This is a genomic window from Pseudoalteromonas sp. S408, from assembly GCF_005886645.1.
Classification (GTDB): Bacteria; Pseudomonadota; Gammaproteobacteria; order Enterobacterales; family Alteromonadaceae; genus Pseudoalteromonas.
The window spans coordinates 230686-288356 of the sequence record NZ_PNDY01000013.1; the positions used below are offsets into that span (position 1 = coordinate 230686).

The window sequence follows — 57671 nt, forward strand, 5'->3', positions numbered from 1 at the left end:
CGTTTGCAATTATGCGCCGAGGCATTGGCGGCGGCGGTTCATCTCGCCCTATTGAATTTGTTCTGCAAGGTAATGATTATGCTCAACTTGCCGATTGGCGTGACCGCATTATTAAACGTGCTGAACAAAACCCGGGCCTTGTCAGAATCGATCACGATTACAAAGAAACATTCCCACAGTTTTTAGTTAGCATCGATAAAAATAAAGCAGCAGATTTAGGGGTGTCTGTGTCTGATGTTGGCCGTACACTCGAAACCATGCTGGGTCAGCGTCGTGTAACAACCTTTATAGATAGAGGTGAAGAATACGATGTGATTTTGAAAGGTACAAAAGAAGACTTTAACAACCCAACCGATATTTCAAACATATACCTTAAATCACGCAGTGGCGAGCTGGTTCCGCTAGATAGCCTAATAAGCTTAAAAGAAGAGGCTACAGCCTCGCGTTTAAACCGATACAACCGTATGCGTTCAATAACATTGAGCGCAAACTTAGCCGATGGTTACACACTTGAACAAGCACTTAACTTTTTAAATGAAGTAGCCGCGCAAGAAAACGACATTGATGGTGCCGTTGACTACAAAGGGGAATCTCAGCTTTATTACGAAGGCGCATCAGCAATGACCTACGTATTTGTTTTAGCGCTAACAGTCACCTTTTTGGTACTGGCTGCGCAATTTGAAAGCTTTATGCACCCATTTGTAATTATGCTTACAGTACCGCTTGGTTTAATGGGCGCGATGTTTGGCCTTTGGTCTACCGGACTGACGCTTAATATTTACAGCCAAATAGGTATTGTTATGCTCATAGGATTAAGTGCTAAAAACGGGATACTCATTGTTGAATTTACCAACCAATTACGCGACAAAGGTGTAGAATTTAGCGAAGCAATATTACAAGCGGCTACACAACGTTTACGTCCAATAATAATGACATCGTTAACTACGGTTATGAGCTCAGTGCCATTAGTATTAGCATCAGGCCCTGGTGCTGAAAGCCGCATGGTAATTGGTGTTGTGGTATTCACCGGGGTTATTGTTTCAACGCTACTTACCTTATTTGTTGTACCAGCAGCGTATTATGCGCTTGCACGCAACACACAGTCACCTGAGTATTTACAACAAAAACTTAATAAGCAAGCAGCCGAAAAACCGCTTGAAGAGATCTAAGCAAGCTAACGCGTCGTAACCTTGTTACGACGCTAGGCTTTATGTTTTGCGTGACCTTTGTCTAATATTAGGAATAATTATGAGTTCAACAACGCAAGTAGCAACCTTTGGTGGTGGCTGTTTTTGGTGTATTGACGCAGCATTTAGGCGTGTAAATGGCGTGTCGAATGTAAGCTCGGGTTATACCGGTGGCAATACTGACGATCCAACATACAAATCAGTATGCAGTGGTACAACGGGCCATGCCGAAGTAGTAAAAGTTGAATTTGATAGCACCATTGTAAGCTTTGAAACCTTGCTTGCGATGTTTTTTACTTTGCATGATGCTACGCAGTTAAATCGCCAAGGTAACGATATTGGCACACAATACCGAAGTGTTGTGTATTACCATAATAACGAACAGCTTGCGCTTACTAACACTATGATCGAACAGTTACAAACTCATGTTAGTGAACCAATTGTAACCGAAGTAAGCCCGGTAACAACTTACTATCCTGCTGAGCACTATCATCAAGATTACTACAACGAAAACCCACAACAGGGTTATTGCAGTATGTTAATCGCGCCAAAATTACATAAATTTGAAACCGTATTTAAAGAGTTTTTAGCTGAATAAAAATACAAAAAAGCCCGGCAAAACCGGGCTTTAAATTTAGCTTATTTAAAATTGGTAATCTACACCAGCAAAAAAGCGTTGCTCTGGCGTGTTGTAGTAATACACCTGCCCCGTTGTAAAATCAGTATTTGAATCAACTGCGTTGTACTCTTTATCAAATAAGTTTTCAACACGAAGGGACACCGTAACCTCATCGTTTACTTGGTAATTACCCGCTAAATTCCAAAGCGTATAAGACCCTAATTGTGAAACAGCCCCTGCTCGCTCACCGCGATATTGCATTGCTAGGCTTGTATCAAATGCACCAAACTGTTTTGCAAGCTCCCAATTAAAGGTTCGTTTCGCAACGTTTCTAAGCGCTTCGCCAGTTTCTTTATCTTCTGCACTTAAGTAAGCAAAATTCACATTACTATCAAAGCCAAAAATTTGATTAATCAGGCTAAACTCAACACCTTCATATTGAGCCTCATTAATATTGGTGAGTGCAAAATTAGTGTCGTAAGCAATTTTATCTTCAATTTCATTTCTAAAAATAGCGACATCAACACGTGCAGTTTCAAAGTCAATGTTTAAGCCAAGCTCGCGATTTACTGACGTTTCGGGTTGAAGATTAGCATTGCCGTAAAGTGGAAAATATAAATCATTAAAAGTAGGCGCTTTAAAGCCCGTGCTTTGGCTTATTCTAAATGTAGCGTTTTCGGATAAGTGATAACCTGCCGCCGCGGTATACGTTGTTTCATTACCAAATTGCTCATCGTCATCTTGACGAATGGTTAAATTAGCAAGCAACTCATCCGCATCGTAATATGCGCCAACAAATACCGCTAATACATCGCGCTCTTGCACTTCAAACGTGGTGGAGCTTTGTGACACGTCATCGTTGTACCAATTAATACCACCACTAATGTTTAACGAATCGTTTAAACGGTATTGACCGTTATAGTCAATTTGTGAGCGCTTAGTAATAAAGGTACTCGTTGTAGGCCCTTGAGAAAAATCAACATAACGGTTGTCTGAATCATCCGTTGCAAATGCAATATCAATGCTGTGTGTTTGATTGTTATAGTCTTTATTCCAATCAGCCGAAAGCTGGTAATTTTTAAAATCACCTCGCTCAATCGTACTATCGGCAGGACTAAAACGACTGTCGTAATCAGCAAAGCCTTCACTGTATTGCCCTAGTAACTTAAAGTCGCCGTAGTGCGCATCGGTATAATTTACTTTAAAGCCAAGGTTTTTGTTTTCAAAGCCGTCTTCATCGGGGGCAACACCTTGCAGTACATCAAAGTTATCTGTTTTTTCAAACCCAGCATTAAAAGCCGTTGTCAGATCACCTGTTTTTACAGAGCCAGCAAGCTGGTAGTCTTGATATGAATCAGACCCAAACATAGCACTAACAGAAAGGTTATCTGACTCGCGCGTTATAATATTAATAACACCCGCTAGCGCATCAGAGCCATACACTGCAGCACGTGAACCTTTTATTATTTCAATGCGCTCAATACTATTTAATGGCACATTGCTTAATGCTTTTTGACCAAGCGTTGCCGAACCTGTGCGCACACCGTCTATTAAAATTAGCGTATCACCTGATCCCGTACCGCGCAGTGAAACACCGGCATTTTGACCAAAACCGCCATTAGGGTTTACCTGAAAGCCAACTTGAGACGTTAATAGCGTTGGTAAGTCGCGAACATTACTGGCTTCTATGTCATCACGAGTTATAACATTTACGCTCGCTAATACATTAGTAATTGATTGTTCAAACTTATTAGCGGTTACCGTAATGGTTTCGATTGATTGCTCTGCAGCAGATACAGATAGTGACAGCGCAGCAGTAATTGCAACGCCAAGAGTTGTTTTATTTAACATGATGTTCCCCTTCTTTGCCCACCGCAAAGAACTAAGTAAGATTACATCAAGGCCGGTCTCCGGACTCAGCAAGTACATAGCTTTATGTATTACTTTACCGTTGCGGGGGCAGTGTTGGGATTGTAGTCATCATGAAAACGCACCAACTTCCCGATTATCTTATTAAAAAAATCAAACCATTGAAAAAATTAATAAGCACCTTGAAAATAGGCCGCTATTGTGAGGAGTTTAATAAAAAATGTCAACGGACGTCTATACAGCTAAAAAAGATTTAGCATACTTAAACGAATTTAAACAGCTCATAAAAAAGCCAAATAACTATCGCGGCTATTTGGCTTATTATTTAAAGGGCGCTCAAAAAGCCCCCTATAATTAATCGCGGAAGTTTTTAAACTGAAATGGCTGACCTAAATCGGCAGTACGCACAACTTGCATAGCAGCTTGTAAGTCATCACGCTTTTTACCCGTTACGCGCACTTCTTCGCCTTGAATAGCCGCTTGCACTTTTACTTTTGAATCTTTAATAGCTTTAACTACTTTTTTAGCCATGTCTTTTTCAATACCTTGCTTAAGCGCAACGTTACGAAAAACATTTTTACCCGCACGGCTAATGTCTTGAAGCTCTAGGCTAGCTACATCCATACCACGCTTAGAAACTTTACCGGCTAAAATATCAAACAACTGCATAACCTGTGAATCAGCTTCAGCTTTAAGTTTAATTGTTTTGTCGTTTAGCTCAATAGATGCATCAACACCTCTAAAGTCAAAGCGAGTCTCAAGTTCACGGTTTGCGTTATCAACCGCATTTTGTGCTTCGTTCATTTCTACTTCAGATACAATATCAAATGAAGGCATTGGTTTTCTCCTAACTATTCAATCTTAATTTTTATGACGCAATTATAACGCTAAAACTATAAATCTTTACATTTTTCTGCATCTTGTTCAGGTGCGATACTCATTTAGTTTGATATACTCAAGTTTCTTTTTTAAGCGACTCTAGGATTTTACGTGACAAGGCGTGTTTACCAAGCAGTTTTTTTGCTCAGCATCGTGGCGTTTACTTTTTTATTTGCCAAAGAAATAAAAGGCGCAGCTAACCTATTTCCACACATTGATAAAGTAGCCCATTTTGGGATTTTTTTTGTGCTTGCCGTTATTATGGATAAAGCGTTTAAGCTTCCTTTATACGCACAAGTTTTATTATTAGCCGGTTACGGTGCATCAATTGAAATAATGCAAGATGCACTTCCCTATAGGCAAGCCTCTATTGGCGATTTTATCGCTGATTTTGCGGGTGCTGCTAGCTACTTTTTACTAAGAGTAATTTTTACTCCTCGCAAAAAGAATCCCTATGACTAACATTTTAATTATAGGTGATGGCGCTATAGGCCTATTAATGAGTCACTTTTTAAGTAAAGAAAATACGGTACATGTTTTAACACGCAAGCCAACCTGCAATACCCGTTTTTATAGCCGTACAAATGCCCCGTCACATAAAATTAATGCACGCTTTATTAATTTAGGTGAACTGGCGCAGCAACCTAGTTATGATATTGTTATTTTTACGGTTAAAGCTTTTCAGGTTCAAGACTCGTTTGCACAAGTAAAACCTTACCTAGCTAATAATTCAACACTGGTAATTTCTCATAATGGAATGGGAAATATTGAAGAACTAATGCCTCAGTTACACACTCAGCAAGCACTTTACTTTTTAACCACCAGCATGGCCGGATTTAAGTCTAATCCGTACATTGTGCAACATACCGGTGAAGGACAAAGCGTGATTGGTGGCTGTAACAACCTCGCAGTTAAAAACCCACAATGTATATCACCACTACTCCAAGCAATCCCAAACTTAAAAGTAGTTAATAACATTGAGCAGCTTCGCTTTGAAAAGCTACTGGTTAATGTGGCTATTAACCCGCTAACTGCGCTTCATAATATAAAAAATGGCCAATTACGCGTTCCTATATTTAGCGCAACTATAATGAGCTTGCTCTATGAGGGCTGCAGAGTTGCTAATGCGCAAGGATTGAATATCGCTTTAGCTGATGCATTGAATAATGCTTACACCGTAATGGCACTTACCGCTGAAAATTATTCGTCAATGCAACAAGATATTGCTAATAACAGGCCAACAGAAATAATGGCCATTTGTGGGTATATTAGCGAGCAAGGCAAACGCTACAACATTAATACCCCTACAAATAATGAGCTACTTGCTAAAATTCAGGCAAAAAAAAGCGTGGTATAAACCACGCTTTCATAAACTATTAACCCGTAACTTACTAACTTATTTCTTAAGGGCGATACACTTTAACTGTTGTAAACCCTTGCTCGTGCAAAATAAGCGCTTGCAACTGGCTCATTACACCTCTATCGCAATACAGGTAATAGTCTTTATCTTTTGGTAGATCGCCAAATTTAGTAGCTAAACGGAAAAACGGTAAGTGGATTACTTCAATACCTTCAATTTCAAGCGGCGCGGCATCTTCTTCTTCTGGTGAACGAATATCAACAACCACAGAGCCAGGCGGTAAATCGGCAACCGATTCAGCCTCTTTTAGCTCTTGCTTGGCTTCTACGTCGATATCACGAACATCCATAACACGCGCGTTATCTATAACGGTATCAAGTACATCAAAGTCGAACTTTTCTTCTTCGCCTTTAATCACGTCTATTTTTGCTTTTACCGTTGGCTTTTTAGATATAACACCACAGTATTCTGGCATAGTTTCAGCCATTTCAGCGGTACCAATTTGGCGCGCAATATTAATAATCTCTTGCTTATCGTGCTGAATAAGCGGACGTAAAATAAGCGTTTCGGTTACGCGGTCAATAACACTTAAGTTAGCCAACGTTTGGCTAGACACCTGCCCAATACTCTCACCCGTTACAAGTGCTTGAATATTTAGCTTTTCGGCCACTGCGCTACCGGCACGCATCATCATACGTTTAAGGACAACGCCCATTTGGCTGTTCTCAACGTTTTCTAAAATTTCGGCAACAACAGGTTCAAAGTCTACCGTTATAAATTTGACTTTGTGGGTAGAGCTGTACTTTTTCCATAAAAAGTAACTGGCTTGTTTAACGCCAATTTCATGGGCAGCACCACCTAAGTTGAAGAACAAAAAGTGCGTACGCGCACCTTTTCGTATCATTTGGTAGCTAGCAACACCTGAGTCAAACCCACCCGACATTAACGACAGTACATCTTCTTGAGTTGGCAAAGGGAAGCCCGCCATACCCAAATGTGTTTGCGTTACAATGTAGGCTTTGTCGTCTTTGACTTCTAGGCGAATAGTCACCTCTGGGCGGCTAAGTTTTACGCGGGCACCTTCAACGTGTTGGTTTAAACCACCACCAACGTAACGCTCTAAATCGGTTGATGTAAAGTCGTGTTGGCCTATACGTTTTGCACGTACGCAAAATGTTTTACCCGCAATTGTGTGGCCAATTAATTCAAAGGTTTTTTGATAAATTTCGTCCAAAGTACTAAATTCGACTTCGGTCACTTCAATAAATTGCACTATACCTGGAATGCGTTGCAAACCATCAATAAAGTCTAACCGAGTTTGCGCATCAGTTAATTTGGTAACAACTGAAATGTTATCCCAGTTGTTTCTTACTTGTACTTTTTCGTCAATACGACGCAATACAATTTTAATGTTATTTTCTAACACTTTAGTAAAGCGTTTACGAACCGAGCGGCTTTTGATAGCTATTTCGGGGTGTAGTTTGACGATAAATTTAAGCATAGTTCACTCTTAGACTGCGGGAATTCGCGCTCCCAGGCATTTGGCGCGCGATTATAGCAAAAATTTTAACGTCTAGGAAACAGCCAATAAATGAGGCGTTATGCTACTGCCGGTGCTTGCTGTGCAAGTGCCGTGTACTTTTCGCGAAGTTGGTTCATCTGTACGCTGCTTTTTTCTGTACTGTAAGCTCTAAATAAAGCCAATACTTTTAAAATACCATAATAAATATCTTGCTCAGCCAACGAACCACTGGGTCTTCGTGCTTTTATGTAAGGTGTCCAAAAGCTAACGGTTAATTTAAGTGTGTGTGCTAATTCGGTCACGTCTTGTTCGTCAATGGCGATCATGCCTTTATCTCGCAATCCCAAAATAACGTTACGAACTTGCTCTAGTAACTCAAGCTGAAAATCAATATACGCTTGTTTTAAGTCGGTATCTCTAGAGAGGATATCGCCAAGGTTGTCGTAAAAAAAGTGAAAACGCCACATAAGTTCAAATAGCGAGTCGAGATAAGCAGTTAAATGACTAAATGCATCGTCGTCTTTATCAATAGGCTTAAAATGTGTACTTAAATGATCACGGTAAAGCGCAAAAATATGGCGAATAATGTCTTCTTTATTTTTAAAATGATAATAAAGATTACCCGGACTCATCCCTAAGCTCGATGCAATATGATTAGTTGTTATTGCACGTTCACCATTTTCATTAAACAACGAAATACTGGTGTGTATTATTTTTTCCTTGGTATTCATATGCTAATACTCAAATAGTCTACTGGCTACATTACACTCAAATTTGGATAGGCAGTATAAACAAAATTAACAATTAAAACACTCCCCTTACAACTAGATCGTGTTGACCTTAATGGATTGAAAGTTATTCAACATAAAAGACGACTTAACCACAGCGACTAGTTTGAAACCAAAAAAGCGAGCTATAAATAGCGTTATGCCTTTACAGCATATTCTCATCCTAAATAATCACTAAAATAATACCCACTAGCTGCACCTGCGACTGGGCTGCTTTGTACTGTAAACACTGTTAAACTACGCTAAAATTATAATTTGTGAACCTTATGAACGTTACTGCAATTTACCCCGGCACTTTTGACCCACTCACTAATGGGCACACAGACCTTATACAGCGCGCTGCTAAAATGTTTGATACTGTTTTGGTTGCCGTTGCTAATAACCCAAGTAAACAGCCATGTTTTAACCTTGAAGAGCGTGTGGCGCTAGCAAACACAATATTAAGCCACCTAGATAACGTAAAAGTTATTGGTTTTTCTGGATTACTGGCCGATTTAGCACGCGATCACAATGCACACGTACTTATTCGCGGTATAAGAGCGGTGTCTGACTTTGATTATGAATTTCAATTAGCCAATATGAATCGCCGCCTAAACCCCGATCTTGAAAGTGTATTTTTAACACCGGCTGAAAAAAATTCTTTTATTTCATCTACTTTAGTTAAAGAAGTAGCGCGTCATCAGGGTGATGTAAGCGAATTTGTAGACCCTATTATTGTAAAAGCACTTAAAGATAAAGTAGGCTGTAGTGCTAATTAAGCCTAGTGAAATGCTTTACCAAAGCAAAAAATTTAGAGGTATGTAGCCTCTAGCGATACATTAAACATGTGTGGTTAGTTTTTTAGTTAACCACACCAGTTTTAATAAATCTTTATTTGTAACAAGTACAACGGCCATTGTGATATCAACAAGCGGCATTACTGACCCGTAAACTCCCCATAGCCACCAATAACCGCAATATGGGTTTACTATAAAATCAACATGCATTGCCAAAAAAAGCGTTGCGTTAACAGATAACCCCCCTACCAAGTAGTAAAAGCTAACAGGGATCACTCTCCCTAGGCTGAAACGCCAAATAATAATAGCCGCGATAGTAACCGCATCAAAAATAAATAACTGTAAATGCCTAAGTGGTGTATACATATCTATGTATAAACATAAGGTGTAAGAAACCATCATAATGAATGACAGGTAAGTTCGGCTATTATCGGTTTTATTAATAGCCGCAGACAAGTTATATAAAAAAGTGAAAACAAATAGCCACGTAGTAAAAATACCAAAAGGTTCAGCTATTGAAACCATCATCCAAAAGTAATCTTCCAAAAAACTCCCCGTTAAACAGCAACCTGTTTTTTACGATTTAGTACACTGTTTTTTAATTTAACCAAGCCTAAAATATCTTTATTGATAATAAGTACTAAAGCCATGATTAATTCGTCAAAAGGCATCAATAAACAGTATACCCCCCATAACCACCAAAATTTGTAATTCTGATTAATTCCATTATCGATATGCATGGCTAAAAAAAGCGATGCGTTAATGCATAGCCCTAAAATTAAATAGTAAAAAGCAATGGGAGGTACTTTGACAAAACAAAAACGCCAAATAAAAATAACGGCAATGGTAACTACATCAAAAGCTAACACCTGAAGGTGGACAGAGTATTGGCTTATATCTATATATAAACTCAACGTATAAGAAACCATCATAATGAATGAAAGTTGAGTTCGGCTATTATCGGTTTTATTAATAGCCGCAGACAAGTTATATAAAAAAGTGAAAACAAACAGCCAAGCAATAAAAATTCCATAAAGCTCACCGATAGAGACCATAAACCAGAAGAAGTCTTCCAATCTATTCCCCATTACATAACTGCCTGTGTTTTACGATTTAACATACTATTTTTTAATTTAACTACCCCTAAAAAATCTTTATTGGCAATAAGTACTACAGCCATAATTAAATCGACAAGTGGCATAACTGATCCGTAAACTCCCCATAACCACCAATATCCATCATATAGCTTTACAATTGATTCAATATATAGCGCCATAAAGAGAGTCGCATTTATAGTGAGACCTACTATCAAATAATAAAAGCCAATAGGGATAACCTTACCAAAGTACAGTCGCCAAATAAAAATAACGACAATAGTGACAACATCAAAGGCAAATAACTGTAAATGAACTGATGGCGTATATGCATCTATGTACAAATTCAACGAATACGAAATCATCATAATGAATGACAGTTGAGTGCGGCTATTATCAGGTTTATTAATAGCCGCAGACAAGTTATACAAAAATGTAAAAACAAATAGCCATGTAATGAGTATGCCAAAGGGCTCAGCAATTTCAGCGAGGCTAAAAAAAATGTTTTCCAAAACACTACCCATTACCTAGCCACCGGTATTTTACGATTCAGTAAAATATTTTTTAATTTGACCAACCCTAAAATATCTTTATTAGCAATAAGTACTACAGCCATTATGAAGTCAACAATAAGTGTTGAAAAGCCATAAAGCATCCACAACCACCAAAATTCGTAATTTAGATTTACCATTATATCAATATGCATGGCCATAAAAAGCGATGCGTTAATGCACAGCCCAACGATTAAATAATAAAAGCCAATAGGAATTACTTTGCCTAAGCACAACCGCCAGATAAAAATAACGGCAATAGTGACCACATCAAAGGCAAATAATTGTAGATACAGTAATGGAGTATACATGTCTATGTACAAACTCAACGTATAAGAAACCATCATAATGAATGACAGTTGAGTGCGGCTATTGTCAGGTTTATTAATAGCAGCAGACAAGTTATATAAAAATGTAAAAACAAATAACCATGTAATAAGTATGCCTAAGAGCTCGCTAATTTCAGCGAGACTCCAAAAGAAGTCCTCCAAAAAACTCCCCATTACCTAGCCACCGGTGCTTTTAGATTCAACACAACATTTTTCAATTTAACCAAACCTAAAATATCTTTGTTCATAATGAGAACTAAAGCCATTATTATATCACTAGAAACCTGTCCAATAGCATACAACCCCCAAACCCACCAATAATCATAATTAGCCAAAACAGCATAATCGTAATGCATAACCAAAAACAGCATAGCGTTAAGACTCAAACCAAGAGTAAGATAATAATATGCAATTGAGTAAGGCGCTTTGTAAAAGTGTGAAAAGGTCACGATTGCAAAAATAGCAACCACGTCAGATAGAGCAAAATCTAAATAAAACGAAGTCGTAATAATTACTTGCGCTTTTCCCATTATTAAGGTCAGCGTATAAGACACCATCATTATTAAAGACAGGAACATAGCGCTTCTGTTTTTAACATTTATGCTTATTGTTAAATTATAAAGAAATGCAAAAGCAAAAAGCCATGTGATAAAAATACTCAAATGGGCGTTGATTGAACCAAGTATTAATGTTGCATGTTCAAGCATTTATACACTTCGACTCAATTTTTTATATATGCATAATTTTGCTTTAACTAAACCTAAGAAATCTTTTTTAATGAAAAAAACAGCAACCATAGCAAAGTCGTTAAAGTTAACTAGCCAAGAATAAACTATTGTAAAAAGCCAAGGCTCGTAGTTGTTATAAACCACAGTATCTAAATGCATTCCTAAAAATAGGATGGCATTCACTGAGAGTCCCACTAATAAATAGGCAAATATAAGCCTCTCTTTAATAATTAAATTAAGTACCACTAGGGCAAAAATAGTGGCCATATCAAAATAAAAAAAATCGAGGTACAGTACTGTTTGAATATCTATAAAAAGGCTTGAGAGATATGAAACAGTCATCACTAGCGATAACCAAACACGCTTTTTGTCAGGCTTATTAATGCTAGAAACGAATGAGTACAAAAAAGCCATTAAAAAACCCCACTGCACCAATGCCCCAATATAAAAACTTACATCTGGACTTAATACTAGGTCATCTAACATGGCAATCGCTTACATAGTAAGAGCCGACAGTTCTGGCCGGTAAGTACATATTTAATTGGATGGGTTTATATATGCTTAAAACCAAGTAGGACAAAAAAGACATTAAAAAATACCCCATTGTACTAATGCGCTAATTTACGTAGATAGTTGGGGCTAGTTTTAAAGCGTTTCATGATTTTGTTGTTTACCAAATTTAAGGAGTATGCTTTTATTTTACAGTCTAAAGCTGAGTGACAGTAGATTAATACTTTATAATGGCTGGTAGTCGTACCATAGTCACTTGGAGGAAAGTTACCGCACTTTGATGTATGCTTTGACGTTTTTTCATCGCAAAAATAAAAATGAATTTTAAGCTAGGGCTCTTTTGGATTAGCGCTTGGATTTAGTAATGTTCTGATTACATTTTTAAGTTTATGCAGCCCTAAAATATCTCTATCAACTATTAATGCAACAATCATAATGATGTCTATTGAGTTCACAGTATACATGTAAACCTCCCAAAACCACCAATGATATTTATTGCCATAAATGTCAGTGTCTAAATGCATTAATAAGAAGAAGATGCTATTTATGCTGAGACCTATCAACAAATATAAGAACGATGGAGTGGTTTTTTTTACAAATTTATAAACAATTGTAAGGGCTGTTATCGTGGCGATATCATACAGGGCAAAATTTAAGTTGAGTGAATTTTTAATTGAAAGCCATGTAAAAAAGTAATCTGATAAGGAGTATGAACACATCATAACAAAAGAACTGAGTAACAGGGTTGTGCCTCTTTTCACATCCAGTGAATAAACAAATACATTAAAAAAGAAGGCCATTAAAAACCCCCACATAAAAAATGCGGAGAGAGAAAACAACCCAAATAACTCTTGTAAAAACATTTAACGCCTTAAGTTATCACTTTGGTTTAATCATGTCAGGTGGAAGAGTAGCAGCACGGCTTAAATCAGCACTGGCCGCACTTAAACCTTCTTGCGAGAAACTTACTGTATCAGATTGTAGGGTTTTAGTGCTAGTAGTTTGTTCAGCCGCAGGCTGTAATTGTTGTGTTTTGTTGTATGCTTGCATTTGCACTTGGCTGTTAGCTGAAATTTGCATGTAATTGATCCTTATAAAAGTTTAAATTTAATTGGCGTAAAACTAAATCACACCATTGTGTAGGTATATGCACTACTCATGGTGGTAGTTGCTATTTTATAACTACGTAACCAATAGCAAGCTATATACCAACTTTTATTTAAATTTTATTTTTAAGTAAATTACTGGTAATTGAAACAATCAAAACACATCCGACCAGACAAGCTCAGACATAAAAAAACGCACAGGGGTAACCGTACGTTTTTTGTATCCAGGGAGTTTAAGCCACGAATTTAAACGGGATCGCCGCTTTGTTACTTGGCTTTAAAATATATTCCATTGCCACTTCGTCACAGTTTTCTTTACGAAGGCACAATTCACAATCTTTCATCACTTTTTCAGGCAAGCTGTCTTTACTGCAAAAAATAAAATCTTGTTTTTCAAAAAAGTCTGGCACGCGAGTAAGTACAATTACGCGATTAAGTGCCAATTTTTTGGCTTTTATTAGCAAATGGTCAACTAATTGCCGCCCTTGCCCAGTCACCGCACTTTGCGGGTCAATACCCAAAGAGCGTATCTCTGCAAGGCCTGTATCGTATATATACAGCGATGCACAGCCCGACACCTTGCCGTCTATTTCGGTTACAGCAAATTCATTAATTGAATGCACCATATCACTTTTTGCACGCGGCAAATTTTCGCCGACGGTTGCCCAATGTTGGATAAGCTTTGCAATCGATTCAACGTCGTCTAGGTTGGCATCACGAACCGTTATCTGCTGTTTTTTTTTGGCTGCTTTAATTGCGCTAGTGACTTGCTCAATAGAGGTACCGCCAATTGCTTGACGCGCTTTAATACAGGCGTCTATTTCAAGTACCGGATATACGTCGTCTTCAAATACATCATTTACTGATTTATATTGCTCAAGTGAGAGCTCCTCAAGCGTTTTATCCTCACTTATTGCAAGCTGTACTAACACCCCGACAATATGATGGCCTTCCCTAAAAGGTACCCCTTTAGCCACTAAGTAATCAGCCAACTCGGTTGCATTTGCATGGCCACCTTTTGCCGCAGCCAATGTACGCTCACCTTTTACTTTTACGCCTTTAATACACGCTTGTGCCATATGAATACAGGCAAGCCATGTTGGCATCGCATCAAAAATGCCTTCTTTGTCTTCTTGCATATCTTTGTTATAAGCAAGTGGTAATGCTTTAAGGGTCATCATCATGGCGCTAAAGGCACCAAATACACGGCCTGTTTTACCACGAATAAGCTCAAGTGCATCTGGGTTCTTTTTTTGCGGCATTAAAGACGAGCCAGACGTAACATTGTCGGCAAGCTCAATAAAGCCCGCTTCACCTGAGTTATAAAAAATTAAATCTTCAGACATACGCGATAAATGAATCATTGAAATTGAAGCACAACTTAATAACTCAACAACAAAATCACGGTCTGAAACGCCATCCAAGCTATTTTTTGTTGCTCCTGTGAAACCTAACCCTTGTGCAAGTGTTTGGCGGTCAATTGGGTAAGCAGTGCCAGCCAACGCGCCACTGCCTAGCGGACAATAGTTCATACGGGCTTTAGCGTCTTGCAAACGGCTTTCGTCGCGTTCTAACATTTCAACATACGCCATACACCAGTGGCTAAATAGTACGGGTTGTGCACGTTGTAAATGGGTATAACCTGGTAAAATAGTCCCCAGTTCACGTTCGGCTAACGCAATAAATTCAGCTTTTAATTGCGCAATGGCTTTTAAAATATGATCGGCAGTATCACGGCACCATAATCTAAAGTCGGTGGCCACTTGGTCATTTCGACTTCGGCCTGTGTGTAACTTTTTAGCTAGGTCACCCACTTTTTCGATTAAAGCGGCTTCAACATGTGAATGAATATCTTCAGCACCTGAGGTAGCTACAGCGGTTGGATCTGCTTTTACCTCTTCGAGTAACTCGTATAATGCCGATACTAATTCTTTGTGCTCATCGCTTGATAACACGTTCACTTGTTCAAGTGCGCCAGCCCATGCCACAGAGCCAATAATATCTTGCTCTGCTAATTGGTAGTCAAATGGAAGAGAGTCGTTAAATTGCTTAAACGCCTCGTCTGGACCCGTAGAGAAACGTCCGCCCCATAATGCCATGAAATATCTCCAAACCCTGTAATGCCCCTTTTACAAGGGGCGTAAAATTTACTTTTTAGACAACGCCGAAATTCTGCTTGAAAGCGAGAACAAACGAATAAAGCCTTCAGCATGTGATTGGTCATACACATCGTCTTCGCCAAAGGTTGCAAAGTCTTCGCTGTATAGGCTGTTAGGTGATTTTTTCTGAACCGCAGTCACTTGGCCTTTATAAAGCTTAAGTACCACTTCGCCCGTTGCTAGTGTAGACAGCGCTTCTGCACCGGCTAAAATAGAATCTTTAAGTGGCGTAAACCAACGTCCGTCGTACACTAAGTGCGAAAATTCGCCGCCTAATACTTCTTTCCACTTACGGCTTGATTTATCAAGTACCAGCTCGTCTATTGCTTGAAGCGCCGCCATGATCACAGTACCACCTGGGGTTTCGTAACAACCGCGTGATTTCATACCGACTAAACGGTTTTCGACTATATCTACACGGCCAACACCATGCGGTGATGCAATGTCGTTTAATTTAACTAAACAATCATAAGGTTTAAGCTCTTCGCCATTTACAGCAACCACTTCACCTTCAACTACTTTTAATGTTACAAGTTCGGCTTTATCTGGGGCTTGCTCTGGAGAGTTTGTCCAGGTCCATACTTGATCGCTAGGCTCACACCATGGATCTTCAAGCTCGCCACCTTCGTGCGAAATATGCCATGCGTTTGCATCACGGCTGTAAATTTTTGTTGCAGAGGCAGAGCACGGAATATCACGCTCGGCTAAGTAATCTAATAGTGATTCACGGCTTGATAAGTCCCACTCACGCCATGGCGCAATAACTTTTAGCTCAGGTGCAAGCGCTGCAAAACACGATTCAAAACGTACTTGGTCGTTACCTTTACCCGTACAACCATGTGAAAGTGCATCAGCCCCAACTTTACGTGCAATCTCTACTTGCGCCTTAGCAATAATTGGGCGCGCCATAGACGTACCAAGTAAATACGTACCTTCGTAAATAGAACCCGTTTTAAGCGTTGGGTAAATGTAGTCACTTACCATTTCGTCTTTTAAGTCAACTACGTAACACTCAGATGCGCCCGAAGCAATCGCTTTTGCCTCTACACCTTCAAGCTCTTCTGCGCCTTGGCCTACATCGGCAACAAACGCGATTACCTCACAACCGTAGTTTTCTTTTAACCATGGCACGATAGCCGATGTATCTAGACCACCTGAATAGGCTAAAACGACTTTTTTAATTGAACTCATAGGTGTTCCTTAACAAAATTTGGATTTAGTAATGTAACTAGCAGAGCATTTTGCGCATGCATGCGATTTTCTGCTTGTTGAATAATTTTAGATGCTGGGCCATCCATTACCTCAGAAGTAATTTCAAACTCACGGTGTGCCGGTTGACAATGTAATACCGTAGTCGCCCCAGTTTGATCTAGCAATGCTTGGTTTAGCTGATAAGGCATGTATTTTTCTTTAACTTGCTCAAGCGGGGTATCGTCCCCCATTGAAACCCATGTATCGGCGTAAACAACGTTTGCGCCAACTGCCGCTTCTACACGGTCACTTACCATGACAGATGCGCCATTCATTGCTGCGATTTGCTCAGCCTTTTTAAGAATTTGCGAATCAGGCGAACACCCTTTTGGCGTTACCGCTACAAAATCGGTGCCCAGTGTTGCGGCAAGTAACATAAGTGAATGGGTCACATTGTTACCCTCGCCGAGGTAAGCCACTTTAAGTTCGCTCACATCGCCATGCACTTCTTGAAGGGTTAAAAAATCTGCCAGTGCTTGGCACGGGTGGTACAAGTCACATAAGCTATTAATCACAGGCACAGAGGAGTATTCACCTAACGTTGTTAATGTGATGTGCTGATTAACACGCGCTACAATACCATCTGCCCATGTAGAAATATTTAGTGCAAAATCTTTTACCGATTCACGTGCGCCCATAGCGCCATTTTGCTGATCTAAATAAACCGCATGACCACCTAAACGATTAATACCAATATCAAACGATAAACGTGTACGTAGGCTTTGCTTTTCAAAAAGTGTAACAACTGACTTACCCGCTAGTACTTGGCTGTATTTCTCGGGATTTGCTTTTAAATCACGCGCTAGCTTTAATAAATTAAGTGCGCCTTGTTGGTCTAACTCTAGACCCGTTAAAAAATTCTCTAACATGGTAACCCTATGGTGTAATCTTTGTTCCGACATGCTCGCCTTGCAGCAAAACAGTTAAATTTTCTGGCTTTTGCCAGCTGGAAATATACACACCGCGTCGTAAGTGTAGGGCAGCGTGAAGACTGGTCTTAACTTTGACCTCCATCCCGCCCACAATTACTCCCTCTGCAATTAAAGTCTCAATGTGTTTTGTGTCAAGGTAATGTAACGGCTGCTTATTAGCGTCAAGTACGGCCTCTACATCGGTCATAAAAATAAGCTCTGCATTTAAATTATTAGCAATAGCGGCCGCAGCCTCGTCAGCATTAACGTTGTACCAAAGTCCTTGTTCATCAAATCCTATTGAGCTAACAATAGCTAGGCGCCCGACGTTTAGTAAATCGTTAATAATAGAGTCATCGTTGCTTTCGCACTTACCTACTAAACACAATGCTTTGAGCTTTTGCGATGCAGTTACGCCTGCTTCATAAAGGCTTAAGCCAACAGGCTTGTGGCCAGCAGAAATAGCTTGAGCCATTAGCTGCTTGTTTGCACACCCTGCAAGTGCACCGACTATATGCGGCATTTGTTCAGCAGGGCTAATACGTAAACCTTGATGTTTAGCACTAACAAAACCTGCCTCTTTTAACCATGTATCGACTAATGCCCCACCACCATGCACAATTACAAAGTTATGGTTTGGCTGATTAGATAACACTTCAAATAACGCGTGAGCTGCATTTTCAGTATTAAGTACAGCACCGCCAAGCTTAATAACCCACGTTTTTTTACTCATTAAAACGCTCCTTTTAAGCCTGTGGTATGGTTTAAACCCATAGATAAATTAATACATTGCAGAGCTTGCCCCGCAGCACCTTTAAGTAGGTTATCGATTGCCGCAACAACAATTAATTGCGAGCCTTGCTGTTGCCACCCAATATCAACGTATGGCTGCTTTGCAACCCCTTTGATTGATGGAATTTTATTGCCTAACAAACGAATTAAAGGCTCTTTTGAAAGCACATCATAAGCCGTTGCTACTTGCTCACTTGTCACCTCAGGTTTTAGTTGCACGTAAATCGTTTCTAAAATACCGCGAGTAAAGTTACCTAAATGAGGTGTAAATAAAACCTTATGGCCCAGGTGCTGTTCTATTTCTGGTCCGTGACGGTGGTTAAATAAACCATATGGCGCTAGCGATACTTCACAAAAATGAGTACCTACACTGGCTTTACGCCCTGCGCCGGTAACACCCGATACTGCATTAATAATAATAGGTTGTTCGCTCAGTAAGCCTGCGAGCTGTAGTGGCTTTAACGCATTCAGTGCCGCTGTAGGGTAACAACCCGCAACAGCCACTAACTTTGCATTTGCAATTGCATTGCTATTCCACTCTGCTAAACCGTATGCAGATTCATTTAGCAGCTCAGGGTGGTTATGTTCAAAGCCATAATAAGTAACGTAATCGTCATTACTTGCTAGGCGGTAACCACCCGATAGGTCAAACACCTTTTTGCCCATCGCTAAAAATTGCGGCGCTAAATCTACACTGACTTTATGGTCGGTACACAGGCATACGTAATCTGCATTCGCGTTAATGTCGTCAAACGCTGATTTTGTAAGAGGAAGTAAAGGAATATCAAGTAAGCCTAAGTGTTCTGGGTATAAATCACTCAGTAATTTATGTTTGTCTAGGCTACCTTCAGATACATAACAACCTGATAAAGTTAAATTTGGGTGTTTAGCAATAAGGCTTGCTAGTTCTGCGCCGCTGTAACCACTTGCGCCAATAATCACTACATTCATTATTTACTCGTTATCTTAAAATTTATTACTACTTACTTATGTGTTCGCTTACACTAGCTTAGGTGCTAATTAAGTCTTATTTATTAATGAATTTTGATTATCGTCGCATTATCTTCATGGTGTTACTTAATATATTTATGCTTAAAAAGTGAATTGATATTCATCATAAATACTTTTATATTGTTATGCAATTAAATTGAATAATTATTTTGGGAATTTTTATGTCTCTGCCTTCGTTTATTTCTATGTATCAGCAATTAATTGCAGCCCCTTCTATTAGTGCGATTGAAGACAGTCAATGTATGAGCAATAAAAGTGTTATCGAGTTACTTGCACAATGGTGTGAAACTCTTGGCTTTACGTGTGAAATAATAGAACTTGAAGGTAAAAAAGGGCGTTATAACTTATTAGCAAAACGCGGCATTGGCGATGGCGGTTTAATGCTTGCTGGGCATACCGATACAGTACCGTTTGATGATAGCCGCTGGAATCATAATCCGTTTAAATTAACCGAACTCAATAACAAACTCTATGGTTTAGGCAGCATTGATATGAAAGGATTTTTTGCTTTTGTGCTGCAAGCTATAAGCGAGTTAGATGAAAAACAACAAACGCAACCTATTTTAATACTTGCTACCGCCGATGAAGAAACAACAATGGCAGGTGCTCAACAAATTTGTCAGCACCCAAATTTAAAACCAGCGCGCTGTATTATTGGTGAACCCACTGATATGACACCGGTATTTACACATAAAGGCCATATGAGTACAGCTATAAGGGTCGTTGGTCGCTCTGGGCATAGCTCCGATCCCGAACGTGGTCTAAACGCCATTGAAGTTATGCATAAAGTGACTTCAAAATTACTGATCTTGAAAGAGCAATTAAAGAATAAGTATTCACTAAATCACTTTAAAATACCTTACCCTACTTTAAATTTAGGTAATATTCATGGTGGCGACAACGCAAATAGAATATGTGGTTGTTGTGAAATGCATATTGATATGCGCCCACTGCCAGGGCTTAGCGTGCAAGAGTTGCAAGCTTTGCTTCTTGATGCAACAAAAGAGATTAACGAACAATATCCTAACTCAGTGAGTGTAATTGACCTACACGAGCCAATACCGGCATTTACAGGCCATACCGACAGTGCGCTAGTTCAACTTGCAGAAAAAATAGCAGGCCAAAAAGCCATTGCTGTTAATTACTGTACAGAAGCCCCGTTTATTCAACAATTAGGCTGTGAAACCATTGTTATGGGGCCGGGTTCAATCAACCAAGCGCACCAACCTGACGAATTTTTAGCAATGGAAAAAATAAAGCCCTCACAGCACATCATTAGCAATATTATAAAAGCCTGTTGCTTTTAACTAAGCAAAAAAAGACGCGAAATAGCGTCTTTTTTATAAATGCGGCATTTACTATTTCATGTATTTGCTTAAATACTTTTTAAATACAGGGTCTGTTTTAGCAAGCTCTTTTTGCTCAGCTAATATCTCTTTTAAAATCACACCCGAGGTTAGCGGGTTAGCCAGTACAACCCTAAACACAACCGTAGGTTGATTATCGTATTGAGCTGGGGTCAAACGAGTACGCGACACAAACGATCGACCTGACTCACGCTGGCGTTTTTGCATACTGGCTGTAAAACGATTTAGTGAGGCAAAAATATCAATCCGTGTTTTTTCATCTGCCTCAGCAATCGCTTGTTTTATTTGTTTAGGCACATAGCGATAAGTAAGCAAGCACAGTTCAGGTTCTGAAATAAGCTCGAAATCTTCATCTGCTTTGATTAAATCAGCAAAGTATTTTGCTTTTTTAATGCTTCTATCGATTAGCATTTCATAGCCTTTACGGCCAATAACACGTAAGCAAGCATGCACTAACATAGCCATACCTGGGCGGCTACCTTCGAGTGTGTGGCTACCTAAATCTTTAGAGCCCTTACGCAATATATACTCAGCATGGTGTTCTATTGCATCGGTTGCTGCTGGGTCTTTAAATAACACCAAACCAGCCCCCATAGGTACATACATTTGTTTGTGGGCATCAATTGTTATTGAGTCTGCTCGCTCAATACCATTCAACAAAGGACGGTACGTGTTCGATAACAACGTTGCTCCGCCCCATGCTGCATCAACATGAAAATGACAGTTAATTTCTTGCGCTAAATCAGCCATTTCGTTAAGCGGATCGATATTACCGGTTTCGGTTGTACCTGCAACACCAATAATTGCCATTACTTTAATGCCTTTAGACTCTAGCTCGCGAGCTTTATCTCGCATGGCATTTACATCGACTTTATTGTCATCCGTTGTTTTTATACCAATTAAGTTGTCGCGCCCTAGCCCTAATAAATCAACCGATTTCCCTAGTGAGTAATGGCCTCGCTCTGAAATTAAAACCGCGAGCCCTTTATACCCATAATGAAGCATACCAGCCACTAGCCCTTGGGCTGCAATACCTGTGAACTCGCCATCTGGTTTTAATAAACGATTTCGAGCAATCCAAAGCGCAGTAATGTTTGCAACCGTGCCACCAGAGCAAAATGCGCCAAGTGAGGTTTTAGCGCTGTGCATCCATTTAGAATAGAACGCATCATTTTGGCCATAGGCTAAATGATGCATCATACCAAGTACTTGGCGCTCTAAGGGGGTAAATGCCTTGGATGTCTCTATTTTTACTAAATTTTGATTTAGTCCCACCATCAATTTTGATAGAGGTAATAAAAAATGTGGCAGTGCAGAGGTCATATGGCCAATAAAACTTGGTGCAGCAGTATGCACAGAATGCGCAACAAGCTGCTCCATTATGTCTTGAGCATAAGCAGATACAAATGTTGGATCTTCCGGGATCACCGCAGATTGAAAGTCTTTTTCAATTTCATGTAAGGGTTTTTCAATTGCCGCTATATTTTCGTTTAAAAACCCTGCTAAATTACTCGAAATTTCAAGCTCTATTTTGCTTAAAGTTGAGTCAGGCGCTTCAGGTACAGTAAATATACGCTTAAGGCTTTCTTTAGAGGCGACGGCACAACGCTTTTGATCCATCTTAATACCTAGTGTGTGTGTTGCTAAAACACCTGTTTAACTAGTAAAAACGCCCAATTATGGCGGTAAGTTAAGCAATAGTGTTTCTAAATAATTGCGCTAACTGTACTGCAATATAAGTAAAATGTCTCGTTAAAAGCCTTAAAAGCAACAACACGCATGACAAAAAAGTGTTAATTTAATTAAAATTTTATTTAACTGAATAAATACTAATTTTTTATTGGGCAATTTGGTATTTTAAGTATAATAAAAAAAACAACAAAAAAGGGACAGACATGCTTAAGGGAAGAGTAAAAGTGAGCTGGTTAGTAGCCGGTTTTGCTTTATTTTTAGTCAGTTTAGTTGTCTATATCTATTACACCTACCAAACAACCCGCGCTGAAATTATGGAGTCTGTCGATGCTCGTCTACTTAATGCCGCAGCCACTGTAAAGCATATACTAGGTGATGATTACCTAAATACCATGAATCAAAACGGCCAAATTAATTTTATTGATTATGAAGTCAAAAGCAGGCAGCTTTCAGAGTTTGCACAAGCACTGGATGTTGAATATGTATATGCGATGATATTAAAAAACAACCGCGTATACTTTACTGCATCTAGCTATACTCAAGACGATATGAGCAATGGCAAAATAACGCAATATTTAGATATATACCCAGAAGCAACCAATCTCAACATAAGCGCTTTTTACTCCACAGAACCAGTATTTGAAGTTTCAGCGGATCAGTGGGGGCATTTTAAAACGATATTTATTCCTTACGTAGATACTCGAACAGGTACCACTTACCTTACCGGCGCCGATATAACGATTAACGACCTAAACCAAAAGCTGAGTGAAAGCGTTTCTAAAGCAGCTGCTATGGCAAGCTTTTTCTTTTTTATAGCAGCGCTTGTTGCCGCTATTTATGTTTATTTACTCAAGCGTTCATTAGCAACTGACTCCAGTACCGGCTTTGATAACCACATTGCTTTGGAATATTTTCTCAAAAAAAGTAATAACCACCATATGCAACTAGCCGTTGTATGGGTGAACGAAATTGAGGATATAAATAGTTTTTACGGCACTGAAATTGGCGACCGAGTAATGAAAAATCTACTTATGCATTTTAAAAGCCGTTGCTCTACTCACTGTCATTTATATCGCTTAGCAACGAATAAACTGGTACTGCTTTCCCCCAAAGAAACACCTTATGAAGAACTTAACGACTTAATTGAAACCTATAATGCCAATACGCCTTTATTAACCGACCCATTCATATACATCACTTTATGTGCGGGCATTGCAACTGGCAATAAGTCACTATTACTTGAAAATGCTCATATTGCTGCCCTGCAAGCAAAACAAGGCAGACATACGGTTATTAATTATTCAAAAGCCCTACATGATGTTAAAACTCAATATCAATACAATGTAGAAATGGCTAAAGAAGTTCACGATGCGTTTGATAACAACCGAATTGTGCCCTACTTTCAACCAATAATAGATACCAAAAGTAATCAGGTAGTGCAGTATGAATGCTTGGCTCGGATGGTGACCGCAAGTGGAGAGATTTTAAAACCCGATGCGTTTTTAGATGTAGTTACTCGCTCTAGAATGGACGGGTTATTAACCCGCACTATATTTTCGCAGTGTATTAGTCGCTTTAGAAAGACTAATATTTGCTGGAGCTTAAATATAACAGCGCAAGATATGTTAGACCCAAGTTTAAACGAATATATTACTAACGAACTTAAACGTTATCCACACCCAAGCAATATCACTTTAGAGTTAATCGAAACGCAAGCCATTGCTAATTATTCAGAAGTGAAAGCCTTTATTTCTATGGTAAAAAGTAAAGGGGTAAAAGTCATTATTGATGATTTTGGAAGTGGCTATTCAAATATTTCAAATGTGCTTAAGCTAGAAGTAGATGGAATTAAATTAGATGGTGGATTGATAAAACAAATAATAAACGATAAAGACATTTACTTATTTATTGAGCATATAGCAGCATTTGCTAACCAATTAGATTTACAGCTCATTGCTGAATCTGTAGAAAACGCAGCCATAGTTAATGCGCTACAAAAAGCAAATGTGACGCTTATGCAAGGTAATTACTTTGCTTATCCCGCGCCACAATTCGCTATATCTGAAGATACTAATTTAGCCAGCTGAGTAAACTGTAACGACTAAATATTCTAGCCATACTTAGGTTAAATTGATGATAAGCCGATGACTTTGCTGACCGCTAGCCCAATACTTACGCTCAAACGGAGTGATTGCATCATCTGACTCATAAAGTGTCACTTCGCAGTGATTACCTGTAAGCGCAAGCGCTCTGGCAAACTCCTTTACATAAATATCCCAATTACTGCGAACCTCTAATTGCCCACCCAATTTAACAATAAACGGAAAAATAGCCGCACCATGCCATCTGCGCTGAATATGCTTTGATTTAGGCCATGGATTTGGGTAAAGCAAATAATGATGCGTAGGCTGCCAATTAGCAGCCACTGCTAAACGCCAAAAATCGTTTAAATCGGCTTGCACTAAGATATACTGCCCGCTATCAGTTTGCTTGTATTCTACGTCGTGCTTATCAAGTCGATGAGATGATTTATCAATACCAATCACCAACGCATCGGGGTGCCGTTTAGCTAAGTTCGCGCTACTTTCCCCCACACCACAGCATGAGTCTAAAATAAGTGGTCCATCAAATGCCCGCACCTTTTCATTAACCTCATCAAATGCCGCTTGCGTGTGTGCAGCAATGGGCTTTTTAAACTCGGCGCTTAAATGCTTATTTACTACTTCATCAAGCTTTTCATGAATACCAGCCTGATTAGATACAATACTTCGAGAATTTGCATCACTCATTAATGTCTTAGCCCCACACCTTTTCTGATTAATGTAAGCGCAACAGAAAATAACACTGTAATGAACACTAAAATAACACCCAATGCGACCGTTAAATCAACATCCGACACACCTAAAAATCCATACCTAAATGCGTTAACCATATAAATGATTGGGTTTATTTGCGATACGTTCTGCCAAAACTCAGGTAGTAACGTAATTGAATAAAATACACCACCTAGATACGTTAGCGGAGTAAGTATAAATGTGGGAATAATACTAATATCATCAAAACTATTAGCGTAAATAGCATTAATCAAACCACCTAATGCAAACACCGCAGAAGTTAAGATAACTGTTGCCATTATTACAAAAATATTATGTATTTGAATATCAACAAACAGTAGCGACACGCAGGTAACAATAAAGCCTACCATCATACCGCGCGTCATACCGCCTCCCATGTAGCCTAATACAATTATATAATTAGGCACCGGAGCAACGAGCAACTCTTCAATACTTTTTTGAAACTTGGTTGAATAAAAACTAGAGGCGACATTAGAGTATGAATTAGTTATAACCGACATCATAATTAAGCCGGGTACAATAAACTCCATGTAACTAAATCCGCCCATTTCACCAATACGCGAGCCAATTAAGTTACCAAAAATAACAAAATACAAACTCATTGTAATAGCTGGTGGTACTAAGGTTTGCACCCAAATACGTAAAAAACGAATACACTCTTTAATCCATATACTTTTTAAGGCTACGCCATATTTTAACATTTATTCGCCCCGCCCTTGCTCTAGTAATCCTACAAATAACTCTTCTAATCTATTGGCTTTGTTACGCATACTCAATACTGTATTACCTTGTGCTGTGAGCTCAGTAAATACCGCATTTAATCCTTGCGATTTTGCCACTTCAACCTCAATGGTATGATCGTCCGTCATAGTGTAGGTATACCCAGGTAATGTGACGGGCTTTGCTGGCATTTTTAAATCAAGCACAAAGGTTTCTTTATCAAGCTTTGCTAATAACGCTTTTATGGTGGTATTTTCTACGATGCGCCCACTATCGATAATAGCGATGTTTTTACACAGTAACTCTGCTTCTTCAAGATAGTGCGTGGTTAAAATAATTGTGACGCCTTGCTCATTAATTTTGCGTAAAAACTCCCACATAGAGCGGCGTAGCTCTATATCTACTCCCGCTGTTGGCTCATCTAAAATCAGCAGCTTTGGCTCGTGCATCAGTGCGCGTGCAATCATTAAACGGCGCTTCATCCCACCTGACAAAGTGCGCGCTTGTTTATCTTTTTTCTCAAGTAACCCAAGCTGAGCTAAATATTTATCTGCACGCTTATGTGCTTCACTGCGCGGCACACCGTAATAACCCGCTTGATTTACTAATATTTGGGTCAACGTTTCAAACTGGCTGAAGTTGAATTCTTGTGGCACTAAGCCTAAATGCGCCTTGGCAGCTTCAAGATGGGTATCGATATCGCAACCAAATACCTCCACTTTACCTTCAGTTTTATTAACCAAGGACGAAATAACACCAATGGTTGTTGACTTACCTGCGCCATTAGGCCCAAGCAACGCAAAAAAATCACCTTCTTCTACTTGTAAGTCAACACCTTTAACAGCCTCTACGCCGTTTTTGTATACCTTGGTAAGGCCTTCGATATTTAATGCAATACTTTGCTTACTCATTACTTACCCTCACCATAGCCCCAACGTTTTGTTAGAGCATGCTCAATGTTTAAATGATCTAAAATTCGCGCCACCATAAAATCAACTAAGTCTTCTATGCTTTGCGGTTTATGATAAAAGCCAGGCGCTGCGGGCATAATGGTTACACCCAATCGCGATAGCTTTAGCATATTCTCTAAATGGATCTCGCTAAAAGGCGTTTCGCGCGGCACTAAAATAAGCTGGCCACGTTCTTTAATCACCACATCAGCCGCACGCTCTAGTAAATTATCAGATGCGCCTACCGCAATCGCTGATACCGATCCTGCACTGCATGGACAAACAACCATTTTTTTCGGCGCGGCAGAGCCAGAAGCTACAGGGCTAAACCAGTTATCTTTACCAAACACTTGTAATTGCAGTGGTTTTGCATCAAATAGCGCATTTAATTGCTCAGTGGCTTTATCTTCATTTGCAGAGAGCTTTATGTTTGACTCAGTATCAAGCACAACTCGAGCCGCACTCGAAATAAGTACATACACTTGATACTGCTGCTCAAGCAGTACTTCAAGCAATTTTAATCCATATGGCGCACCAGAGGCACCGCTAAACGCTAAGGTTATTTTATCTTTAAATTGCAAATTATTCTCCGCTGTATTTATCAGCCAATCCATCAACAAGCTGCTGATGGAGGCCATTAAAACCGCCATTACTCATGATTAAAATGTGTTGATTAGGCTGCACATTTTCAAGCACCCTATTAATAATCGACTGTGTGCTGTTAAAGCATTGCATACCCGCTTTTTGGGCTTGTTCTTTGAGCGACCAACCTAAGTTTTCGGGTTCAAACAAAAGCACCTCATCAGCCTCAGCCAATGAAGCGAGTAACGTGTGTTGATGCACACCCATTTTCATGGTGTTTGAGCGGGGCTCTAAAATAGCAATAATTTTTTCATCGCCAACTTTAGCGCGTAAACCCGCTAAGGTTGTTGTAATCGCTGTTGGGTGATGAGCAAAATCGTCATACACCTTAATACTATTTATGTCGGCTTTGAGTTCCATGCGCCTTTTTGGGCTTATAAACTCGGCAAGTGCATCAATACTGTGACTCACAGCAATTCCCACATGGCGCGCAGCTGCAATTGCCATAATCGCATTTTTTACATTATGTTCGCCAATTGCGCCCCAATTAACCGTACCTTGCAGCTCATTATTCAAAAGTACATCAAACTCGCTGCCATCGGCTTTAATTAGTTTATAGCCCCAATCGCCATCTAACGTTTCGCTTTCACTCCATAGACCTTGCGATATAACGTCTTCAAGCGCTTTGTCTTGTTTTGGCCAAATGACTTTACCGCTGTAAGGTAGTGTACGCATTAAGTGGTGAAATTGTTTTTTAATTGCGTTCAAATCATCAAAAATATCTGCGTGATCAAATTCAAGATTATTTAAAATTAGCGTACGCGGTAAATAGTGAACAAACTTACTACGCTTATCAAAAAAGGCGGTATCGTACTCATCGGCTTCAATTACAAAAAATGGGGTTTCGCCCACTTTAGCCGACACACCAAAGTTTTGTACTACGCCGCCGATTAAAAAGCCAGGCTTAAGGCCCGCATATTCGAGTATCCACGCAAGCATACTGGCTGTGGTGGTTTTACCATGCGTACCAGCTACCGCAAGTACCCAAGAGTTTTGCAATAAGTTATGCTTTAACCACTCAGGGCCTGAGGTATAAGGTAAGCTGTTATCTAACACATATTCAACACATGGGTTACCTCGGCTCATGGCATTACCAATCACCACCATATCGGGTTTTGGCTCCAATTGAGATACGTCGTAACCTTGAGTGAGCTCAATACCAAGATCTTCAAGCTGGGTGCTCATAGGTGGGTAAACGTTTTGGTCTGAACCTGTCACTTGATGACCAAGTGACTTAGCAATGGCTGCAATACCGCCCATAAACGTACCGCAAATGCCCAAAATATGAATATGCATATACTTTCCTTAAACCGTATGCTCACTTTGCAGCTGTGCAAAGTTTAATGGCGCTATAATGCCAAATTTCGCGCATAGTTACCATTATATGTAGGTATTTTACTAATGCTTAAAGTCATTATCACAAACAAAAAAGCCTTCTAAATTAGAAGGCTTTTTTGCAAAGTAAATTAATCTACATACTTAAAAAAACGATTAAACCTAAGCCTAAAACTAATCGGTAAATGACAAAAGGTAACATTCCCATTCGTTCAATCACTTTTAAAAATAAATAAATACACGCATAAGCAGATAAAAAGGACAGTACCACCCCTAGTAACAATGTGCCCCATTCAACAACGTGGTCGCCCAATGCGAGCTCTACTGTGTAATAAAGCCCCATCATTGATATAACAGGAATGGCGAGTAAAAACGAAAAGCGCGCTGCGCTTTGCTTATTCATGCCTAGCATTAAACCCGCTGTCATTGTAATACCTGAACGAGAGGTACCCGGGATCATAGCAACGGCTTGCGCCAAGCCAATCATTAAAGCCGACTTCCAATTAAGTTGATAAATTGTTTTAACTTGTTTTCCTTTGGCATCAGCGTACCAGAGCAGCAAACCAAAAATAATGGTGGTGGCAGCAATGACCCATGCACTTCGAAGGTATAACTCAACAAAATCCTTAAGTAACAAACCAAATACTGCAGCAGGTATTGTCCCTAAAATAATCCACCAGCCGAGTTTACTGTCGTCTGTTTTACCTTGTGCGCCAAACGATTTAAACCACGCACTGAGAATATCAGCCACTTCTTTACGAAAATAAATAACAACCGCTATTAAAGTGCCCACATGCACTGCAACATCAAAAGCGAGTCCTTGATCTTCCCAGCCTAAAATTTGCGAGGGTAAAATTAAATGAGCCGAGCTAGATATGGGTAAAAACTCAGTAAAACCTTGAATTAGCGCTAAAATTATTATTTCTAAAATACTCATGGGTTAGAAAACTCCACCTTCCATAGTTTTTGTTGAGGGTTATTATATTCATTCCATAATTGAGCAATTGTTTGCTTAGCTACAGGGTGATAAAAACCGGGGGCAACCTCACTGAGAGGCTGTAGTACGAATGCATTTTTAGTGATTTCATCGCGCGGCAATTGCGCAGGGCTGTCACAAATAACATCGTCGTAAAACAATAAATCTAAATCAAGGGTTCGTGGGCTGAACTTTTTATCATTAGGTGTACGACCATTATCGCGCTCTATTTCTTTTAGTAACGCACACACTTCAGCTAGCGGCCTATTTGTTTTTGCCCCAACGACCGAATTATAAAAGTTATTACCTACGAAACCTACGGCTTCGCTTTCAAAAACAGACGAATGCTCTATATTTTTAAAATGCGTTTTAAGCGCTTTTAAGGCACTTTGCATATAGTGCACTTTGTTAATATTTGACCCAAGACTAATAAATATTTGCGCCATTTAAACGCTTGCCTTATTGCGAGTTATTTCTACTCCAACAGTTTGTGCTTGAGGCACTGCTGCAGGTTTACTCACTCTAATTTTCACTTGAGTTGTATTGAATTCCGTTAAAATAATATCAGCCAATTGCTCAACAAGTGTTTCAAGTAACTCAACAGGCTTAGCAGTACTATGTGCAATGACGCGTTCGCTTACTTTTGCGTAATCAAGTGCTAAATTAATGTCATCATTTGCGGCAGCGGGTTTAATATCACTTAGCATTTCAATATCAAAATAAAGGCTCTGTTTACTTTCTTTTTCAAAGTCGTACACTCCAATAATCGTGTCGACGTGCAATTGAGATATAAATACCTTATCCATTGATACTCCAAAAGACCAACAACTGTTCTAACTACATAAACTAATTAAAAATTAATATTGTATATGCTTTAATCAGTGTTTAAATATGTAAAAATACCTTCTACAATAACAAAATAACGCGTTGAGCTAAAATTGATAGAAGTATAATACTTTTAACGATAAATTTTGCCGCCAATAATAGCCCAAAAACGATGTTAATTGCATTAAATGTAACGGGTATAACGATAAAAAAATAAGGAACTATGTGTTAGCCATTTTGATGTTTGTTTTAGCGTACCTACTTGGGTCGATTTCGTCGGCTATTTTAGTGTCGCGCCTATTTAAACTCCAAGATCCCCGCACACATGGCTCAAATAACCCAGGCGCAACTAATGTTTACCGCTTAGGTGGCGCTTTTCCTGCTGTTTTAGTTCTTGTTTTTGATATTTTAAAAGGCACAATTCCAGTGTGGGGGGCCTATTTTTTACAACTTGAGCCTTTAGTTCTGGGCGTTGTTGCCGTCGGCGCCTGTTTAGGGCACATGTACCCCGTGTTTTTTAATTTTAAAGGAGGCAAGGCCGTTGCAACCGCATTTGGTGCTTTACTTCCAATAGGTTTATCCCTGGCAGGGTTATTAATTGCTACTTGGCTAATTATAGTTGCGGTAAGTCGCTACTCTTCACTTGCCGCCCTCGTTACCGTTTTACTCGCACCGCTTTATACGTGGTTAATCAAGCCCCTATATACATTGCCAGTGGTTTTTATCACGGTGCTCATTATTTTTCGCCACAGAACAAATATAGTTAGGTTATTTGCGGGCGAAGAACCAAAAGTGGGGGCTAAAAACGCCCCCACCGATAAAAATAAACCAACATAACCCGTTAAATTAAATGGGCTCGAGGCTGTCTATTGGCCAACGTGGCTTGGTTTTCATATCGAGAGTTGCAAACTGACCTGCTTTTAAACGCTGCATTCCGGCATAAGCAATCATTGCGCCGTTATCTGTACAAAACTCTGTACGCGGATAATAAACCTCACCTTTCATCCCTTGCATTACGCGCTCAAGCTGAAGCCTAAGCTGAGTATTTGCGCTTACTCCACCTGCAATGACTAAACGTTTGATGCCTGTTTGCTTAAGCGCTCGCTTACATTTAATAACTAACGTATCAATAACGGCGGTTTGAAATGCATGAGCTATGTCAGCTTTAGTTTGCTCGTCTTCGTCATTTTCACGAATGGTAATCGACGCCGCAGTTTTTAAGCCACTAAAGCTAAAATCAAGGCCTGGCTTGTCAGTCATTGGACGAGGAAAGATAAATCGCTTTGGCACACCCTGCTCTGCTAATTTAGCCAAGCGAGGGCCTCCTGGGTAATCAAGACCTAATAATTTAGCTGTTTTGTCAAACGCTTCACCTGCAGCATCATCAACAGACTCGCCCAGTACTTCGTATTGACCAATGCCTTCAACTTTTACCATCATGGTATGGCCACCAGAAACAAGTAACGCAATGAACGGAAATTCAGGTACGTTTTCTTCAAGCATAGGAGCAAGTAAGTGACCCTCCATATGATGTACCGCTACAGCAGGAATATCCCAGCCATAAGCCAAAGAGCGGCCAATTGAAGTACCCACTAACAACGCCCCAACCAAGCCGGGGCCAGCGGTATAAGCAATACCATCTAAATCTTCAGGGCCACAACCCGCTTGAGCAAACGCGGCATCAATAAGAGGTAGAGTTTTACGCACATGATCGCGTGACGCAAGCTCAGGAACCACACCACCGTAGTCAGCATGCACTTTTACTTGGCTGTATAATTGATGAGCTAATAAACCTTTTTCATCATCATAAATTGCAATACCAGTCTCATCACATGACGATTCAATGCCTAAAATTCGCATTGTACTTCTCCCGCTTTTTTATCACTACTTAATCAAAGTTCAAGTTACTTAATTTGTTTATAACGTCAAACCAATATTTGTTTGACCATCAACAACAGCAAATTTTTTCAGCGCTTTTACACTATCTGAAGTAATACGCCCCATATTTTCAACAAAATCAATAAGCTCAGCTAACACTTCAATTTCATACTGCATCAAAGGGTGTTCCCTAACAGCGGTATTGTCTGCAATTTCACCGTCTACTGTCATTTGGTATTCAATAAAGCGCGCAACGGTTGCTTGCGAAATTTTACTAACGCTTACAAATTCTTTATCGTCTTGTGCCATTAAGCCATGCATCAAGCTCAGTAATGACGTTGCCGCATCAATAGCCGGGTATGTACCAAACATATCAAAATCAGCCAGCTCTGGAACATTAGGTTCCACTTTTTCAACTTGCTTTTCTAAATCAATCTTACTTTTTGGTAGCAAGATTTTTTCCCAACAAACATTAAGCGCATTACGAAGTAACGTTTCATCACCAAACCCCGTAGCTTCACTAAATAAACCGTAATTTGGCAACATACGTTCAATTAGCGCACTTGCTAATACCGCTTTTTGTAAATAGTTTAGCTCTCTAATACGCTGAAAATTATTTGCTTTAGTCATTCTTTAACGTCTCACATGACCAACAAAAATCAAATGTTGATCCATTATGCTCATTACAGTTAGGACATACCCAATCTGGAGCGGATTGTTTTACTTGCTGATAGTTTACCAATATTTGTCGCGCATGGCGCTCTTTTATCGCATAAACCTGCACTCTAACTTGTGCCTGATCGAAAGGAATTTCTCCAAGTGCGCCTTGAAGCATTTCTCCTGCAACTTTACACTCTATCCCGCCTGCTTGAATTAACCCCTTAACAATACTAGCCTCTAAGGTGTTGGCTGCTTGGTAAATTGTTATCCAATTAAATGCACTATCTGCTGTGTTTTTATGAGTTTGCAATATCGACCTCGATTATTTTGTGTGTACAATACTTTAAGGTATTGAGAACGTTATTAAACAATATTCAAAAAAGGCGCAAGCATGACACTTACAACCCCGGGTCTACTTTTTCCAGCGATATCTTTATTACTTCTTGCTTATACAAACCGATTTTTAGTGCTTGCGCAATTAATCAGAGAATTAAATGCCAGAGAAGGCGAGTCAATTCGACCTGTCGTTGTTGCGCAAATTACCAATTTAAGAAAACGTATAAAACTAATAAGAACGATGCAAGTTTACGGTGTAGGCTCCTTTTTATTGTGTACTTTGTCTATGTTCGCTCTTTTTATTGAGTTTAATACCACGGGTATTATTTTGTTTGGCGTAAGCCTAACCTGCTTAAGTTTATCTTTATTAACGTCTTTATTTGAAATTCATATTTCATGTGATGCAATAGAAATTGAGCTTCAAAATATTGAAAACAAACCATTGAGTAACAGAGCAAACAAAAACTTTGACAATAAAACAAGCTAAAAGACTAAAATTCGTGCAAATATTTTAATTATTGCTTAATCAATGCCCTACTTTGTGGCATACTTTTTCATTAATTAGCATAATAAAGTTATCTAATATTTTATTTATAGATTTATACCTGCTTTTTATTTTAACTTTGCCAGATAGGGATGTTAGGTGAATACTAAACTATTAGCCTTTAGTCTAAAGGTTAATACTTTTTAACATTTTTACACTTTTATTATTGTGCAAACAGATATATTGTGTGATCTATCGGTTGTAAATTTACATATATTTTTTAATAGTTTAGACAGGTAAAACAAACAGAATATTGATGTATCATTACATCACAACTTACTTATAAAAAGGGACTATAAAGTGAGATTTGAGCAATTAGAACAATTTGTAGCACTTGGTGTGTTACGTCACTTCAGACAGGCCGCAGAAAAAACGCAAATTAGTACTTCTGCGCTTACCCGTAGTATTCAAACCCTAGAAGATGAAATGGGCTATGAGCTAGTTACGCGCTCAACCCGCTCAGTAAAACTGACTCCTGAAGGCGAACTTTTTCTTGATTACGCCAAAAATACACTTAGCGAATTAGAAAACACCAAAAAGCGCCTGTTTCAATCTGTTCATGGCAATGCCGATGAAAAACTTATTATTGGTTACACAAATAAGGCGAGTAATATTGTGCCTATCTCATGTGGGCAATTTTTAGCGCAGTACCCACATGTAAAAATTGAAATGCAATTACAAGAACAGCATGAATTAACGCGTAAGCTTCAAGAAGGTGAAATAGACATTAGTGTTTATTCTCAAGCTATAAATAGTATTGGTAGCGATATTCATCTGCCTGATCAGCTTATTTTATTTGTATCTAAACATCACCCGCTTGCCCAAAAAAGTGACATAAGCAAACACGAACTTGACTCCTATTCAGCCTTTGGCTGTTTCTCTCAGTCAAAACAAGTTCAAACCATGCTAAATGAAGCCATTGATTCTTTAAATAAATCATCAACTATTAAAATGGGCAGTATTGAACAGGTTATATCGGGCATTACTAAATCAGATAGTTTTGCAATCGCCAGTATTGAACATGCAAACACAGTGGCAGAGCACACCGACCTGGTTCAGTTAAAAACAAATAAAGACCTAAGCCATGAGCAGTTAGTTGTTCAAACAAATCAACAAACAGCTGTTACTGGACACTTGGCACATTTACTTTCACTCATAAAAAAAGCAGCCACAACAATTAATTAATCTATTATTATTTTTGAAATAGGTGCAGCACAAAACAATAGCTTTTTACTCTTTTTCGGCTAAACTGGCGCACCTTCAAAAAAAGAACCACATAAATGATCAACTTTTCAACCGATGGTGCGTTTTATAACGATATTGAAAACCGCGGTTATACAGTTATACCCAATGCCATAAACAAAGAACTAATAGCTGATTTAATGGCTGATTGTTATCGTATAAATCCGCACTTTAGCCTTGCTGGTATTGGTCGTTTAAATCATTTACAAATTGACGATAATATTCGAAAAGATAAAACTTATTGGTTTGATGGGTCATCCCAAGCACAATTAACCTACCTAGCTGTTATGGAGAGTATTCGCACAACGCTCAATCGCACTTTTTTTATGGGGCTATTTGATTATGAATGTCACTATGCAAAATACACTCAGGGTGACTTTTATAAAAAGCATGTCGATGCCTTTAAAGGACGCTCAAATAGAGTATTTACCAGCGTTTTTTATTTAAATACACCAGGCGAAGGCGGTGAGCTTGTAATTTATAAGCCAAAAAGCAAAGACATTGAAATGACTATTGCGCCAGAGGCGGGAACGTTAGTTTTATTTGAAAGCGAGCGCTTTGTCCACGAAGTATTACCAGCAGTAGATAATCGGTATTCAATTGCTGGCTGGTTTAGAAAAAACGCATCAATTAGCGGAATTATTGATCCACCTCGTTAATATAACTAAATGTTAATGGGGTACGAGAATAGTAAACCAGCAAAAATAGCCATGCCAACATAATGGTTGTTTAAAAATGCTTTAAAGCATGCGTCTCTATCTCGTCTTAAAATTAACACGTGTTGATAAATAAGCAACGTAACTGCAATTAGTAGCCCGCCCCAAAACGGCATACCTAAATGATTAATCGAACCTATATAAGTTAAAAGTGCGATAAATAAAGCATTTAGTATAAAAATGATATGGCGGTCGAAGCGACCAAATAAAATAGCGGTCGATTTAACACCTATTTTTACATCATCATCTCTATCAACCATGGCATACATAGTATCGTACGCAACCGTCCAGCATATATTAGCAATAAACAGCAACCAAGCCTGTATAGGTAATGCATCAATAGATGCCATATAAGCCATCGGAATTGCCCAACCAAATGCGGCCCCAAGCACGACTTGCGGCAATTGGGTATAGCGCTTCATAAACGGATAGCAAAACGCGAGCGCAAGCGCACCAAAAGACAATAAAATGGTGTTAACATTCAGCATTAAAACCAAAATAAACGCTACAAAGATCAGTAATAAAAATAAACTTAGTGCTTCTGCGCTTGCTACCGTACCAGATGCTAGAGGACGTTGAGCTGTGCGTTTTACAGAGCCATCTACTTTTCTATCTGCAAAATCATTTATCACACAGCCTGCACTGCGCATTACTACAACACCCAAAGTAAACACTATAAAATTAATTAAGCTCGGCGTACCGCTATTGGCAAGCCATAAAGCCCAATATGTTGGCCATAAAAGCAATAAAGTACCTATTGGCTTATCAACACGCATAAGCTGTAAATAATAAGAAAAGTGCTTAGCTTTTAAACCTGCTAATTTCATAAGTAAAGATACGCTCCAGGTAAAAATACTTCCGCCACCAAAAATTGATACTCACTTAACGAAAACACACTGCGGCGACCTAATAATGTTTGTATTGGCAAATTTTGCTGTGCCACTAAATTTTGTATTGAATGTTTGTTATCGAAACGGGCTATTTCAATATTTTGACGAACAAGCTCGGGCTGTTGAAAAATAACATCGCCTAAGGGACGCTCTCCCATATTATGAAGCGAGTTGTGAGTTTGGTTATTCGGCAGCCAACTTTGAGCGTAAACCATGGGGTGATTATCGCATAATAAAAGCACTTCTCTGTTTAACGCCGATGACGTTTTGCAGTCTAGTAATTGCTGCTGTTCATGGTTTAAATTAAATGTCTGTTCGCTGAGTACTTTTACACTAAAAGAAGTTGCTTTACTTTTTAGTTTAGCGGTTAAAGAGCGCGGCTCAAAAAGCCATTCTCGCTCTGTAGGTGTAAAGTCATCGGTTTGTATAGCCGATAGCCAGTTAGCTGATAAAGATAAAGGAAAAGTTGCCACAATAACTCAATAAAATATAATCCAAGTAAATGATAACATTGCCTAAGCATTTGAAAAAGAGCCTATTCACTAACCCAAGTAACTAATATAAATAATTGCTTGGCGCTGTTTATTACCTATTATTAAGTATAAACTATTTACAACATGTTTTCGGAAACGCTTTAAATATGAAAAAAATAGTATACGTGGGTCTTTTTACATTAATTATGAGTTTAGTGAGCCTGAGTGCCCGAGCAGAGTCAACGGTTGGTTACTTTGGTTTTGAACCTGACATAATCACTAATTATATTGGCGCATCAAGTAAAAAAATGGGTTATGTGCGCGTTACCGTTGACTTAATGCTAAGTGATAATTCAGACATCGCTGTTGTTGAGCATCACACCCCTTTATTAAGAGACGCTATTGTAGAAATTTTATCGAAAGAGCCTGAAGAAAAAATAAAGTCATTAACTGGTCGCGAAGAAATTCGCGCAAAATGCATAGAAAAATTAAAAAGCCTGTTAAAAGAAGAAACAGGCCAGGAAATTATTCGTGAAGTGTTATTTACTAAGTATTTGTACCACTAAGTTCAACCACCTTTAGGCTCATTAGTAAATAGTTGGGCGGTATAGGCAAACGCCATTCCGCTCACAAGTCCACCTAAGTGTGCCCAATTAGCCATTCCAAAAAACAGCACATCAGCAAAGCCAAGCACTAACCAAACAAGCATAAAACCTACAATTGAGGTACTCACTAATGCCGGTTTATGCGGGTTTAAAAAACTATGAATCCAACAATAACCTAGCAAGCCGTATACCACGCCACTTAAACCGCCAAAATTAGGCCCAACAATTAAATATTGCGCCCAGCTACTGATTAAAGCAGTAACAAAAAACAGCCCTATTAGACTCAATTTTCCACATTGCTTTTCAATATTGTCTCCAAGCGATACCCACCATATTAAATTAAACACTATGTGGATTGCGCTAAAGTGAACCAAGGCCGGCGTTAACCAAGTTATAGGAGACGAAGGATCAAATTGTAATGCAGAATAAATACTCTCAAACCCACCCAATAAAAACGCAACATAAATAACAATACTAAATACACTGACTGACTGATTAAGCCAACTCAGCGCTTTAAATCGCGCTATGAGATTTAGCGATTGCCCTTGATACTTTAGGGGCGATTGCGTACTACCTACATGCCAAGAAGCTTGCTGATATCGTGGATGAGAGGGATTTTGAGTAAACTCAACCCAAAGCGGTTGTACTTTATGAAAATGCTCTTCAGATACACTAATAACAACATGGCTACCATCGGTTGAATGTAGGCGCCCATCTAAACCTTGGCTTTTTAAATAATCTATAAAGCCTTGTGCGGCACGCGGGTTATTTAAACTGCCAAGTTCTATCATCGTTCTACTTTCTCGCTGTAGGCTGCTTCCCAAGCTGTAAAACCGCCATCCATGCTATATACATCCTCAAAACCTTGCTCAACTAAATAACTTGCAGCACCTTGCGAGCTCATACCGTGGTAACACACAATTATAATGGGCTGATCGAACTCTTTTTCCATCATAAACTGTGCAATATTGGCATTTGATAATGCCTCAGAGCCTGGGATATGGCCCGTTTGATACGAGTTAGGATCGCGTATATCTGCAATTACTACGTCTTCTTTGTCTAATAACTCATGCGTTTGCGCAATCGATATATGTTTAAATGCCATTGAACTCTCTTTAATAAATAAAATAAAAAAGGCGGCCATAGCCGCCCTTCTTGTAATTTTTTATGGAATTAATCCCAATTTAAAATTACTTTTCCTGACTGACCTGAAATCATCATATCAAAGCCAGCTTGGAAGTCATCTACAGAATACTGATGCGTTATGATTGGGCTTAAATTAAGACCTGACTGAATCAAACTTGCCATTTTGTACCAGGTTTCAAACATTTCGCGACCATAAATACCTTTAATCACTAAACCTTTAAAAATAACTTGGTTCCAATCTACCGCCATATCTGATGGCGGGATACCTAACATGGCAATTTTACCACCGTGGTTCATGTTATTAAGCATTGAATTGAATGCGCTTGGCACGCCTGACATTTCAAGGCCAATATCAAAGCCTTCTGTCATGCCTAAATCGGTCATAACCTCTTCAAGCTTTTCGTTGGCAACATTTACCGCGCGAGTTGCGCCCATTTTACGAGCAAGCTCTAAGCGATATTCATTTACATCAGTAATTACAACATGACGCGCGCCTACATGTTTAGCAACGGCTGCAGCCATAATACCAATTGGACCAGCGCCTGTAATAAGGACATCTTCACCCACTAAATCAAACGAAAGCGCTGTGTGTACCGCATTGCCAAACGGGTCAAAAATAGACGCTAGTTCATCTGAAATGTTATCTGGAATTTTAAACGCGTTAAATGCAGGGATCACCAAGTATTCAGCAAACGCACCTTCGCGGTTAACACCAACACCTGTGGTATTACGACATAAATGAACACGCCCAGCACGGCAGTTTCGACAATGCCCACAGGTAATATGACCTTCGCCAGAGACGCGGTCACCAACAGCAAAACCACGAACTTCTTGTCCCATATCAACTACTTCACCAACGTATTCGTGGCCAACTACCATAGGCGTAGGAATCGTTTTACTTGCCCACTCGTCCCATTTATAAATATGAACGTCAGTTCCACAAATAGCCGTTTTGCGAATTTTAATAAGCAGATCGTTGTGGCCAACTTCTGGTTTTGGCGCATCTGTCATCCAAATGCCCGGCTCTGCTTTTAATTTAGATAATGCTTTCATGAATTACACTCAACAAAAAACCGAAAAGACTTCGGTTTATTAAAAATTAAATAACGCCCATTTCTTTACCAATACGAGTAAAGGCAGCGATCGCTGTATCAAGCTGCTCGATACTGTGCGCTGCTGAAATTTGCGTACGAATGCGAGCTTGCCCTTTTGGTACTACTGGGAATGAAAAGCCAGTCACATAAATGCCTTCTGCAAGTAATTTGTCTGCCATAAGTGATGCCACTTTAGCGTCGCCTAACATAACGGGGATAATGGCATGGTCTTTACCTGCGCAGGTAAAACCCGCCGCTTCCATTTGTTCACGGAAGTACTTAGCATTTGACCAAAGCTTAGCCCGAAGTTCGCCGCCATTTTCAAGCATTTCTAGCACTTTAATTGATGCTGTAACAATCGAAGGAGCTAGTGAATTAGAAAACAAGTATGGACGAGAGCGCTGGCGTAGCCATTCAACAATTTCTTTTTTACCTGAGGTGTAACCACCTGATGCGCCGCCAAGTGCTTTACCTAATGTACCAGTAATAATATCTACTCGGTCAAGTACATTACAATACTCTGGTGTACCTTTACCGTTTTCGCCAACAAAACCAACTGCGTGAGAGTCATCAACCATAACAAGAGCATCGTATTTATCGGCCAAATCGCACACGGCTTCTAAATTACAAATTACGCCGTCCATAGAAAACACGCCGTCGGTTGCAATTAATTTAGTTTTAGCACCCGCTTCGTCTGCAGCAATAAGTTGCTTTTCAAGATCGCTCATGTCGTTATTCGCATAGCGAAAACGCTTAGCTTTACATAAACGAACGCCATCAATAATTGACGCATGGTTTAATGAATCAGAGATAATGGCATCTTCTGCGCCTAAAATCGTTTCGAATAGGCCAGTATTAGCATCAAAGCATGACGAATATAAAATGGTGTCTTCGGTTTCTAAAAATGCACTAATTTTTTGTTCCAGTGTTTTATGAATATCTTGCGTACCACAAATAAAGCGCACAGAGGCCACACCAAAACCATGCTTACTTAAGCCATTTTGGGCAGCTTCAATTAGCTCTGGGCTATTAGCTAAACCTAAGTAATTGTTAGCACAGAAGTTAATAACACTACCTGAGGCAACTTCTATTTGAGCTTGTTGCTGAGACTTAATAATACGTTCGTTTTTGTACAAACCTTCTGATTTTACGTCTTCAATTTGCTGTTGTAGCTGGCTAAAAAAAGCAGATGTTCTCATCTGTGTTCTCCATTTAATTGAACGGGTAAACAACAACATTTTAGTTACTGTTTAAGATGGGGGGTATTGTAAAAGTTTAGCGAAGAAAATGCACGGTTTGCAGTTCGTCGCAAAGTGGCTGACTGGCAGGAATTCCTGCCAGTTTACAGCCAATTAGGGTAGGGTTATTTACCTGCTTAAAAGTGCAGTTAACTCATTGATTGAATCAATAACTAAATCAGCATGTTGAGGTGCATCGCTCGGTAAATTTTTACCAGACCTTACTAATACTTTTACGCCAATACAGGCGTTACTGGCCGCTTGCATATCACTAAGCTTGTCGCCCACCATAATACTTTTTTCTGGGTCGATGCTATGGGTATCAATACCCTCAAGCAACATACCCGGTGCGGGCTTTCTGCAATTACACTGTTTTAAATACTCAGGTAATGCCTTTTTTGGGTGGTGAGGACAAAAGTATACATCGGCCACTTCGATGTCATGCGCACTAAATTGGTTTTTCATCCAACCTGTAAGCATTAGGAAATCGTGTTGTGTGTAATATCCTCGCCCAATCCCCGATTGGTTGGTCACTATGATTATTTTATAGCCTGCATCGTAAAATGCTTTACAGGTACTAAATACACCGTCAATAAATTCAAAATCTTCACTTTTATATACATAACCATGATCAATATTAACGACTCCATCACGGTCTAAAAAAAGGGCTTTATTTTGTTGTAGGCTCATTTTAATGACTCTTTTTTTACAACATGGTCAAACATTGCCTTTACGCTTTCTACGCTTATCTGGCTCATTAAATCATCGCCTTTAACGCGGGTCCCCCACGGTACTTGCTGCGCCGTTTTACCGGTTTGATTAAGTAAGTTTTGATGATAAACCTCAACGACGTAGTTTTGGTATAAATAGGGGCCTGTGCGTGCAGGGTTTGAATGCGCATATAAACCAATAACAGGCGTGCCAACGGTTACTGCCATATGAGCAGGCCCAGTATCGGGGGCAAGTACTAAATCAGCTCTTTTTAATACACATAACAGCTCTTTAAGCTTAGTTTTGCCAACTAAATTTAAAATAGGGCTGTTGCAATGTTTAATAATATTATTCGCTAAGTTTACTTCAAGCTCGGTAGGCCCGCCGGTTAAAGCAACATTAAAACCTTGCGCATGCGCGTGGTCAGCTAGTGCAGCATAGCGTTCAGGCAACCAATTGCGCTGAGCTTTACTAGCCGCTGGCGAGATAACAAATAGCTTGTTAGCTAAATACTCTTGCCCTAATAACTCGTCTGCTCTGCTTTGATCTTGTGTGCTGTAAGGCATTTGCCATGAAGGCGTGTAATCATCGACACCTATTGCATTAGCAAAACCTTTAAAGCCCTCTAATACATGCGACTCTTTTTGCGCTGCTATGCGTTTATTTATAAATAAGCTGTGTAGCTCTTTTGAGCGCGCCCAATCAAATCCTATTTTTACTTTTGCAGGTATACAGCGTGCTACAAAGCCTGCTCTTAATGCCACCTGCATATTAAGAAGTACGTCAAACTGCTTACCTTTAAAGGTGTTTTTTAATTTCTTAAGCGCAGCGTTACCTTCTTTTTTATCAAAAATTACCAGCTCTACGCCTGGTAAATCAGCAAGTAACATAGCCTCTACTTTACCCATTACCCAGGTTATTTTTGCATTAGGGTGCGCTTTTTGAATTGCTTGAACAGCACTAACCGCATGGCAAACATCACCAATAGCAGAGAGTCTTAAAATACAAATAGAGGAGTAATTAGGCACTTGAGTCACGCATTCCGTTAGGCTTTAAATAATAGGTTAAGATCTTAAATTATACTCGCGTTAATGCAAGTACTTATCCTGCGCCATAAAACACGTTAATATAGGCGCATTATTGAATTATTTTAACAAGCTATGTTTAATACACTAAAGCAAGGCAAGCACACTATTTTAAGCCATCCAGATTATTTAAACCTTGTTGATATAAACTGGTTTGATGCAACTTATTGGCAACAGCAAAATAAAATAGTGGGTGCTAAAAAAGGCCGTGCTACGGCATGGTTTTTTAAACACGATAACTTAACCGCTGTGCTCAGGCATTATTGGCGCGGTGGATTAGTTGGTAAGGTATTAAGCGATCAATACCTTTACCCTGGCCTTGAAAATACGCGCGTTTACAAAGAATTTAGCTTAATGATAAAGCTTATTGAACTTGGCCTAAATGTGCCTAAGCCCATTGCAGCTAAAGTATTTCACAATGGTTTGATTTACCGCGGCGATATAATTACACAAGCGGTAAGCGGCGCTAAAAGCCTGCTCGACATTTTAATTGAGCGCCCTTTAAATAATGATGAGCTTGAAAATATAGCCAGCACTCTTGCGTCATTTCATATTAAAGGGGTGTACCACGCTGATTTAAATATCAATAATATTTTATTTAATGAAGACGGCGACGTATATGTTATCGACTTTGACCGGGGTGAAATTAAGCTGCCAAACGCACAATGGCAGCAAGCTAATATGGCTCGCCTTGCACGTTCATTTTTAAAAGAACAAGGCCGGAACAATAGCTTTTATTGGCAAAGTAACGACTGGAAAACTTTGCATACTATTTATAAGCAAAAGCTATCTGCTTAGCGCTAAATACTGCTGAGAAACTTGCTCAGCACTCACTTTTTGCAAAATATCGGCGCTTTCCACGCTCGGCTTATTTGCTAAAACGTGTTTTATTTTAGCCGCTAGCTCTTCGCTATTTCCTACAGGTACTAAGTAATTAACCAGCTCGCCTGTTAATATTTCACTCGGCCCGAAGGTACAATCAGTACTCACTACAGGTGTACCCACTGCTAACGCTTCAATTAACACTGTTGGCAACCCCTCAAAGTCAGAGCTTAAAACTAATGCCTGCGCGTGTTTAATCCAATTATACGGGTTTTGTTCAAACCCGGGGACAACTAATCGCTCTGCAATGCCATACTCTTTTGCAAGCTTAAACGCTTTTGCTGGCTTATTACACAAAAGCACTAATTTGTATTTTTTATCAAGTTTGGCAAATGCTGCAAATAAAATATCGTGGCGCTTTTGCTTAGCTAAGCGACCAACATGAATTAAATAAGGAGACTGCGGGATAGCCGTATTAATTTCATCTGATTGGCGTTTTATTTCAGATAAGTTAAATGGATTATAAATAGTAGTTATTGCGCTTGGCGTAATTAAATCGCCTTCGATGATTTCTTGCTCTACCCCTTTGGATACACAAACTAGTGACTTACCATTTAGGTTTTGTTTTGATTTTTTAAGATAGCGATAAGAAAACGGGCCTAATTTTTTTTGCCTAGCCAGCTCTGCGTTGACTGAGTTATGTACAACAAAATGTACATTTTTAACTGCACTTTTAGCAAGTAAATTATTACTTCTATCAAGGTTTGAAAGCACTAAATCTATCGCGCCTATGTCTTGTTGTTTATTGCTAAACCAGGCTTCTAACATTACAACGCTTTTATTTATGTTCCAAAAACGGTCTACTTTTGAAGCCCTATCAGAAAATAAACTATCGACCTTAACGCATTCAGGAATATCGTATTCAATGGAGCTTGCAAGTGATAATAAAGTAACATGATGCTCAAGTTCAACAAGCTGCGCAGCCAAAGTAAGCATCACTTTTTCTGCGCCACCGCCAACAAGAGAGTCAATTACTATCACAATGTTCATGCATGGCTTCCTACGAGCATATTTTTTACAGCACTGGTAATTACGCTATAGCTTTGAGGGTTCTCTAATTTATGGTATTTAATTAAGAGAGATTTGTAGCGACTGTCTTCTATTGCGTGTTCAATTTTAGAGACTATATCATCAGCATTAAGGCTTGCTTTAATAACTACACCTGTATTAACACAATTTTCTAGGCGAGCGTGTTGATCCTTTGAAATAGCGCAAGCTATTACAGGGGTTTGCAATGCAATGGCCTGCAACAAAGTATCACCAGCACTTAATAAAGCCAGCTTAGCCTGACTCAACAAGGCTAAAAAATCCGTTCCCTCTAAACTTGTTAAACAAATAATCTCGCTTGTTTTTGGTATTCTTTTTGTATAATTAGAACCAAACACGACCACTGTTTTTAAACCCGTTTTTTTTCCCGCTTTAAGCGCGGTCTCGAAGTAGGTGTCTGCACAATTTAAATTATTAAATGTATGTCCACCAGAGCCTGCATTTACTAATAAGTAGTTATTCTCTTCAAGCCCATATTTGTTCAAAACTTGCTTTTTTTGCTCAACTGAAGCGTGTGCAACGAAAGGGCCAACATTATACGGGTGAGCAAGGGGAAACATATCTAGCTTTGTATTTTCCACCCAACTTAAAGGCGCAATGCAATAATCTGGCTGTACAACCCAATGCGCATCAATTAAATTTGCACGGTTTAGCTTTAACCCTTTTGCGCGCTTTTTTTCATGTTGAGAGATAAAAACAACTTTAGCGCCAACCTCTTTTGCCGCTTTCATGTGTGCTGCGCGCCCAGCACAATCAAATACAACTACGTCTGGTTTGTATGCAGTAATAAAGTCGCACACTAATGTAACTTCTTTGGTTGCTGAAGTCTCAAGTAAGGTGGTATCAAAGGGGCAATTATCAGCGTAGGCTGTATACTTATTTAAAATAAAATGAATATCAAGCATCCCAGCAAATTCGGCGAGTAACCCATTAGCCAACGACAACGAGCGCATATATTCACCAATTCCTTCTGGTGACGATACTGGAATAAATAAAAGTCGTTTGTTGCTCATTGCATTCTCAATTTCCTATTTGATCTTTAGTATATCAATCAGGCCTTTGTTACGATAGATAGGTTACATTTTTATACATTTAATTGACCCTATAAATTTGAATATTTACTGCAATAACATACTTAGATTGGTAAACTTGCCAACAATCTTAATCACAAGGACCTGAACTTTGCGACACAGAATTTTTATTCTTTCAACATTATTTAGTGCTATCAGTTTATCTGTTAATGCTGAACCATGGGTTAAACCAGATGACTACGGACTAAAAGCTGATATACAACAGCTAGCCGACGCCGGTATTATTTTAGCGCCGGTAACAACATACCCGTTAATGTGGAAGAGCTTTATTAATGATGTTAACAGTATGCCCATCGAGCAATTATCTCCAAGCTTGCAAGACGCATTACTGCGTGTTAAGCATCGTTATAAATCTGAAAACGCAAGTTCACATAGTGTGCAATTATCAGCTTATGCAGCCACAGATCCAATACATACAACGAGCTTTGGCGCTACAAACACTCAAGAATCTGAATTAAGCGCAGCATACGCTTACCTTGGGGATAATTTTGCAGCAAAGATTGCTATTAACTACCGAAACGATGGCAAAAAGTGTCTAATTGAAGGTAAAACAACTGATGATATAGCCTTAGATGATCAAGCGCTTGAAGATTGTAACGACACTTCATTTGACGATAGCTATTTAGCATACCGCTTAGGTAATTGGATTTTTAGAGCCGGCGCCGTAGAGCAATTTTGGGGACCTGGTGTTGATAACAGTTTAATTATATCAGGTAATGCCAAGCCACTACCTGCTCTGAGTGTAACGCGTGAGCAAAGCACTGCGTTTGAAACCCCATGGTTAAGCTGGATAGGGCAATGGAGCTTTACAGCTCAAATGGCAAAACTCGAATCAACCCGCGTAATTCCTGATGCATTACTTTGGAGCAGCCGTTTAAATATTCGCCCAGTTCAACAGTTGGAAATAGCGGTAAGCTGGTCTGCACAATGGGCTGGCGAAGGACAACCTGGCTCTGCAGGTGATTTTATTGATGTAATTACCGGGCAAACCCAGTGTGTAGATGGCAATGAAAGCTGCGATAGCTCATTAGAGTCTAAAATTGGTAACCAGCTAGCAGGTATTGACGTTCGTTGGGCTGATACATTATTTAGCCACCCATACGCTATTTATGCCAGCACCATAGGTGAAGATGCCAGCTCACAATTTAAACCAGCCGATAGAGCTTACTTATTTGGTGTGCAAACGACCCAACGCATTTATGATCAAAATGTATTAGTGAATGTAGAATACATAGATACAGGTGTTTCGTGCGCAGCGGAATCAACCAATGAAAACTGTTATTACGAACACACTGATTACAAATCAGGTTACCGCTACCACGGCAGAACTATAGGTTCAACGTTTGATAATGACGCACAATCTGTAGTATTAACATTATTAGGTCAACTTTCGAATGGTGATGACTGGCAGGTAAAATTACGTAGCGTGGATTACAATAGTGATAATAGTGATAAAGCCCCTGATAATCCTGATATAGGTAATACAATTACTAAGACGGGTTATAACTCAAAACAGCTTGAACTTCGTTACAGAAAAATCACCATGGGTGGGCGTTTAACACTAGGTGCTTTTGCATCTCAAAATGACGATGCGGAAAATGACACATCTGCCTTTGCTAAATACGAATATAACTTTTAGCCAGTATTTTAAATACACTTTATTCAGGCTTTAAAAAAGGGGATGAGAGCAACGCTTTCATCCCCTTTTTTATACGCAAAATATACTTACTGCTTTATTTTGCTAATCACTTTTGATGTAGAACAACCATCTAAAAATGTTAGCACTTCTACTTTTCCGCCATGGCGCAGTACATGATCGGCCCCTGCTATTTGCTCTACAGTATAATCGCCACCTTTTACTAAAATGTCAGGGCTTATTTGCTCAATTAATTTAGCGGGTGTATCGTTTTCCTCAGCGCTGCCAAAGGGGATTACCCAATCAACAGAGGCAAGTGCACTTAATACCATTGCGCGCTCATCAAGTGGATTTATTGGGCGCTCAGGGCCTTTTAAACGGGTAATAGATTCATCATTATTTAACCCTACAACGAGTCTATCTCCGCGCGCTTTAGCTTGTGCTAAATAGCGCACATGGCCTGCATGTAAAATATCAAAACAACCATTGGTAAATACAATGGTTTCGCCGTTTTGTTTTGCAAACTCAATATGCTGTAGCACATCATCAAATGGGGTTTGGTAGTGCTCGCCATTTGTGTGTAAGTACTGGCCTAACTTTTGACTTAGCTCTTCTGGTGACACTGTGGCTGCACCCAATTTACTTACCACAATGCCTGCAGCTAAATTAGCAATTTCTACTGCATCTTTAGGGGGCATACCTGCTCCAAGCATTACAGCTAAAGTTGCAATTACGGTATCACCTGCGCCAGTTACATCGCTTACTTCTAGCTGCTGAGCTGCAAAGTCGTGCTTTTCATCGGCATTAATTAACGACATACCTTGCTCTGAGCGTGTAAGTAGCATGGCTTTAATACCATTTTTACTAATAAGCTCACGAGCACTTTGCGCTAAAATCTCTTCAGAGCCTGTTTTACCGCCTGCTAAATTAAACTCATGTAAGTTAGGCGTAATGTAGTCTGCGCCCTCGTATAAGTGTAAGTCTGGCGATTTAGGATCGATAAGTACGGTTTTACCCGCCGCTTTTGCAATACTCACCATCTCTTTAATTAAGCTGAGCGAGCCTTTACTGTAATCAGAAAACACCACAAAATCGTATTCATCAAGCACCAGCTCTAAGCGATTTAATAACAGCTGGCTATGCTGCTCAGTAAATGTCTCTTCTAAATCAAGGCGCACAAGTTGTTGATGGCGGCTAATAACGCGCATTTTAGAAATAGTCGGTAAATCACATACACTCACAAGCTGTGAGCTTATTTTTTCACCTTTTAAAATTGTTTCTAAAATTTGCCCACTTTCATCTTCACCAATTAAGCCAAGTAACCCTACTTTGGCATCAAGCCTAGCAATGTTTTTAGCAACATTGGCAGCGCCACCGGCTTTGTCTTCAAACTTGCTTACTTTTACTACAGGTACTGGCGCTTCTGGCGAAATACGCCCAGTGTCACCGTACCAGTAGCGATCAAGCATTACATCGCCCACCACTAAAATACGCGCTTTAGATAAGTTTTTTAATAGCGATAAATCCATTACTGCTGCTCCGCAACAACCATATCTATGGCTTCACATAACCAGTGGCCAATAAACATATGCGCTTCTTGAATACGTGCTGTTTCATCGTTTTTGATAATAATTGGCAGCTTGGCAATGTTTTTTACTTTTCCGCCATCACGACCTGTTAATGCAACAGTATACGCGCCAATTTTATTAGCAGCTTCAAGTGCTAAATTAATATTTGCACTGGTACCTGAGGTTGTTAAACCAATCACTAAATCTTCTGGTTTACACAGCGCCTGAACTTGGCGCTCAAACACGGTATCAAAATGGTAGTCGTTACTGTGCGCAGTAAGAATTGACGTATCAGTTGTGAGCGCCATAGACGCAAGCGGTCCTCGCTCTAATTTATAACGTACTACAAATTCGGCCGCTAAATGCTGAGCATCCGCTGCACTTCCGCCGTTACCAAACCAAATAACCTTACCACCAGCTTGTAATGCACTATGGCATGCTTCTAATAACTGCATAGACTCTTGATGATAAGCCTCCATCGTTTCAAATAAGGCTTGATGACGGTTTAAACTTTCAACGTAGCTTGTTGCCACAGAATCGATAATTGACATGAAAAATTCCTCTAGGAACTGAAATGGCAGGAAAAAATGAAATCCATTATTCCACAGTTTTATTTAGTTGTGTGTATTTTATAGGAATATAGCTGAACTGGAACATAATTTAGTGCTTCACATGTTCAGAAATTATCACTTTCGCGTTAAACTAAGGGCACTTACCTCAATAAAAGTTCAGTATGGCACGCATTTTTTACTCATTCGCTTTAATTTTAATTAGCCCGCTGATTGTATTTTACTTATATGTATTAAGAGGTAAAAAAAACAAAGGCTACCGCGCACACTTTAAAGAGCGCTTTGGCTTTGTGAGCAAAAGCTTATTTACAAGCAAAAGCAAACCGTTAGTTGTGCACTGCGCCTCTGTAGGTGAAGTACTTGCAGCTGCACCACTTATTAAAGCGCTGCAAAAACAACACCCCCAGCTTAATATACTTATTACCTGCAATACCCCTACAGGGCGCGAGCAAATAATTAATCAGTTTAAAAATACCGTGGCGTGTAGTTATTTACCTATGGACTTTGCGTTTTCGACCGCCCGATTTTTAAAACGTATTAACCCACAAGCACTATGCATATTAGAAACCGAGCTTTGGCCAAACTTAATGGCAATAAGCCATAAAAAGAACATTCCGGTACTGGTACTTAATGCACGCTTGAGCGAAAAATCGCAACAAGGGTATCAAAAGGTTACCAAGTTAACGCAAATAATTATGCGTTCAATCACGGTACTTGCAAGTCACAATAAAAAAGATGCCGAGCGGTTTATTGAGCTAGGTTTACCCCCCTCAAAAAGCCATGTTACAGGCTCAATAAAGTTCGACATTACGCCAAGCGACGAACAACTGACTAAAGTGGCAAATCTTAAATTCGTGTATAAAACTCAAGAGCGTTTTGTATGGGTGGCAGGCTCGACTCACCCACTTGAGCACGAAATGATATTAAACGCCCATCAGCAACTATTAAAAAAGTACCCAAATGCACTTTTAATCATTGCCCCGCGACACCCTGAACAGTTTGATAAAGTAGCCGACACGTTAGCTCAAAGCCCACTTAGCTTTAGTCGTCGCAGCAACAATAACTATCAAAACGAACACGTACTATTGGCCGATACACTTGGCGAACTGCAATGTTTATATGGCGCTGGTAATGTAAGTTATGTAGGAGGTAGTTTAATTCGCCGCGGCGGGCATAACCCACTTGAATCTGCAGCTTTTTCAGTTGGTGTTATAACTGGCCCATATACGTATAACTTTGATCATATCTACCCTGAACTTATAAAGTTAAAGGGGGCTGTGGTTGTTGAAAACACTGATGAGCTTGCTACACAGTTAATTAATTTAAGCCAAAACACTAAAGCCTGCCAAACTTTAGGGAATAAAGCGCAGCAGTGCGTATTAAAAAACCAAGGCGCCATTAAAAAAACATTAACCATAATTAATCAGTATTTAGAGCCATAAGCATGACCAATTTAGCTATTACTCAAACCCGTGAGTGGGTATCGTCGGTTATTGTAAAATATAACTTTTGCCCATTTGCCCGCAAAGAAGTTGAGAACAACTGCATTCATTATGTGCTTAGCCCAGCAGTAAAAATTGATGATGCGGTAATGGATATGCTTGAGCAATGTACTCAGCTTGATCAAAATCCAGAGCGCGAAACTACATTAATATTGTTTGATAACGGCTTTAGTGATTTTGAAGACTTTTTAGATTTAGTTGATTTAGCCAATGCGCTACTGGTTGCACAGGGCTTTGAAGGTAAATATCAAATTGCTAATTTCCACCCTGACTACGTATTTGCCGACAGCGATGAAGATGATGCCGCAAATTACACAAACCGAGCTCCTTACCCTACACTACATTTAATACGCGAACTAAGTATGAGCGAAGCGCTTGAAGGCTATGACGAGCCAGAATCTATCCCTGAGCACAATATTAAACTTGCAAGGCGAAAAGGCATCGACTTTTGGCAGCAGCTTTTAGAAGGCATAAAAAAACCGAGCGCATAAACGCTCGGTTTTTAAGTATCAAATTCAATATTATTTTTTAACCCAGCTGCCATTTACTTCAACATAATGACCACTTTGGGTTTTTTCGATTGTTTTAGCCGCTGCGAGTGCTTCTACTTGGGCGAGCGATAAATTGTTCTTTTTAGCTAGTTTTAAATACTGAGCTTTACGCTTTGCGTTAATTTCTTCAACAACAGCTTTAGCTTCGCTATTTTGTACTACTAAGCCTAAATAACCCGAACTGTTCTCACCCACTAAGCCTTGGTTTTTAGCGTCATCTAAACTAATCGCCCACGCCGAAAACGACAAACATACCGCACTTACTAGAGTGGCAATACTTAATTTATTTTTTATAGTCATCATTTAGCTCCTAAAATAATTCGCTGTCGTCACTGAACAGGGTATCGAGTTCTTTATCTACTTTTACTCGAATTTCGTGATCTACTTTTACATTTAGATTGATAGTTATTGGCTCTTTCGCTGCCACCTCTACTCTGTGTGTACATGCGCTTAGTGCGCTAATAGCAGCAAGGGCAATGATTGCCTTAATGCTTAACAAATTTTTCATCATTAGTTTCCTTTTTGAGAATATTGCTGCTCAACTTTTTGTGTTATTTCGTCACTTAATCTTAGCGCTCTAAGTAGCGTAAACACGTTTTCTTCGTGGTTATAGTTAAAATTAACTTGCTGCTGTTGTGGCGCATTAAAGCCTTGTAAGTTAACACCTAAATTTAACCAACCATCACTTTTAAGTGCCACTGTACTATTAAGTTTTTGTATATCAAGGTTTTTAAGTAAGCCCAGTACAGGTTGTAATTCTTGTTGCTGTTGCATAACAGAGTCAAACGCTTCGTTATTGTTAATAATAAGCTTACCTTCACCTTGGTTTAATAAGCTGCCGTTTGTAACCTCTACGCCACTGTCACTAAAATGAAGGGGCAGCCACCCTTTTAATCGGCCCGTTAAGGTAATTCCCGACTTGTCATCAAGGGTAATAAGCTTACTCGCATCAATATCTTTAAAAGTAACATTAGCTGTTTGCTGCGATTTTAAAAGCGTGTATTTATCTAATTCAAATACCCCATCAAACACATTACCGCTTATATCAAATGCTTGCGCGCTATTGTTAACCACTTTTATTTTGCCATTAATATTATTAACTACTGCGCCAGCTCTTAATTCATTGAGGTTAAAGGTAGTTGGCTCAACATTAAGCTGCCCTGAATCATATTGCCCACTAAGTTGCGCACTAAACTGGTTAGCTAAGTAATCGTTATAAAGCGCACTGGTATCATCAATAGTTAAATTAAAATTAGCTTTTTGTAAGTTAACATCGCCACTAATACGCCCACCAAACTCGCCTTGAGTGAGTTGAGCTAACGGCTCAAATTGGCTAACAATTGAATTTAGCAAAAGTACATTTTGCTGCGGGACTATTACTTCAAACGGGTGTTCTACTTTAGAAATATGGTGATTAGCCACCAGCTCTATACCGTTTACAAATACATGATGAGACGCTTTAAGCGCTCGGCTTTGAATGCCCTTTGAATCCACGTTTATATTTTCTAAATCAATGCTCGAGCTTGTCAGTGTACTTATTTGAGTATTCGCTGCTAAATGAGCAAATAACTCACCCACGCCTAAGTTTGCCTTTGCACTGAGGGTATTGTTGATACCAGTGAGCTTATACTCATCGTATTGAGCGCTTTTAAACTCACTTTTTAAAACCACGCTTGCATCGAGCTTTTCACTCATACTTGCCACTAGTTTACCTGTGTAAGTGTTAATAGTAGTGCCATAAGCAACGGCTTTGTCAAAGCTAAAGGTAGTACTTACTTTACCTACGGGCTTAAACTCAATAAGTTGAGTAACTGTAAAATCCCCTTTGGCTTTAATATTATTAGCCTCAGCCGGTAAAAATTCAGGAAAAGCGGTAAGCGCAATATCGTAATTGCCACTTAGTTGTGTGTTTTCAAGCTGCGTATTAAGCACTACAGCCTTTATATCGTCAGTGTGTAGCTGCGCTTTAAGCTGCGTGCGCGCACTTTGCAACGGTGTAGCAGTATTAACGAACGTATCTGTAAAGGTTATGTCTATCTCTTGCTCTGTTTGCTCATCGCTTGTAAGCGTTATTAACGGCAAGGTTAAGTTATTATCTACTAGGCTTATTGGTTTAGGTAAAGCCCAGTGCCAATTAAGGGGAAGTTGCTTAACTGCAAAGGCCTTGTAATCACCTTCAGGAATAAGAGATTGGCAATTATTACTAAGCATTACGTTATTTTTAAGCTTGCTTGGGTCAAGTGAAAGCTTTTGGGTATTTAAATTATACGCAGTGCTTAGCACCCCTTTAGTAATATTACTAATGTCGCAGTTTTTGAATTTATAGTCATACCGCGCCTGCAAACTCCCAGTGGAGCTTCCCTCTATCCCATTAAAGCCAAATGCTTGCGATGTATTAAAGCTAAGGCCACTAAATAACGTGTTATCGGTTTTAAGTAATTGTTTAAGCAATTCATCACTAACTTTAAGCTGCCCTTGTACCTTATTATTGTAAAGCGTTGCGCTGGCACTTAAAGCACCACTTACTACAAACTGGTTAAGCTTAGGCTCGTTAATACTTAAAATTAAAGGCTGATTTAAAAACTCACTGTTTATACTTAGTTGCTCAACTGTAATTGTTGGCCTTTTTTCGGGCAGGGCTAAATCTAAAATTGTTGCGGGACTACTTGCTTTATCACTTTGAGGAAGTGGATTTATATTAAGCGCCGCATGTTTAATTTCAACATGGCGAGTATTTGCGGTAATACCTGTAACAACAAGCTCTTGATTTTGGTAACTCAAGCACGCTTTTTGTACATGCACATTTAGCTTGCTGGTAAGCGAAAAGTCTAAACAACTTAAAGTAACACCCGCTTTGTCAAGTTGAGGCGCTACAGCCCATTGTAATAGTGGCAAACGAAATACATAGCCAAGCAAAACTACACTTAGCAATACAGTACCCATAATTAAACCAACGCGCTTTAACATACTATCCTTATAAGCTTTTATTAATACCTTACAAACTATCGCAATTTTAAATCTACGCAATCAAAAAAGGCTGCACAGGCAGCCTTTTTTATTTTACAGCTAGATTATGAATCTAGCTTGTATAGGGAGTGATTGTGATCACTAGCCTACATTTTTACGTGCATTGCGGAACATACGCATCCACGGGCTATCCTCTTTCCACTCATCTGGGTGCCAAGAGTTAGCTACAGCGCGAAATACACGCTCAGGGTGCGGCATCATTACTGTTGCACGGCCATCAGTAGAAGTAATACCAGTAATGCCTTCTGGTGAACCATTCGGGTTAGCCGGGTATTGCGTTGTAGGGTTACCGTAGTTATCTACAAATTTAACCGCGACAGTGCCGCTTTCAAGCGCAACTTGAGTGGCAGCATCATTTGCAAACTCAGCATGGCCTTCACCATGAGATACAGCAATTGGCATACGCGACCCAGCCATACCACTGAAGAACACAGACGGATTCTCTTGTATTTCTACTAAGCTAAAGCGTGCTTCAAAACGCTCAGACTTATTAGTGACAAAACGAGGCCAATGCTCAGTACCTGGAATTAACTCTTTAAGCGTTGATAACATTTGGCAACCATTACACACACCTAAACTAAAGGTGTCTTCACGGTGGAAGAAATTTTGGAACTGATCGCGTGCCATATCGTTAAACAATATAGACTTAGCCCAACCTTCACCGGCGCCTAATACGTCACCGAAAGAGAAACCACCACATGCCACTAAGCCTTTAAACTGCTCAAGGGTTAAACGCCCTTCGAGGATATCGCTCATGTGTACATCAACAGCAGCAAAACCAGCACGGTTAAACGCAGCAGCCATTTCTAGGTGCGAGTTAACGCCTTGCTCACGTAAAATAGCCATTTGTGGTTTAGCACCTGTCGCAATGTATGGCGCAGCTATATCTTCGTTTAAGTCAAAGTTAAGTTTTACGTTTAAGCCTGGATCTTTTGCATCAAACTTGGCATCAAACTCTTGTTTAGCACAATCAGGATTATCACGACGTGCTTGCATTTGGTACGTTGTTTCGGCCCAAATAGTACGCAATTCAGTACGAGTATGATTAAGTACCGTTTGTTCGCCGCGGTTAAATACAATGCTATCGTCGCTATTAAGCGAGCCAATCACGTGACTAATTGCAGATACACCGTGTTGTTCAAACACTGCATTTACGGCCTCTAAGTCGCTGTTAGCCACTTGAATTACTGCACCAAGCTCTTCGTTATAAAGTGCTTCTAAGTCTGAGCCAGTTAAACCCGCTAAATCAACGGTTACACCTGTGTGCCCTGTAAATGCCATTTCAGCTACGGTAGTAAATAAACCACCGTCTGAACGGTCATGATAAGCAAGTAGTTTGCTATCTGCTACAAGTGCTTGCATAGCATTATAAAAGCCTTTAAGTAACTCAGGGCTATCTACATCAGGTGTAACATCACCAAGCTGCTTGTAAACCTGTGCAAGACTTGATGCACCCATGCGGTTTTTGCCAGCACCTAAATCAACTAAAATAAGCGATGTGTCGCCTTTATCAGTGCGTAACTGTGGCGTTACTGTTTTACGTACATCATCAACACGGCCAAAGGCTGTAATAATAAGCGATAACGGCGACGTTACTGATTGCTCAGCACTATCGTCTTCGTTTTTCCATGTCGTTTTCATCGACATAGAATCTTTACCTACAGGTATAGTTAAACCAAGTGCAGGGCAAAGCTCTTCGCCAACCGCTTTTACGGCTTCGTAAAGGCCTGCGTCTTCACCTGGGTGACCCGCTGCGGCCATCCAGTTAGCAGATAGCTTAATGTTCTCAAGGCTGCCAATGTTTGCACAGGCAATATTAGTTAACGATTCAGCCACCGCTAAACGCGCCGAAGCACCGTAATTTAATAGTGCCGCCGGAGTACGCTCCCCCAGTGACATGGCTTCACCGTGATAAGTATCGTACGTTGCCGCGGTCACTGCACAGTTAGCAACAGGGATTTGCCAAGGGCCAACCATTTGATCCCGTGCAACTAAACCGGTAACTGAGCGGTCGCCAATGGTAATTAAGAACGTTTTTTCTGCAATGGTAGGTAAGCGTAATAAGCGCTGCGCAGCATCTGCTACGTCAATAGCGTTTGCATCTATGGCAGTACCAGTTACTTGCTGAGATGTTACATTGCGGTGCATTTTAGGCGCTTTACCTAATAATACATCTAGCGGTAAATCAACAGGGCTGTTATCAAAGTGGCTGTCTGCTACGGTTAAATGACGCTCTTCTGTGGCTTCACCAATTACTGCGTACTGTGCGCGTTCGCGCTTACAAATGGCTTCAAAACGGTCAAAGTCTTCAACAGCTACAGCAAGTACATAGCGCTCTTGCGATTCATTACACCAAATTTCATGAGGTGCCATGCC

At 39.6% G+C, this 57671-nt stretch carries 61 protein-coding genes and 1 riboswitch (2 of these 62 only partly in view); of the genes, 16 read left to right on the forward strand and 45 right to left on the reverse strand.

Annotated features, from left to right (window positions below; genetic code table 11):
• Window positions 1–1169: the 3' portion of an efflux RND transporter permease subunit gene (locus CWB62_RS12340; protein WP_138527548.1), read on the forward strand. It extends 1930 nt beyond the left edge of the window; 1169 of the gene's 3099 nt are visible here — the last part of the coding sequence; its start codon lies off the left edge, out of view; it ends in the stop codon at window positions 1167–1169.
• Between the two features lie 79 nt (window positions 1170–1248).
• On the forward strand, window positions 1249–1785 hold the full coding sequence (gene msrA, locus CWB62_RS12345; RefSeq protein ID WP_138527547.1) for a peptide-methionine (S)-S-oxide reductase MsrA: 537 nt from the start codon (window positions 1249–1251) through the stop codon (window positions 1783–1785).
• A 45-nt stretch (window positions 1786–1830) separates the two neighbouring features.
• Here the strand turns inward: msrA and CWB62_RS12350 are convergent, their stop codons facing one another.
• Both CWB62_RS12350 and CWB62_RS12355 read right to left on the reverse strand, forming a co-directional pair.
• Window positions 1831–3657, reverse strand: a complete 1827-nt coding sequence (locus tag CWB62_RS12350) for a TonB-dependent receptor domain-containing protein (protein WP_138527546.1) — start codon at window positions 3655–3657, stop codon at window positions 1831–1833.
• Window positions 3658–3690: 33 nt separating this feature from the next.
• Window positions 3691–3854: riboswitch (cobalamin riboswitch) on the reverse strand.
• A 175-nt stretch (window positions 3855–4029) separates the two neighbouring features.
• The gene (locus CWB62_RS12355) at window positions 4030–4512 is read right to left on the reverse strand and encodes a YajQ family cyclic di-GMP-binding protein (RefSeq protein ID WP_058404965.1); all 483 of its coding nucleotides are present in this window, start codon (window positions 4510–4512) and stop codon (window positions 4030–4032) included.
• A gap of 153 nt (window positions 4513–4665) precedes the next feature.
• On the opposite strand from CWB62_RS12355, the gene CWB62_RS12360 reads away from it, so the two are divergent.
• Both CWB62_RS12360 and CWB62_RS12365 read left to right on the forward strand, forming a co-directional pair.
• Window positions 4666–5016, forward strand: coding sequence for a VanZ family protein (locus CWB62_RS12360; RefSeq protein ID WP_058404964.1), 351 nt, complete (start codon window positions 4666–4668; stop codon window positions 5014–5016).
• Window positions 5009–5911, forward strand: coding sequence for a ketopantoate reductase family protein (locus tag CWB62_RS12365; protein ID WP_138527545.1), 903 nt, complete (start codon window positions 5009–5011; stop codon window positions 5909–5911). The genes CWB62_RS12360 and CWB62_RS12365 overlap by 8 nt, the downstream gene beginning before the upstream one ends.
• A gap of 46 nt (window positions 5912–5957) precedes the next feature.
• Here CWB62_RS12365 and thiI read toward each other — a convergent pair whose 3' ends face one another.
• Entirely contained in the window at window positions 5958–7415 is a 1458-nt protein-coding gene (gene thiI / locus CWB62_RS12370; protein ID WP_008129371.1) for a tRNA uracil 4-sulfurtransferase ThiI, read from the reverse strand.
• Between the two features lie 98 nt (window positions 7416–7513).
• Window positions 7514–8167, reverse strand: a complete 654-nt coding sequence (locus tag CWB62_RS12375) for a TetR/AcrR family transcriptional regulator (protein ID WP_006791540.1) — start codon at window positions 8165–8167, stop codon at window positions 7514–7516.
• 323 nt (window positions 8168–8490) lie between these two features.
• Here CWB62_RS12375 and coaD point away from each other — a divergent pair, with 323 nt between their 5' ends.
• Window positions 8491–8982, forward strand: coding sequence for a pantetheine-phosphate adenylyltransferase (coaD, locus tag CWB62_RS12380; RefSeq protein ID WP_138527544.1), 492 nt, complete (start codon window positions 8491–8493; stop codon window positions 8980–8982).
• A gap of 60 nt (window positions 8983–9042) precedes the next feature.
• Here the strand turns inward: coaD and CWB62_RS12385 are convergent, their stop codons facing one another.
• The 13 genes from CWB62_RS12385 to argC all read right to left on the reverse strand — a co-directional run bounded on the left by CWB62_RS12385 (window position 9043) and on the right by argC (window position 19382).
• Window positions 9043–9528 carry a hypothetical protein gene (locus CWB62_RS12385; protein WP_138527570.1) on the reverse strand — a complete coding sequence of 162 codons (486 nt, stop codon included), beginning with the start codon at window positions 9526–9528 and terminating at the stop codon, window positions 9043–9045.
• Window positions 9529–9557: 29 nt separating this feature from the next.
• The gene (locus CWB62_RS12390) at window positions 9558–10088 is read right to left on the reverse strand and encodes a hypothetical protein (RefSeq protein WP_138527543.1); all 531 of its coding nucleotides are present in this window, start codon (window positions 10086–10088) and stop codon (window positions 9558–9560) included.
• Complete coding sequence (locus CWB62_RS12395; RefSeq protein ID WP_058404958.1) at window positions 10088–10618, reverse strand: hypothetical protein; 531 nt, start codon at window positions 10616–10618, stop codon at window positions 10088–10090. Before CWB62_RS12395 ends, CWB62_RS12390 begins: the two co-directional genes overlap by 1 nt.
• Window positions 10618–11148, reverse strand: coding sequence for a hypothetical protein (locus tag CWB62_RS12400; protein WP_058404957.1), 531 nt, complete (start codon window positions 11146–11148; stop codon window positions 10618–10620). The genes CWB62_RS12395 and CWB62_RS12400 overlap by 1 nt, the downstream gene beginning before the upstream one ends.
• On the reverse strand, window positions 11148–11681 hold the full coding sequence (locus CWB62_RS12405; RefSeq protein WP_138527542.1) for a hypothetical protein: 534 nt from the start codon (window positions 11679–11681) through the stop codon (window positions 11148–11150). The genes CWB62_RS12400 and CWB62_RS12405 overlap by 1 nt, the downstream gene beginning before the upstream one ends.
• Entirely contained in the window at window positions 11682–12188 is a 507-nt protein-coding gene (locus CWB62_RS12410; RefSeq protein ID WP_058404955.1) for a hypothetical protein, read from the reverse strand.
• Window positions 12189–12541: 353 nt separating this feature from the next.
• Entirely contained in the window at window positions 12542–13075 is a 534-nt protein-coding gene (locus CWB62_RS12415) for a hypothetical protein (protein WP_138527541.1), read from the reverse strand.
• A 16-nt stretch (window positions 13076–13091) separates the two neighbouring features.
• The gene (locus tag CWB62_RS12420) at window positions 13092–13292 is read right to left on the reverse strand and encodes a hypothetical protein (protein ID WP_138527540.1); all 201 of its coding nucleotides are present in this window, start codon (window positions 13290–13292) and stop codon (window positions 13092–13094) included.
• A 259-nt stretch (window positions 13293–13551) separates the two neighbouring features.
• Window positions 13552–15417 carry an argininosuccinate lyase gene (gene argH / locus CWB62_RS12425; protein WP_138527539.1) on the reverse strand — a complete coding sequence of 622 codons (1866 nt, stop codon included), beginning with the start codon at window positions 15415–15417 and terminating at the stop codon, window positions 13552–13554.
• Window positions 15418–15465: 48 nt separating this feature from the next.
• Window positions 15466–16668, reverse strand: a complete 1203-nt coding sequence (locus tag CWB62_RS12430) for an argininosuccinate synthase (protein WP_058404951.1) — start codon at window positions 16666–16668, stop codon at window positions 15466–15468.
• Window positions 16665–17597 carry an ornithine carbamoyltransferase gene (locus tag CWB62_RS12435; protein WP_138527538.1) on the reverse strand — a complete coding sequence of 311 codons (933 nt, stop codon included), beginning with the start codon at window positions 17595–17597 and terminating at the stop codon, window positions 16665–16667. The genes CWB62_RS12430 and CWB62_RS12435 overlap by 4 nt, the downstream gene beginning before the upstream one ends.
• Before the next feature lie 7 nt (window positions 17598–17604).
• Entirely contained in the window at window positions 17605–18372 is a 768-nt protein-coding gene (argB, locus tag CWB62_RS12440; RefSeq protein ID WP_138527537.1) for an acetylglutamate kinase, read from the reverse strand.
• Window positions 18372–19382, reverse strand: a complete 1011-nt coding sequence (argC, locus tag CWB62_RS12445) for an N-acetyl-gamma-glutamyl-phosphate reductase (RefSeq protein WP_138527536.1) — start codon at window positions 19380–19382, stop codon at window positions 18372–18374. Before argC ends, argB begins: the two co-directional genes overlap by 1 nt.
• A 221-nt stretch (window positions 19383–19603) precedes the next feature.
• Here argC and argE point away from each other — a divergent pair, with 221 nt between their 5' ends.
• Window positions 19604–20749, forward strand: coding sequence for an acetylornithine deacetylase (gene argE / locus CWB62_RS12450; protein WP_138527535.1), 1146 nt, complete (start codon window positions 19604–19606; stop codon window positions 20747–20749).
• 51 nt (window positions 20750–20800) lie between these two features.
• On the opposite strand, the gene panP is transcribed toward argE, so the two are convergent.
• Complete coding sequence (gene panP / locus CWB62_RS12455) at window positions 20801–22429, reverse strand: pyridoxal-dependent aspartate 1-decarboxylase PanP (protein WP_058551531.1); 1629 nt, start codon at window positions 22427–22429, stop codon at window positions 20801–20803.
• Between the two features lie 275 nt (window positions 22430–22704).
• Here panP and CWB62_RS12460 point away from each other — a divergent pair, with 275 nt between their 5' ends.
• Window positions 22705–24588 carry an EAL domain-containing protein gene (locus tag CWB62_RS12460; protein ID WP_138527534.1) on the forward strand — a complete coding sequence of 628 codons (1884 nt, stop codon included), beginning with the start codon at window positions 22705–22707 and terminating at the stop codon, window positions 24586–24588.
• A gap of 33 nt (window positions 24589–24621) precedes the next feature.
• On the opposite strand, the gene trmB is transcribed toward CWB62_RS12460, so the two are convergent.
• The 8 genes from trmB to folB all read right to left on the reverse strand — a co-directional run bounded on the left by trmB (window position 24622) and on the right by folB (window position 30785).
• A complete protein-coding gene (gene trmB, locus CWB62_RS12465; protein WP_138527533.1) occupies window positions 24622–25290 on the reverse strand; it encodes a tRNA (guanine(46)-N(7))-methyltransferase TrmB in 669 nt (222 codons plus the stop codon).
• A complete protein-coding gene (locus CWB62_RS12470) occupies window positions 25290–26057 on the reverse strand; it encodes an ABC transporter permease (RefSeq protein WP_138527532.1) in 768 nt (255 codons plus the stop codon). Before CWB62_RS12470 ends, trmB begins: the two co-directional genes overlap by 1 nt.
• Window positions 26058–26987 (reverse strand): ABC transporter ATP-binding protein, encoded by a 930-nt coding sequence (locus CWB62_RS12475; RefSeq protein ID WP_138527531.1) that lies wholly within the window; start codon window positions 26985–26987, stop codon window positions 26058–26060.
• The gene (locus tag CWB62_RS12480) at window positions 26987–27607 is read right to left on the reverse strand and encodes a flavin prenyltransferase UbiX (protein WP_138527530.1); all 621 of its coding nucleotides are present in this window, start codon (window positions 27605–27607) and stop codon (window positions 26987–26989) included. Before CWB62_RS12480 ends, CWB62_RS12475 begins: the two co-directional genes overlap by 1 nt.
• 1 nt (window position 27608) lies before the next feature.
• A complete protein-coding gene (mpl, locus tag CWB62_RS12485; RefSeq protein ID WP_138527529.1) occupies window positions 27609–28964 on the reverse strand; it encodes a UDP-N-acetylmuramate:L-alanyl-gamma-D-glutamyl-meso-diaminopimelate ligase in 1356 nt (451 codons plus the stop codon).
• 175 nt (window positions 28965–29139) lie between these two features.
• Window positions 29140–29940, reverse strand: a complete 801-nt coding sequence (locus CWB62_RS12490; RefSeq protein ID WP_138527528.1) for an undecaprenyl-diphosphate phosphatase — start codon at window positions 29938–29940, stop codon at window positions 29140–29142.
• Window positions 29937–30425 carry a 2-amino-4-hydroxy-6-hydroxymethyldihydropteridine diphosphokinase gene (gene folK, locus CWB62_RS12495; protein ID WP_138527527.1) on the reverse strand — a complete coding sequence of 163 codons (489 nt, stop codon included), beginning with the start codon at window positions 30423–30425 and terminating at the stop codon, window positions 29937–29939. Before folK ends, CWB62_RS12490 begins: the two co-directional genes overlap by 4 nt.
• Entirely contained in the window at window positions 30426–30785 is a 360-nt protein-coding gene (gene folB / locus CWB62_RS12500) for a dihydroneopterin aldolase (RefSeq protein ID WP_058404938.1), read from the reverse strand.
• 244 nt (window positions 30786–31029) lie between these two features.
• On the opposite strand from folB, the gene plsY reads away from it, so the two are divergent.
• Entirely contained in the window at window positions 31030–31641 is a 612-nt protein-coding gene (gene plsY / locus CWB62_RS12505) for a glycerol-3-phosphate 1-O-acyltransferase PlsY (RefSeq protein WP_138527526.1), read from the forward strand.
• A gap of 9 nt (window positions 31642–31650) precedes the next feature.
• On the opposite strand, the gene tsaD is transcribed toward plsY, so the two are convergent.
• From tsaD to CWB62_RS12520, 3 genes are read right to left on the reverse strand one after another with little or no spacing between them, the layout of a single operon-like run.
• Window positions 31651–32664, reverse strand: coding sequence for a tRNA (adenosine(37)-N6)-threonylcarbamoyltransferase complex transferase subunit TsaD (tsaD, locus tag CWB62_RS12510; protein ID WP_058404936.1), 1014 nt, complete (start codon window positions 32662–32664; stop codon window positions 31651–31653).
• A gap of 57 nt (window positions 32665–32721) precedes the next feature.
• A complete protein-coding gene (locus CWB62_RS12515; protein ID WP_138527525.1) occupies window positions 32722–33312 on the reverse strand; it encodes a YjaG family protein in 591 nt (196 codons plus the stop codon).
• Complete coding sequence (locus CWB62_RS12520) at window positions 33305–33652, reverse strand: putative signal transducing protein (RefSeq protein WP_138527524.1); 348 nt, start codon at window positions 33650–33652, stop codon at window positions 33305–33307. Before CWB62_RS12520 ends, CWB62_RS12515 begins: the two co-directional genes overlap by 8 nt.
• A gap of 81 nt (window positions 33653–33733) precedes the next feature.
• Between CWB62_RS12520 and CWB62_RS12525 the strand changes: the two genes are divergently transcribed.
• The 3 genes from CWB62_RS12525 to CWB62_RS12535 all read left to right on the forward strand — a co-directional run bounded on the left by CWB62_RS12525 (window position 33734) and on the right by CWB62_RS12535 (window position 36123).
• Window positions 33734–34165 (forward strand): DUF2721 domain-containing protein, encoded by a 432-nt coding sequence (locus CWB62_RS12525; protein WP_006791572.1) that lies wholly within the window; start codon window positions 33734–33736, stop codon window positions 34163–34165.
• A gap of 357 nt (window positions 34166–34522) precedes the next feature.
• Complete coding sequence (locus CWB62_RS12530) at window positions 34523–35407, forward strand: LysR family transcriptional regulator (RefSeq protein WP_138527523.1); 885 nt, start codon at window positions 34523–34525, stop codon at window positions 35405–35407.
• A gap of 95 nt (window positions 35408–35502) precedes the next feature.
• Window positions 35503–36123 carry a 2OG-Fe(II) oxygenase gene (locus CWB62_RS12535; RefSeq protein ID WP_138527522.1) on the forward strand — a complete coding sequence of 207 codons (621 nt, stop codon included), beginning with the start codon at window positions 35503–35505 and terminating at the stop codon, window positions 36121–36123.
• A gap of 5 nt (window positions 36124–36128) precedes the next feature.
• On the opposite strand, the gene ubiA is transcribed toward CWB62_RS12535, so the two are convergent.
• Window positions 36129–37007 carry a 4-hydroxybenzoate octaprenyltransferase gene (gene ubiA, locus CWB62_RS12540; protein WP_138527521.1) on the reverse strand — a complete coding sequence of 293 codons (879 nt, stop codon included), beginning with the start codon at window positions 37005–37007 and terminating at the stop codon, window positions 36129–36131.
• The gene (locus CWB62_RS12545; protein ID WP_138527520.1) at window positions 37004–37543 is read right to left on the reverse strand and encodes a chorismate--pyruvate lyase family protein; all 540 of its coding nucleotides are present in this window, start codon (window positions 37541–37543) and stop codon (window positions 37004–37006) included. The genes ubiA and CWB62_RS12545 overlap by 4 nt, the downstream gene beginning before the upstream one ends.
• 167 nt (window positions 37544–37710) lie before the next feature.
• On the opposite strand from CWB62_RS12545, the gene CWB62_RS12550 reads away from it, so the two are divergent.
• A complete protein-coding gene (locus CWB62_RS12550) occupies window positions 37711–38109 on the forward strand; it encodes a flagellar basal body-associated protein FliL (RefSeq protein ID WP_058404929.1) in 399 nt (132 codons plus the stop codon).
• A 2-nt stretch (window positions 38110–38111) separates the two neighbouring features.
• Here the strand turns inward: CWB62_RS12550 and glpG are convergent, their stop codons facing one another.
• The 6 genes from glpG to CWB62_RS12580 form a co-directional block, all read right to left on the reverse strand.
• Window positions 38112–38939, reverse strand: a complete 828-nt coding sequence (gene glpG, locus CWB62_RS12555) for a rhomboid family intramembrane serine protease GlpG (protein ID WP_138527519.1) — start codon at window positions 38937–38939, stop codon at window positions 38112–38114.
• On the reverse strand, window positions 38936–39253 hold the full coding sequence (glpE, locus tag CWB62_RS12560; protein ID WP_138527518.1) for a thiosulfate sulfurtransferase GlpE: 318 nt from the start codon (window positions 39251–39253) through the stop codon (window positions 38936–38938). The genes glpG and glpE overlap by 4 nt, the downstream gene beginning before the upstream one ends.
• A 68-nt stretch (window positions 39254–39321) precedes the next feature.
• Window positions 39322–40347: an L-threonine 3-dehydrogenase gene (gene tdh, locus CWB62_RS12565; protein ID WP_058404927.1), complete on the reverse strand. Its 1026-nt coding sequence runs from the start codon at window positions 40345–40347 to the stop codon at window positions 39322–39324.
• 46 nt (window positions 40348–40393) lie between these two features.
• Window positions 40394–41587 carry a glycine C-acetyltransferase gene (locus CWB62_RS12570; protein ID WP_138527517.1) on the reverse strand — a complete coding sequence of 398 codons (1194 nt, stop codon included), beginning with the start codon at window positions 41585–41587 and terminating at the stop codon, window positions 40394–40396.
• Window positions 41588–41755: 168 nt separating this feature from the next.
• The gene (gene gmhB, locus CWB62_RS12575; protein ID WP_138527516.1) at window positions 41756–42316 is read right to left on the reverse strand and encodes a D-glycero-beta-D-manno-heptose 1,7-bisphosphate 7-phosphatase; all 561 of its coding nucleotides are present in this window, start codon (window positions 42314–42316) and stop codon (window positions 41756–41758) included.
• Entirely contained in the window at window positions 42313–43374 is a 1062-nt protein-coding gene (locus tag CWB62_RS12580; protein ID WP_138527515.1) for a glycosyltransferase family 9 protein, read from the reverse strand. The genes gmhB and CWB62_RS12580 overlap by 4 nt, the downstream gene beginning before the upstream one ends.
• A gap of 123 nt (window positions 43375–43497) precedes the next feature.
• On the opposite strand from CWB62_RS12580, the gene CWB62_RS12585 reads away from it, so the two are divergent.
• Entirely contained in the window at window positions 43498–44220 is a 723-nt protein-coding gene (locus CWB62_RS12585; RefSeq protein WP_138527514.1) for a 3-deoxy-D-manno-octulosonic acid kinase, read from the forward strand.
• Here the strand turns inward: CWB62_RS12585 and CWB62_RS12590 are convergent.
• Window positions 44209–45294 carry a glycosyltransferase gene (locus CWB62_RS12590; protein WP_138527513.1) on the reverse strand — a complete coding sequence of 362 codons (1086 nt, stop codon included), beginning with the start codon at window positions 45292–45294 and terminating at the stop codon, window positions 44209–44211. The genes CWB62_RS12585 and CWB62_RS12590 overlap by 12 nt on opposite strands.
• The gene (locus tag CWB62_RS12595; RefSeq protein WP_058404921.1) at window positions 45291–46364 is read right to left on the reverse strand and encodes a hypothetical protein; all 1074 of its coding nucleotides are present in this window, start codon (window positions 46362–46364) and stop codon (window positions 45291–45293) included. The genes CWB62_RS12590 and CWB62_RS12595 overlap by 4 nt, the downstream gene beginning before the upstream one ends.
• Window positions 46365–46533: 169 nt before the next feature.
• On the opposite strand from CWB62_RS12595, the gene CWB62_RS12600 reads away from it, so the two are divergent.
• Window positions 46534–48081, forward strand: a complete 1548-nt coding sequence (locus tag CWB62_RS12600; protein ID WP_138527512.1) for a capsule assembly Wzi family protein — start codon at window positions 46534–46536, stop codon at window positions 48079–48081.
• 86 nt (window positions 48082–48167) lie between these two features.
• Here CWB62_RS12600 and hldE read toward each other — a convergent pair whose 3' ends face one another.
• Window positions 48168–49607: a bifunctional D-glycero-beta-D-manno-heptose-7-phosphate kinase/D-glycero-beta-D-manno-heptose 1-phosphate adenylyltransferase HldE gene (hldE, locus tag CWB62_RS12605; RefSeq protein ID WP_058404919.1), complete on the reverse strand. Its 1440-nt coding sequence runs from the start codon at window positions 49605–49607 to the stop codon at window positions 48168–48170.
• Window positions 49607–50197 carry a D-sedoheptulose-7-phosphate isomerase gene (locus CWB62_RS12610; RefSeq protein ID WP_058404918.1) on the reverse strand — a complete coding sequence of 197 codons (591 nt, stop codon included), beginning with the start codon at window positions 50195–50197 and terminating at the stop codon, window positions 49607–49609. The genes hldE and CWB62_RS12610 overlap by 1 nt, the downstream gene beginning before the upstream one ends.
• Window positions 50198–50379: 182 nt before the next feature.
• On the opposite strand from CWB62_RS12610, the gene waaA reads away from it, so the two are divergent.
• Together waaA and CWB62_RS12620 are read left to right on the forward strand one after the other, a co-directional pair.
• Complete coding sequence (gene waaA, locus CWB62_RS12615; protein ID WP_138527511.1) at window positions 50380–51657, forward strand: lipid IV(A) 3-deoxy-D-manno-octulosonic acid transferase; 1278 nt, start codon at window positions 50380–50382, stop codon at window positions 51655–51657.
• Between the two features lie 2 nt (window positions 51658–51659).
• The gene (locus tag CWB62_RS12620; RefSeq protein ID WP_138527510.1) at window positions 51660–52208 is read left to right on the forward strand and encodes a DUF1415 domain-containing protein; all 549 of its coding nucleotides are present in this window, start codon (window positions 51660–51662) and stop codon (window positions 52206–52208) included.
• 30 nt (window positions 52209–52238) lie between these two features.
• On the opposite strand, the gene CWB62_RS12625 is transcribed toward CWB62_RS12620, so the two are convergent.
• From CWB62_RS12625 to purL, 4 genes are all read right to left on the reverse strand, one after another.
• Window positions 52239–52568, reverse strand: coding sequence for a YdbL family probable chaperone protein (locus tag CWB62_RS12625; protein ID WP_138527569.1), 330 nt, complete (start codon window positions 52566–52568; stop codon window positions 52239–52241).
• A 10-nt stretch (window positions 52569–52578) separates the two neighbouring features.
• Window positions 52579–52776 carry a YnbE family lipoprotein gene (locus CWB62_RS12630; RefSeq protein WP_138527568.1) on the reverse strand — a complete coding sequence of 66 codons (198 nt, stop codon included), beginning with the start codon at window positions 52774–52776 and terminating at the stop codon, window positions 52579–52581.
• Window positions 52777–52778: 2 nt separating this feature from the next.
• A complete protein-coding gene (locus tag CWB62_RS12635) occupies window positions 52779–55235 on the reverse strand; it encodes an intermembrane phospholipid transport YdbH family protein (protein ID WP_138527509.1) in 2457 nt (818 codons plus the stop codon).
• 141 nt (window positions 55236–55376) lie between these two features.
• Window positions 55377–57671, reverse strand: partial view of a phosphoribosylformylglycinamidine synthase gene (gene purL / locus CWB62_RS12640; RefSeq protein ID WP_138527508.1) — the 3' portion only. It continues 1596 nt past the right edge of the window; only the last 2295 of its 3891 coding nucleotides appear in the window; its start codon lies off the right edge, out of view; the stop codon is at window positions 55377–55379.

Bases quoted from the DNA above. Each gene is read 5' to 3' on its own strand.
- msrA (WP_138527547.1), top strand. From the start codon at position 1,249: ATGAGTTCAACAACGCAAGTAGCAACCTTTGGTGGTGGCTGTTTTTGG.
- CWB62_RS12350 (WP_138527546.1), bottom strand. From the start codon at position 3,657: ATGTTAAATAAAACAACTCTTGGCGTTGCAATTACTGCTGCGCTGTCA.
- CWB62_RS12355 (WP_058404965.1), bottom strand. From the start codon at position 4,512: ATGCCTTCATTTGATATTGTATCTGAAGTAGAAATGAACGAAGCACAA.
- CWB62_RS12365 (WP_138527545.1), top strand. From the start codon at position 5,009: ATGACTAACATTTTAATTATAGGTGATGGCGCTATAGGCCTATTAATG.
- thiI (WP_008129371.1), bottom strand. From the start codon at position 7,415: ATGCTTAAATTTATCGTCAAACTACACCCCGAAATAGCTATCAAAAGC.
- CWB62_RS12375 (WP_006791540.1), bottom strand. From the start codon at position 8,167: ATGAATACCAAGGAAAAAATAATACACACCAGTATTTCGTTGTTTAAT.
- coaD (WP_138527544.1), top strand. From the start codon at position 8,491: ATGAACGTTACTGCAATTTACCCCGGCACTTTTGACCCACTCACTAAT.
- CWB62_RS12385 (WP_138527570.1), bottom strand. From the start codon at position 9,528: ATGATGGTTTCAATAGCTGAACCTTTTGGTATTTTTACTACGTGGCTA.
- CWB62_RS12390 (WP_138527543.1), bottom strand. From the start codon at position 10,088: ATGGGGAATAGATTGGAAGACTTCTTCTGGTTTATGGTCTCTATCGGT.
- CWB62_RS12395 (WP_058404958.1), bottom strand. From the start codon at position 10,618: ATGGGTAGTGTTTTGGAAAACATTTTTTTTAGCCTCGCTGAAATTGCT.
- CWB62_RS12400 (WP_058404957.1), bottom strand. From the start codon at position 11,148: ATGGGGAGTTTTTTGGAGGACTTCTTTTGGAGTCTCGCTGAAATTAGC.
- CWB62_RS12405 (WP_138527542.1), bottom strand. From the start codon at position 11,681: ATGCTTGAACATGCAACATTAATACTTGGTTCAATCAACGCCCATTTG.
- CWB62_RS12410 (WP_058404955.1), bottom strand. From the start codon at position 12,188: ATGTTAGATGACCTAGTATTAAGTCCAGATGTAAGTTTTTATATTGGG.
- CWB62_RS12415 (WP_138527541.1), bottom strand. From the start codon at position 13,075: ATGTTTTTACAAGAGTTATTTGGGTTGTTTTCTCTCTCCGCATTTTTT.
- CWB62_RS12420 (WP_138527540.1), bottom strand. From the start codon at position 13,292: ATGCAAATTTCAGCTAACAGCCAAGTGCAAATGCAAGCATACAACAAA.
- argH (WP_138527539.1), bottom strand. From the start codon at position 15,417: ATGGCATTATGGGGCGGACGTTTCTCTACGGGTCCAGACGAGGCGTTT.
- CWB62_RS12430 (WP_058404951.1), bottom strand. From the start codon at position 16,668: ATGAGTTCAATTAAAAAAGTCGTTTTAGCCTATTCAGGTGGTCTAGAT.
- CWB62_RS12435 (WP_138527538.1), bottom strand. From the start codon at position 17,597: ATGTTAGAGAATTTTTTAACGGGTCTAGAGTTAGACCAACAAGGCGCA.
- argB (WP_138527537.1), bottom strand. From the start codon at position 18,372: ATGAGTAAAAAAACGTGGGTTATTAAGCTTGGCGGTGCTGTACTTAAT.
- argC (WP_138527536.1), bottom strand. From the start codon at position 19,382: ATGAATGTAGTGATTATTGGCGCAAGTGGTTACAGCGGCGCAGAACTA.
- argE (WP_138527535.1), top strand. From the start codon at position 19,604: ATGTCTCTGCCTTCGTTTATTTCTATGTATCAGCAATTAATTGCAGCC.
- panP (WP_058551531.1), bottom strand. From the start codon at position 22,429: ATGGATCAAAAGCGTTGTGCCGTCGCCTCTAAAGAAAGCCTTAAGCGT.
- CWB62_RS12460 (WP_138527534.1), top strand. From the start codon at position 22,705: ATGCTTAAGGGAAGAGTAAAAGTGAGCTGGTTAGTAGCCGGTTTTGCT.
- trmB (WP_138527533.1), bottom strand. From the start codon at position 25,290: ATGAGTGATGCAAATTCTCGAAGTATTGTATCTAATCAGGCTGGTATT.
- CWB62_RS12470 (WP_138527532.1), bottom strand. From the start codon at position 26,057: ATGTTAAAATATGGCGTAGCCTTAAAAAGTATATGGATTAAAGAGTGT.
- CWB62_RS12475 (WP_138527531.1), bottom strand. From the start codon at position 26,987: ATGAGTAAGCAAAGTATTGCATTAAATATCGAAGGCCTTACCAAGGTA.
- mpl (WP_138527529.1), bottom strand. From the start codon at position 28,964: ATGCATATTCATATTTTGGGCATTTGCGGTACGTTTATGGGCGGTATT.
- CWB62_RS12490 (WP_138527528.1), bottom strand. From the start codon at position 29,940: ATGAGTATTTTAGAAATAATAATTTTAGCGCTAATTCAAGGTTTTACT.
- folK (WP_138527527.1), bottom strand. From the start codon at position 30,425: ATGGCGCAAATATTTATTAGTCTTGGGTCAAATATTAACAAAGTGCAC.
- folB (WP_058404938.1), bottom strand. From the start codon at position 30,785: ATGGATAAGGTATTTATATCTCAATTGCACGTCGACACGATTATTGGA.
- tsaD (WP_058404936.1), bottom strand. From the start codon at position 32,664: ATGCGAATTTTAGGCATTGAATCGTCATGTGATGAGACTGGTATTGCA.
- CWB62_RS12515 (WP_138527525.1), bottom strand. From the start codon at position 33,312: ATGACTAAAGCAAATAATTTTCAGCGTATTAGAGAGCTAAACTATTTA.
- CWB62_RS12525 (WP_006791572.1), top strand. From the start codon at position 33,734: ATGACACTTACAACCCCGGGTCTACTTTTTCCAGCGATATCTTTATTA.
- CWB62_RS12535 (WP_138527522.1), top strand. From the start codon at position 35,503: ATGATCAACTTTTCAACCGATGGTGCGTTTTATAACGATATTGAAAAC.
- ubiA (WP_138527521.1), bottom strand. From the start codon at position 37,007: ATGAAATTAGCAGGTTTAAAAGCTAAGCACTTTTCTTATTATTTACAG.
- CWB62_RS12550 (WP_058404929.1), top strand. From the start codon at position 37,711: ATGAAAAAAATAGTATACGTGGGTCTTTTTACATTAATTATGAGTTTA.
- glpG (WP_138527519.1), bottom strand. From the start codon at position 38,939: ATGATAGAACTTGGCAGTTTAAATAACCCGCGTGCCGCACAAGGCTTT.
- glpE (WP_138527518.1), bottom strand. From the start codon at position 39,253: ATGGCATTTAAACATATATCGATTGCGCAAACGCATGAGTTATTAGAC.
- tdh (WP_058404927.1), bottom strand. From the start codon at position 40,347: ATGAAAGCATTATCTAAATTAAAAGCAGAGCCGGGCATTTGGATGACA.
- CWB62_RS12570 (WP_138527517.1), bottom strand. From the start codon at position 41,587: ATGAGAACATCTGCTTTTTTTAGCCAGCTACAACAGCAAATTGAAGAC.
- gmhB (WP_138527516.1), bottom strand. From the start codon at position 42,316: ATGAGCCTACAACAAAATAAAGCCCTTTTTTTAGACCGTGATGGAGTC.
- CWB62_RS12585 (WP_138527514.1), top strand. From the start codon at position 43,498: ATGTTTAATACACTAAAGCAAGGCAAGCACACTATTTTAAGCCATCCA.
- CWB62_RS12590 (WP_138527513.1), bottom strand. From the start codon at position 45,294: ATGAACATTGTGATAGTAATTGACTCTCTTGTTGGCGGTGGCGCAGAA.
- CWB62_RS12595 (WP_058404921.1), bottom strand. From the start codon at position 46,364: ATGAGCAACAAACGACTTTTATTTATTCCAGTATCGTCACCAGAAGGA.
- hldE (WP_058404919.1), bottom strand. From the start codon at position 49,607: ATGGATTTATCGCTATTAAAAAACTTATCTAAAGCGCGTATTTTAGTG.
- CWB62_RS12610 (WP_058404918.1), bottom strand. From the start codon at position 50,197: ATGTCAATTATCGATTCTGTGGCAACAAGCTACGTTGAAAGTTTAAAC.
- waaA (WP_138527511.1), top strand. From the start codon at position 50,380: ATGGCACGCATTTTTTACTCATTCGCTTTAATTTTAATTAGCCCGCTG.
- CWB62_RS12620 (WP_138527510.1), top strand. From the start codon at position 51,660: ATGACCAATTTAGCTATTACTCAAACCCGTGAGTGGGTATCGTCGGTT.
- CWB62_RS12625 (WP_138527569.1), bottom strand. From the start codon at position 52,568: ATGACTATAAAAAATAAATTAAGTATTGCCACTCTAGTAAGTGCGGTA.
- CWB62_RS12630 (WP_138527568.1), bottom strand. From the start codon at position 52,776: ATGAAAAATTTGTTAAGCATTAAGGCAATCATTGCCCTTGCTGCTATT.
- CWB62_RS12635 (WP_138527509.1), bottom strand. From the start codon at position 55,235: ATGTTAAAGCGCGTTGGTTTAATTATGGGTACTGTATTGCTAAGTGTA.